Here is a 57,018-nt window from a genome sequence, read left to right on the forward strand (position 1 = left end):
GCGCTGGAAGTTTGGCGGCACGCCCGGGAGTCACGCGTGCAAACGTCGTTGATAATAACAAGAGAGCATTCGTGGGACCTTCATGCTGACCGACAAATCCATTCTCGTTACCGGCGGAACCGGGTCTTTTGGCAAAGCGTTCGTGCGTACCGTACTAGAACGCTATCCCGAGGTACGAAGACTCGTTATCTTCTCGCGTGACGAGCTCAAGCAGTATGAAATGCAGCAGGTGTTCCCGGCCAGCCAGTTCCCCTGCTTACGTTACTTCATTGGTGACGTGCGCGACGAAGCTCGCTTGCGGCGTGCACTGGAAGGAATCGACATCGTTGTGCATGCTGCAGCCCTCAAGCAGGTGCCTGCAGCAGAGTACAACCCGTTCGAATGTATCAAGACCAATGTGCTCGGCGCCCAGAACCTCATCGAGGCCTGCCTATCCAACGGCGTACAGCGCGTGGTTGCACTCTCAACAGACAAGGCCGCAGCGCCGGTAAACCTCTACGGCGCCACAAAACTCTGCTCCGACAAACTCTTCATTGCGGCCAACAACATCAAAGGCAATCGGGACATCCGTTTCAGCGTTGTACGCTACGGAAACGTGATGGGAAGCCGTGGCTCCGTCATCCCCTTCTTTCTGGAGCGACGCAAGAGCGGTGTGCTGCCGATCACCGACCCTCGCATGACCCGATTCAACATCTCCCTGCAGGAAGGCGTGGACATGGTCCTCTGGTCTATCGAGCACGCTTGGGGTGGAGAAGTGCTGGTGCCCAAAATTCCGTCGTACCGCATCACCGATGTGGCAACAGCCGTGGCACCAAATTGCCGACAGGAAATCATCGGCATTCGCCCAGGCGAGAAAATCCACGAGGAGATGATCACATCAAGTGATGCGGCAAGCACTGTCGACCTAGGAGGTTACTACGCCATCCTACCGCTGGCAGGCCAATTCACGTTGGAAGAATACCGCACAAAAACCGGCGCAAAGCAAGTGGAGCCGGGCTTCGCCTACGACAGCGGCAAAAACCCAGAATTTCTGTCGGTAGACCAACTGTGCAAACTTATCGACAGGTACGTCGCCAGCCCCACGGCGATGTGAGCGTGCCCGCATGTATATACCCTACAGCTGCCAGCAAATCACAGAAGAAGACATCGCGGCCGTCGCCGCAGTTTTGAAGTCGGAGTATCTCACCCAGGGCCCGGCGGTCACGGCCTTCGAGACTGCTTTCGCAGCGCGCCATGAGGTGGCGCACGCGGTAGCCGTGGCCAACGCCACAGCAGCGTTGCACATCGGCTGCCTCGCGCTAGGCGTCGGACCGGGCTCCTTGGTATGGACAACACCGAACACGTTCCTGGCCTCTGCGAACTGCGCGCTCTACTGCGGCGCGGCTATCGACTTCGTAGACATGGACGGTGCCACACGCAACATCAGTGTGGCGGCGCTCACGGTTAAGCTGAAGAAGGCGGAAGCAGACGGCCGCCTCCCATCCCTGCTGATCCCCGTCGATTTCTCCGGCCTGCCCTGCGACATGCGCGAGATCCGAGCCCTCGCAGACCGCTACGGTTTCCGCATTCTGGAGGACGCGTCCCACGCCGCCGGTGCTTCGTACCTGGGCCGCCCCGTGGGCAGCGCCTGGGCCGACCTCACCGTGTTCAGTTTTCATGCCGTCAAGATCGTCACCACCGCCGAAGGCGGCATCATTACAACCCAGGACGATGCCCTTGCCGCCAAGCTGCGCTTGCTTCGCTCACATGGAATGACACGAGATCCCGCGCAGATGGACCATGCGCCTGAAGGCGCCTGGTACTACGAACAACAGCAGCTCGGTTTCAACTACCGCCTCACCGATCTGCAGGCAGCGCTGGGAGCGTCTCAGCTGAAACGCATTGACGCGCTACAGGCAGAACGCATGGAGCTCGCCAACCGCTACGACAAACTCCTCGCGAAGCTGCCCCTTCACCTCCCCCCCAGACTGGCGGAACGCGAGTCCGCCTGGCACCTCTACACAGTGGAAATCGACCCACTGCGCACGCGCGCGCACCGTGCGACCGTGTTCGCTCGCCTGCGCGAGAATGGGGTCGGCGTGAACGTGCACTACATCCCCGTGCACCTGCAACCCTACTACGCGCGGCTCGGCTTTCGTAGCGGAGAGTTCCCCGCCGCGGAGAACTACTACGCTCACACAATCTCGCTACCACTCTTCCCTGCCATGACGCACGCCCAGCAGGACCACGTGGTGGACAGTCTCACGGTAGCCCTGCGGGAGGCGGCATGAAGCTCGCAGTCATTCCCGCGCGCGGAGGCAGCAAGCGGATCCCACGCAAGAACATCAAAACCTTCGGTAACAAACCGATGATCGGCCACGCCATCCACACAGCCAAGGCTAGTGGCCTATTCGACGCAGTGATCGTTTCCACCGACGACACAGAGATCGCTCAAACCGCACGAGACCTGGGTGCTACCACCCCTTTCATGCGCCCCGCAGATCTGGCGGACGACTACACACCCACGGTACCGGTTATCGCGCACGCCATCCGTGCCTGCCAAAAACTCGAGTGGCATGTAGAGCAAGTGTGTTGCATCTACCCGGGCGTTCCCTTCATGCATGCAGACGACCTTCGCACTGCGCTGGCAGTGCTGGAGGATGGCGCCACCTACGCCTTCCCCGTCACCCCATTCCCATCTCCCATTCAGCGCGCACTGAGATGCGATGCAAGCGGCACGACAACACCGTTCTTCCCGGAGTACGCGGCCACCCGCACACAAGACCTTCCACCAGCCTATCACGATGCCGGACAGTTCTATTGGGGGCGTGCCAGCGCCTGGCTTAGCGGTTTGAATATCCATATCCATGGCCGCACGATCGTCTTGCCACACTGGCGCGTAATAGATATAGACACATCCGAGGACTGGGAACGCGCAGAGCTGATGTACCGCGCACTGGAGCAGAAAGCACCCCAATGAAAGTGGCCGTCCGGGCTGACGCGGGGCCCGCCATGGGCAGCGGGCACATCATGCGCTGCCTCTGCTTGGCAGACGCTTTGAGAGTACGCGGCGCTCGGGTCACCTTCCTCTGCCGGTCGCTTCCACCCCATCTGGCAAATGCCATCACCGCTGGCGGGCACTCCCTGTGCACTCTGCCATTGCTTACCACCGACGACGCACCGCAAAACAACTGGCCCGAGGACAGGCAAACCAAGGATGCCCATGCCACGTGCGAGGCCCTGGAGGGGCTTGTGCCCGACTGGCTTGTTGTTGACCACTACGGACTTGGCCGAGAATGGGAAAACGTACTGCGACCTGCTGTCCGGCGTCTCATGGTCATCGACGACTTGGCACGGCCCCACAATTGCGACCTCCTACTCGACATCAACCTCCAGGCTCAACCGCAGACGCGGTACGAAGGTCGTGTCCCGACTACAACGCGACTCCTGCTGGGACCCCGCTTCGCCCTCCTGCGCCCCGAATTTCGTGCCGCGCACAAGAAAGCACCCCCGCGCGCCGGCACAGTGCGGCGTCTACTCGTCTTCATGGGAGGCATGGACGCGGGCAATGCGACCGGCACAGTACTTCAGGCCATCGCTCTGACTGCGCAGCGTGGACTCGCACTGGACGTCGTGATCGGCACATCACATCCCGCGCGCGAGGCCATCACAGCCTTTTGCGCCGCATGGCCCCGCGCCAGATGCCATGTTCAAACGGATCAAATGGCGAACCTCCTCGCGAGGTGCGATCTCGCAATCGGTGCCGGCGGTGGTGCAACATGGGAGCGTTGTTGCTTAGGAGTGCCTACCCTGGCTCTTGCGCTGGCAGACAACCAGCGCACACAACTGGGTGCGCTTGCAGCTGCAGGCTTGGCCTACGTACCCGACGACCCACCGCCCGAAGCGGTACGACTATCCTCACACCTACTAGCGCTCCTAGACAACAGTTCGCTGCGTAAGGCGATGTCCGAAGCGGGTATGGCACTGGTCGATGGACGGGGCGCGGAGCGCGTCTCGAGCACGATGATCGCCGGACTATTGCGACTGAGACCCGCCGTACCAGGCGATAGTGCTCGCATCCTCGAATGGCGCAATGCGCCGCGCGTGCGCGAGATGTCTCTGGACAACACAGAGATTTCGGCGCCCCTGCATGAGCGCTGGTTTGAGCAAGTACTGGCGGCATCCGACCGCGTGCTGCTCATCGGTGAAGATGACGAAGGCCCCGCCGGGGTCGTGCGATTTGATCTGAGTGAGGGCAGAGCCACCATTTCCATTTACCTCGCTCAGGAACGCTTCGGCCAGGGACTTGGCCCAGGCCTACTGCGCGCCGCGGAAGACTGGCTCGCAGTGAGCCACCCAGAAATCCTCTGGGTCCATGCACAGGTGCAAGCAGTCAACGCGGCCTCACTGCATTTGTTCGAGCAAGGCGGCTACCGCCTGGATTCCTATCATTTTTCCAGGAAAATTCAAGCATGAACGCCCAGGACGACATCGTCATTGCAGGAAAGCACATAGGGCCCGGCCATCCCCCCTTTATCATCGCGGAGATGTCGGGCAACCACAACCAGTCATTGGACCGAGCGATGGCATTGGTAGAGGCCGCAGCGCGCGCCGGTGCACACGCATTGAAGCTACAGACATACACGGCAGATACCATGACGCTGGATGTCCAGAACGAGGGGTTTCAAATTCGTGACCCTGACAGCCTCTGGAAGGAGGCCTCGCTCTATAAGCTTTACCAGCAGGCCTACACCCCCTGGGAATGGCATAAGCCAATCTTCGCCCGTGCAAAGCAGCTTGGGCTGATCGCGTTCAGTACCCCATTCGACGAGACAGCCGTCGATTTTCTAGAAAGCATTGAAACCCCCTGTTACAAAATCGCGTCATTCGAAAACACCGACCTTCCACTGATCCGCCGAGTCGCACGTACAGGAAAGCCCGTCATCATCTCAACTGGCATGGCCTCTGTGGCCGAGTTGGACGAGAGCGTACGTGCAGCGAGAAAAGCCGGCTGCCATAGCCTCGTGCTCCTCAAGTGCACCAGCACCTACCCAGCCACGCCAGAGAACACAAACGTATCCACCATTCCCCACATGCGTGCACTCTTTGGCTGCCAAGTCGGGCTTTCGGATCACACCATGGGCGTAGGCGCCTCCGTGGCGGGTGTGGCACTAGGTGCCACTGTGATCGAAAAACACTTCACGCTCCGTCGCGCGGACGGTGGAGTCGACAGCGCCTTCTCTCTCGAACCTGAAGAACTTGCTCAACTCGTCGTTGAAACAGGCCGGGCTTGGCAGAGCTTGGGTACCGTGCATTACGGCCCCACAGAGGCTGAGCGCAACTCCTTGCAGTTCCGTCGCTCCCTCTATGTCGTAAAAGACCTCGCACCCGGCGATGAACTCACTACCGCAAACGTCCGCGCAATTCGCCCAGGTTTTGGCCTTCCACCCCGCCACCTCGAAGAGGTGCTCGGCTCCCGCGTCACCCATGCAGTAAAGCGGGGCACACCGCTTTCCTGGTCGCTGCTAAGGTAAGCGGCTTGAAACTCCTAGACGTCCTCATCGTCGGCTGCGGGAACATCGCTGGAGGTTTCGATGCAAACCGCCCCTCAAGCGATTTACCGCTTACCCACGCGGGCGCATTTGGCAGGAATCCCGGCTTTGCTCTAGCGGCTTGCGTGGAGCCCAACGACGCAAAACGCGAAGCCTTCATGGCACGCTGGAACATCCCCACAGGGTTCGCCAGCCTCACCCAGGTGCTTGCAGCGAACCTGCGCCCCAAAGTCGTCAGCATTTGCAGTCCGACAGCGGCGCACGCGAATGACATCCAGACAGCGCTCGCCCTAAAGCCTCGTATTATCTTTTGCGAAAAGCCCGTCACGATGTCCGCGGCCGAAACGGAGCATTGGGTGAACACTTGTCAGCAGAGCGGCGTACTGCTCGCAGTGAACCACACGCGGCGCTGGGCGCCGGACGTAATCCGGCTGAAGACCATGCTGGACTCCGGCGAATGGGGTAGTTTGCGTTCTCTGAATGCTGTCTACAACAAAGGTATTCTGAACAACGGCGGGCACATGATTGACCTAGTGCAGTACCTTGCAGGTCCTCTGACCGTCCTCTGTGCAGGGGTGCCTGTCCATGACCATTGGTCAGACGACCCCACGGTCCCTGCATTGCTAAGCACAGACAAGGGCGTGCCATGCAGTCTGAACGTAGCCCATTCCAACGACTACGCGATCTTCGAGCTAGAACTGGTCACAGCAAATGGCGTGCTGACCATGGAAAATGGTGGAATGAACTGGCGTGTCCGCCGGACGATACAAAGCCCATACTTTCAGGGCTATCGCGCCCTCGGCCCAGCCGTGGAGACCGTCGGTGAGTACGCCCTGGCGATGAGCTCTGCAGTTGCAAACCTGTATGGGGCCGTGACGCGCGGTGAACCGCTCGCCAGCGATGGGACCAGTGCGCTTTCGGCCCAGCGCGTATGCCAAAAAATACGCGAAGCAGCCGCAGCCCCCCAAGGAACACCGATATGACAATACCCCTTTCAAAATCCCAGCTCGCCATCAACGGCGGCCCTCCCACCATTGCCCAGCCGCTAGAACTCTTTCACAGCGTTGGAGAAGAAGAAGCGCAAGCTGCTGTTGAAGTGATCCGCAGTGGTGTTCTATCCGCCTACGTCGGCGCACCTGGTGATTTTTTTATGGGCGGCCCGCGCGTCCGTCGGCTTGAAGCGCAAGCCGCCGAATACTTCGGCGTGAAGCATGCAGTAGCTGTGAACTCATGGACCTCAGGCCTCATTGCAAGCATCGGCGCTATCGGAGTAGAACCAGGCGATGAAATCATCACCACGCCTTGGACAATGGCTGCAACCGCGACGGCCATCCTTCACTGGAACGCGATCCCCGTCTTCGCAGACATAGACCCGGTGAGCTACAACATCGACCCCGCAAGCGTCGAACGTCTCATCTCACCGCGTACACGTGGCATCATGGCCGTGGACATCTTCGGCCAATCATGCGACATCGACGCACTGCGCGCCATCGCGACCAAGCATCAGATCAAGTTGCTGGTCGACACGGCTCAATCTCCAGGCGCGTTGTACAAGGGACGCCATGCAGGCACGCAAGCAGACATCGGTGGCTACAGCCTCAATTACCATAAGCACATCCATAGCGGCGAGGGCGGCATCATCGTCACCAACGACGACCACTTAGCCGAACGCACCCGCCTCATCCGCAACCACGCCGAGTGCGTGGTGCAGCCCACATCACCAGCGGATCTGTCCAACATGTTGGGGTACAACTTCCGTATGGGCGAAATCGAGGCAGCTATTGCCTCGGTGCAATTGGGCAAGCTCAAGGAACGTGTGGCAAGCCGCCAACGCGCTGCGGCCGAGCTGAGCGCAGCGCTCGCGGGCCTCGAAGGACTGAGCACGCCCGTCGTTTCCGAAAACTGCACTCACGTCTACTACGTGTATGGCCTGCACATCGACATCGACGCACTCGGCGTAAGCCGCCAGCGTATCGCAGAGGCGCTGCGTGCAGAAGGCGTGCCGGGTGTTATGACGGGTTACCAAAATGTGCATATGTATCCGATGTTCCAGCAGAAGATCGCATACGGCACTAGCGGCTTCCCCTGGACTTCACCCTACTGCACACGCGAAGTTAACTATGATTTTGGCATTTGCCCTGTTGCCGAGGATCTCCACACGCGCACGTTCATCGGCCTAAATCTATGCATGTGCGAGTTCCAAAGCTCTGATATCCAGCGAGTCGCCATGGCTTTCCACAAAATCTGGAGCCAGTTGAACGCGCTCAAGGACTGACTACCGATGCCAACATCGGACGCATTCGTCGAACTGGCAGGCCAGCGAGTAGTACTGCGCACGTTCGTCCCTGCCGACCTGACCGATCAGTACATTAATTGGCTTAATGACCCACAAACTATGCGCTGGAGCAACCAGCGCTTCCGGCACCACGACCGCGCCTCATGCGAGCTCTTCCTCGCCCATTTCGCGCAGGGGCCCAGTCATTTCCTCAGTATCAGAGAGTCGCTGACCGGCTTTGCACTTGGTACTGCAACGGCGTACGTCTCGCTACCCCACGGTACGGCCGACGTAGGCATTCTGCTAGGGGAACGCAGTTTCTGGGGCCTAGGCTATGGTCAGGATGCCTGGAACACGCTGCTGGAATGGCTGTCGGCACAACCGAAGATACGCAAGATCACCGCAGGTACGTTAGCCTGCAACAAGCCTATGGTGCGACTGATAGAGAAATCGGGCATGCAGCTTGAGGGCACACGGCGGAGCCAGGAAATCGTTGAGGGCAACGAGGAAGACATCCTGCTGTATGCAAGGTTCCGGCGTGATACAGCTTGAGGGGCCGCTTGTACTCGTCTGCCACGATGCGGGAGCTGCGAATCTAGCGCTTTCGTGGATTGAAGCCCTGCAATTAGCACACCCGCTTGAATGTCGAGCTGTGCTGCAGGGTCCTGCTGCCGCGCTTGCTGCAAATTTTCAGCTGGATATACAGACTTTCGTCGAAACTGCGAGCGCGCTCAGGGGCGCAAGCTTGTTGATTAGCGGCACGGGCTGGGCCAGCGTTCTGGAGCATCAAGCCCGCGCCCTGGCTTACGCTGGTGGTGTACACAGCATTGCGGTGCTGGACCACTGGGTAAACTACCGCGACCGCTTTGCGCGCAACGGGCAAGTGGTTCTTCCTGACGAAATCTGGGTTGCAGATCACGATGCCCACACATTGGCCACACGTCAGTTCCCAGATGTGAAAATCGTCCTGCAGTCCAATCTGTACCTGCAAAGACAATTGCGTGAGATCGGTCCACCGCCAACCATCGGCGAAGTGCTGTATTTGCTGGAACCTGCACGCAGCGACTGGGGCCGGCAGATTCCTGGCGAATTTCAGGCGCTTGACTACTTCATGCAGCACAGCAGCCGAGCTGGCATTCCAGTCGGCACGCCAGTGCGGCTACGTCCTCATCCTTCAGATGCTCCAGGCAAGTACGATCGCTGGCTTCGCGAACACACCGGCGCAGCGACCCTGGCCCCCCCAGCCCCACTTGCAGCAGATCTAGACCGAGCCACATGGGTCGCTGGCTGCGAAACGGCCGCTCTAGCTATCGCGATTGCGGCTGGGCGCCGCACAGTTTGTACACTCCCCCCATGGGCACCGCCGTGCCGCCTGCCACAGCAGGAGCTCATTCACCTCCAGAAGTTGGTGCCCACGACACAATGAAATACTGCACGCAGTGCCTCCAGCCCGACACCCGTCCCAACACCGTTTTCACGGATGCGGGACTGTGCCCAGCCTGCGACTACTTTGCCCACCTGCGTCATGTAGATTGGCAGGAACGCTATGAAATCCTGGAAGATCTACTCGCACAATACCCTCGCAAGCAGGGCCAGTTCGACTGCATCATCGGCGTCAGTGGCGGAAAGGACAGCACGCGCCAAGCCCTGTGGGTACGTGACAAGCTGGGCCTCAAACCGCTTCTGGCCTGCCTGAGCTATCCACCACAGCAGGTAACCCAGCGCGGTGTAGACAACATATCCAACCTCATCGAACAAGGCTTCGACGTGGTGATAGCAGCTCCTGCACCCGAGACCTGGCGTTTACTGATGAGGGAGTCGTTCACACGCTTTACCAACTGGGCGCGCTCGACTGAACTCGCGCTTTTCAGTTCCGTTCCCCAACTGGCCATCCGTTACAACGTGCCGCTGATTTTGTGGGGGGAAAACCCCGGACTGCAGTTAGGTGACCTCAAGACGCTTGGCCGTACAGGCTACGACGGCAACAATCTGCGCAATATGAATACTCTGTCCGGTGGCGCAATGGCATGGATGACAGAAACACCTGGCGTGGATCTGCGCAATTTGCAGGCCTATCGCTATCCCGCACCACAGGAGTTCGACCAGCACCGCTTACAAATAATCTACTTAGGTTGGTTTCTTGGCGACTGGTCGCTGGTAAACAACGGCATGTACTCGTGCACCAACGGGTTGGACATTCGCACCGATACCGTGGAAAACACGGGTGACCTACTCGGCATTACCTCCCTAGATGAAGATTGGGTGACGCTCAACCAGATGATCAAATACTACAAGTTTGGATTTGGACGCGTCACCGACTACGTAAACGAGGAAATCCGGCTAGGCAGACTCACGCGCGAACAGGGCATCGGGCTGGTCGAGCAGTACGATGACGCCTGCGCGCCCTCGTACATAAAGAGCTTCTGCGACTACATTGGTATCAACGTAGACGCCTTCTGGGCCCAGGTCCATAGCAGCGTCAACCGTACACTTTTCGATGTCGACGCAGTCACAGGTCGTATCAACCGGCGCTATAGGGTGGGAGCAGGACTACCGTGAGGCAACCTACGATCGGCATCGTGGACTACGGCGTGGGCAATCTTGCTTCAGTGTGGCATGCCCTGCATGCTCTACAGTTTCGCTGCCGCATAAGCAGCGAGCCAGCCACACTCAGCGCCTCTGACCTACTGTTGTTGCCTGGCGTGGGCGCGTTCCCAGCAGCCATGGCGGCTCTGCACCGCACAGGTCTGGTCGACTACCTTCAGAGCGAGGCCCGTAAGGGTCGGCCTATGATCGGAATCTGCCTGGGCATGCAACTTTTGGCGGAATCGTCCACAGAACAGCGTCCAACACCGGGGCTGGGCCTGCTACCTGCAACCGTGCGCGCCCTGCAAGCTGGCGCGTGGCACATCGGCTGGAATGAGATTGAACCGGAGCGCGAAGATCCTTTGTTCGGCAGTGGGTGGCCCCATTCCGTCTATTTCAATCATTCATATGTAGTGGACGCGCAGCCTCAGCACCGTGTCTTCATTGCGCGGGCGGGGGAACCGATCACTGCAGTCGTCCGAAAGGACAACGTAGTAGGCATTCAGTTCCACCCGGAGAAGAGCCAGTCAACCGGGCGCAAGATGCTGCACCGTGTCGTTGAAGGACTTCTGTGTGATTAAGAAACGACTCATCGGCGTGGTGACCGTCAAGAACGGCTGGGCAGTGCAGTCCTTCGGCTACGGTCGCTATCTGCCGCTTGGGCGCCCCGAAGTGCTGATCGCAAACCTGGACCGCTGGGGTGCCGACGAGATACTGCTGCAATGCATTGACCGCAGCCACACGATCCAGGGCCCCGACCTGCGTCTTCTTGACCGGGTAAGTCGCCAGGGACTGGCCACACCCCTCATCTACTCCGGTGGCCTGCGCCATGCAGCCGACGGAGTCGCAGCCATCAAGGCTGGCGCTGACCGTGTGTGTGTGGATGCACTGTTACACGACGATCTGGATGCCGTAATGTCGATATGCGAACCCCTGGGGGCCCAAGCCGTCGTTGCCAGCCTACCACTAAGTATGACAGACGATGGCATCCGTTGGCTTGACTACCGGAGCCGCCAGTCATTCCCGCTGGCGCCCGAGCTTGCACGTCTGTTGCGCGAAGGCGCTATCTCAGAGGCGATGATCATCGATTGGCGCCATGAAGGCAGCCCCGGCGCATTCGATCTCCGTCTGCTGGCCCTACCAGCTTTGCGCGGGATTCCACTTATCGCTTTTGGCGGCCTCAGCAGTGAACCTCTGCTGCGGGAGGCACTCCAGATGCCAGAAGTAGTGGGCGTCGCGCAAGGCAACTTCCTCAGTTACCGCGAGCACGCTGTGCAAGCCGTCAAGCAGTTGCTTCACGGCCTGCCCCTGCGGGCCGCCCATTTTGAATCTTCCGCACCGTGACTCCAGGCCATTACCTAAGTTGCCGCCGCTGCCTATACACCACCAGCCACCCACTGGGGCTGATACTCGACGAAGAAGGCATTTGCTCAGGTTGTCGCATTCATGACGAAAAAGACCAACTAGACTGGCCCGCGCGCTGGGAAAGGCTGACCAGATTGGTCCAGCCGTACCGCATCACGTCGGGCGGCACGTACGACTGCATCGTTCCGGTGACGGGTGCGAATGACTCATACTTCATAGTGCACTTGATCAAGGAACGTCTGGGCCTCAACCCACTGCTTGTAACCTACAACAAGTATTTCAACAGTGCGCTTGGCATCCGAAACTTGGCAAACCTGAGAATCCGCTTCGACTGCGACATCCTGGTGCAAAACGTCAACCCTGTGTCGGTGCGCAAAATTACGCGCGCTACGCTGCGCCAATTTGGCAGCGCCTATTGGCACTGCCTGGCAGGCCACACAGTGTTCCCTGTGCAAACAGCAGTGCGCTACGGCGTGCCACTGATCATCTGGGGCGCACACCAGGGGCTTGAGCAGGTGGGCATGTTCTCCCACGAGCACGAGGTCGAGATGACGCGCCGCTACCGTACCGACCACGACCTCATGGGTCAAGATCCCGATGCGCTGCTGTCGATCTTCGACACCCTGACTGAAGACGATATCTGGCAATACCGCTATCCAGCCGATGCAGACCTGCATACAGTCGGTGTGCGCGGTATTTACCTGGGCAACTACGTACGCTGGGACCCAAAGGCGCAGCACGAACAGATGGCAGCCATGCATGACTATCGCGGTGCCGCATTCGCCCGCACCTTCGACACCTATGACCACGTCGACTGCTACAACTACATGGATGTACACGATCAGATCAAGCTGTACAAGCAAGGCTACTCCAAGGTTACAGACCACGCCTGCCGCGAGATCCGCCACGGGCGCCTCACGCGCTCACAGGGATTGGCTCTAGTACAGCAGCACGAACTCGCACCGCTCACGCACCTGGACAAGTTCTGCGAGTGGCTCGGCGTAACGGAGCGCTCCTTGCAGTTCGTCCTCGACCAGCACCGCAACCCACGATACTGGACGCAGACACGGCCCGGCCGTTGGGATTTTCATGGCGAAAGCACGCGTATTGATGCGGCGTCCGGACACAATGACGCTCCAATAGATATGGGGTTCAGGGCCACCGATAGGCTCGCTCTCGACGGCGACGGTAGCTACATCACGGTGGGCAAGGGCTATCCCTGAATGCTGCTACCGCTCAGGCACTCTGCACAAGACTCAGGATCGCGTCGGCCACACGTGGCGCGGCCAGCCCCGGCGGCGGCATCACACGCTGGGAACGTTGAATCGGGTGCGGGTTGTCAATGGCAAGCGCTAGGCCATCCATTGACTCCACTGGCTCAGCCAGACCCATGCGGCTGTAATCGAACTCCAGATTAGTGACCGAGGGCGCGAAGCGCAGACAAAGCACACGCTTGCCTGACAGCGCAGCCTCCAACCCAACGGTCGTCGTCTGCACAACGACGATGTCGCTAGCATGCAACAGAAAAGCCACCGACTCACGTGTGGGGATACTGACATACACCCCTTCCTGCTCACCCAAGTCAGGGAACTCGTGGTACTGACTCGGGTGGTAGCGCACGACCAGCGCACGGCCCGGAGCCTCAGCCACCCAGGCACGCAAATGCTGCTCTACGGCCAAGCCGAATCGATTGCCGAGGTACTCTGGCGGCGTGCAGGGGCTCGGATCTTCCAGATAGCCCGGGTACATGACCACAGTTCGCCCCTCCCAGCCCATCCGGCGCAGAAAATCGGCCCCCTTGCGAATGTTGTCCGGATCCTGCAACGGATCGTAGGCGGGGCAACCAGTCACTAAAATGCGAGCCGGATCAATCCCAGCTGTCACTAGGTTGTCCCTCACAAACTCCGACAACACCGTTATGCGATCAGAATGCACCGGTTGTCGCGGGTAAATGTCGTACGGCAAACCGAACAGGTCCATGATGTTCAAGCTCGGGATGCCCCGCATCACTGCCGCCTCAGTAGCCGCGCGCTCCGAACGCGGTGAACTCGTGGTAATGACGGCCGCCGGTCGGATCTCGTCGAGCACCTTGCCCATGAAGCACACTGGAAAGAAGATGCGCCTGCCCCCCTCCGCATACAACCGCGCGGCTTCCGCCTCGCCATAGGTATCCACCCATTCGCTGTAGTTAATGCCAAGGTAGGCGAGGCTTTCAGCCTCATCAATGTCGGGATGGGCATTGCCTTCCAAGAGTGCTCGACCACACTCAAGCACCCTTTGCGGGTCATTCACCAGGTGCAGAAAATTTCTGTACCCCACGGGCGAAAACCCCAAGCGCTTGGCGATGCGAAAGCCTGCGGTGAGGGCCATGATCTGCACATCCATGCCACGCGCGATAAGCTCCTGTGCGACAGGCGCGACCTTGCCGATGTGCCCTCCCCCATAACAAACGAAGAGAATCGGTCCGGCCCCCACCATCAGAAGAAGTCCACGTAGCGAGTGAACTCGGCTTTGGAGATTTCCAGCATTAGCGCATCGCATTCAGCGCGCTTGACGTCTAGGAACTCGGCAACAAATGCCTCACCCAAGCCGCGGCGCATGACTTCGCTGGCCTCCAATGCATCCAGCGCATCTGGTAACGAGGTAGGAAGACGCTTGATACCAAGAGCTTCGAGATCAGCTCCAGACAGGGCATAGAGGTTATCGTTCACTGGCTGGCCGGGTTCGAGCTTGCGTTCAATCCCGTCGAGCCCTGCATAGATGACTGCCGCAGTCAGCAGATAGGGGTTAGCCGCCGCATCGGGCAGGCGCAGCTCCAGCCGGCCTCCAGGAACACGCACAAATGCAGTGCGATTATTGTCACCATAGGCAATGTTGATCGGCGCCCACGTCGCGCCCGAGCGGGAGCCGCTCTTAACTAAACGCTTGTAGCTATTGACACACGGCGCAGCAATGGTGGTGAGGGCGGCCGCATTCGCTATGAGACCACCCAGGAATTGGTAGGCCATAGACGATAGATCCATTCCTCGGGGATCGGTCTTATCCTCGAATGCATTGTCCCCAAACACCCTTCCCGCCGACATGTGCATATGCAAACCGCTACCCGACCGCTCTGCAAACGGCTTTGGCATGAACGAACACAGCATGCCATGCTTCTTGGCAATCGCCTGAGCTGCCATCTTGAAGTATGTGAGATTGTCTGCAGTCTTCAAGCCATCGGCATAGGTAAAGTTCATCTCGAACTGGCCGTTGGCATCTTCATGGTCAATCTGGTAGACATCGATGCCTGCCCCGTCGAGCGCAGCACGTAGCTCCATGAGAAAATCAGAGACCGAGGACAGATGACGGAAATCGTAGCAAGGTTTATCCAAAGACTCAGATTCCGTAGCTACAACCCAACTGCCTGCAGTGCCGCCCGGCTTGAGCAGGAAGAACTCAGGCTCCAAGCCCGTGAAAAACTCCAACCCTGTTGCTTCACGAAAATCGGCCAAGGCTTTCTTGAGAATAACCCTAGAGTCCAGGGCATGCGGTTTACCGTCAACATGACCGTCGCAGGTGACACTGGCCGTAGAAGCCATCCAAGGCACGGGACGAATCGAGTCGCGATCGCCGATGGCCATGAACTCCCGTCCATGGGGGTCCATACCCATACCAGCGATAGCGAACCCAGCAAAACCGGCCCCCGCACCGAAAATCATTTCCTTGTGCTTGCCTGGCACCAGCTTCGCCTTGGGCCGGCCATGGATATCCACGAACTGCGCAAGGTAGTAGTCAAATTCGGCCATGTTCCTAAAGTCTCCGCTTTGTGTTTGTTTTACGCGTTCTCTGGGAAGAATTCTTGCAACCACAACTTGGTCATGAGCACCGTGCGCAATTGTTTCGTGTGGTTGTGCAGGCCGCTGCGGTGTTCCTCCAACATAACGAGCAGCTCATTGCAATCAAAACGCCCGCCATCGGGCAACGCCAATGTCTCGCGCGCCCATTGATACAACGGGCCTTTGATCCACTCACCGATTGGTAGCGTCGGCATGGTTTTGGGGCGAAACACAAAATCACGGTCGTAGTAGCTTTCCGCCGCCTTTTTTAGGAAGTGCTTGCCCACGCCCTGATAGAACTTGGAGGTGATGGGCAAGCGTGCAAACAACTCGCTGATCCGGTGATCCAGGAAAGGCGCCCGTGCCTCAGTCGACCAGCAGGCCCCCATACGGTCACCTTTGACAGAATTGTTGCCAGGCATGAGTGATGTCAACTCGTAGGCGGCTACTTGCTCCATCGGTTCCAGATCACGGAACGGCTCGATGATGCTCATGAACTTGTCGAGAGCCCCCTCCGCATGGGGCAAAAACGACGCACTCATCATGCGCTTGCGGTCTTTCTCAGTGCTGTAGCTGATGAGATCGAAATAGCTGCGCATAGAAAAATTAGCGCGCGTCATCTCGGAGAAGAATTGCTCGTTGTGCCGGAAGCCCAACATCACCTCGTCCGGCCCATCGCCAGTAAACATGACGATTTTCCCCATCTCATGCGCCTTGCGAGACAGCAGGTAGAACAGAAAGAAGGAGAAGTCTCCGTGCGGCTGCTCTGCGTGCTTGACAACAGAGTGTGCGATTTCTGGGATATCGGAGGGCTGGATATCCAGTGCGCTCAGGTTGATATTCAGGTCCGACGCTACACGCTCAGCATAGGCATATTCAGAAAAGCCCTTGTCCTCGATGCGCAGGCCAATGGCATCCAACTGAGGACGATTCCATTGCGGGACCAGCCGATTGGCAATGACCGAAGAGTCCACGCCACCCGAGAGAAACAAACCACCATCCACATCAAACCGCATCTGCAGCTTGACGGCTTCGTCCAAAGCATGCTCCAAATCGGCCTGCGATGCATCGAAACGCTCTCCATCCAACGGCCAACCCCAATAGCGCACCGGGTCGGAGAAACTGCCACCGCTATAGCGGATGAAAGTGCCAGGAAGAAGGTGGCGAATCCCTTCAAAGCAGGTTTCTGGCGGTGGACAATAATTGAAGGTAAACACGTTGCCCAACGCCGATTCGTTCACCTTGCGTTCGAATCTTGGCAGCGCGAGGATGGCTTTCATCTCGCTGGCAAATGCAACACCACCTTGATAGGGTGCGTAGAAGCAGGGTTTGATACCCTGGCGATCACGGGCCAGCATGCCCGTCTTTGTTCGCTGATCCCAAATAAAAAAAGCAAACATGCCGACCAAATCGTCGAGCATTTTTTCGCCTTTTTCACACCAGAGGTGCACCAGCACTTCGGTATCACACCGCGACTTGAACTTATAGCCCTTGGCCTTGAGCTGTTCGCGCAACTCAATGAAATTGAAAATTTCGCCGTTAAATACCACCCAGACCTTGCCATCGGTGCTGGACATGGGCTGCATCCCATTTTCGGGATCCACCACAGCGAGCCGGGCGTGCCCTAAGACGGCCCCGCCCAAGTCCTCAACACCTTGCTCGTCCACTCCACGGTACTTGATGCAGTCGATCATCTTCCAGACGTCGTCTTTGGTCACGCCCGCAGCATTGACCACACCCGCTATTCCACACATGGCAAATCCTTAATTCTTTAAATCGAGCCGTGCAATCTTGCGGCTCAGGGGCGCCCGCCCCACCAGTGCCTCATCCGTGGCATCTTCGTTGAAAACCCGCTCGAAAATTTCCACCTGATAGTCCAGGCTGGCCTTCGTTTCGGTCTCAGTCGGCTCAATCAGCATGGCTGATTTCAAGTCGCCCGGAAAGTACACGCACCCTGCTCCCACCAAAGTGGGCGGATGGATTCCGTAATCAATCAACCGCTTGGCGAACTGCCGAGCAGAGGTATTGAGTTTCTCGCCGGAAAGCAGAGTCTCATGCTTGCAGAACTGGCGATACACCGGGGGCAACATGGGCGCCAATCGGTGCTGAAGGTAGTTTGCGTTCAGCACGGCGTTCTCCGATGCCTCGCGCAACCCGCGCGCGCCCATTGTGCGCAAGTAGCCATAGGCCCGCAGCAGCACGCCCACATGGCCGTGAAAGCTTTTCATTCGGCCAATGGACAGCGGACGATCCCCATCGGGTTGCGCAATGCCATCCTTGCGGATCACGACGGGGTTGGGCAAGTACGCTGCAAGTGCCGCCTTCACAGCCACAGGCCCCGCCCCCGGCCCACCTCCGCCATGAGGGGTTGAAAACGTTTTGTGGACGTTGACGTGCACCACGTCAAACCCCATGTCCCCAGGGCGCACGATGCCCATCAACGCGTTGAGATTGGCACCGTCGTAATACAGCAGCGACCCGTTGGCATGCACGGCATCGGCAATTTCCACGATCTGGTCTTCAAACAAACCCAATGTCGAGGGGTTCGTCAACATGAAGGCAGCCACATCAGGCGTCAGCATCTCGCGCAAAGACACGATATCGACTCGGCCCCTGAGGTCCGAGGGCACAATTCGGCAATCGAAGCCCGCCATGGCAGCGGATGCGGGGTTGGTGCCATGAGCCGAATCCGGCACCAGCACCACCGGGCGATTGGCGCCGAGCTGGGCAAAGTGCTTGCGTATGACCAGCAGACCTGCCAGTTCACCATGCGCGCCGGCAGCCGGGGCCAAACAGCAGGCATCCATTCCAGTGACTTCACTCACCAGGGCCTGGAGTCGCTCATAGAGCTCCCAGACACCGCGCAAAGTGTCCACATCCTGCATCGGATGGGCACTCAAAAAACCTGGCAATCGGGCCAATTCGTCGTTGCGCTTGGGGTTGTACTTCATCGTGCACGAACCAAGCGGATAGGGCCCGTTGTCCACGCCATGGGACTCCTGGCTCAGGCAGGTGAAATGGCGCACCACATCCACTTCACTCACTTCCGGCAGGCCAATCACAGCGCGCTGGCAAGCAAAAGAAGGCAGCGACGGCGACGCAAGCGCCTTGCCGACAAAAACGTCGCTGGCAGCGCCTGGACGGTGCAGATCAACAATAGATTGAGAGGGAGAAGTAGCAGACATGTCAGGACTCCTGCAAACACGCACGTGCATGCCCCACATACGCATCCAGATCCGCCAGGCTCTTGGTCTCCGTCACGGCGACCAGCAACCCCCGCCCATGGCCCACCAACCCCTTGTCGAGCGGGATACCTGCGAAGACGCCAAGGTTGCGCATGCGGGCGCAGAAGGTCACCGCATCCAGCGGCAGCTCAACCGCAAACTCATTGAAATGGGTTCCACTGCGCAACCTGCTGACACCCTCCATCGAAGTCAAAAGCGCACACAGCCGTGCTGCATTGGCAGCATTCACCTGGGCAATGCGCATGAAATTGCGCTCTCCCAAGCAGGCCAGGTGAATGGCCACACGAATGGCATTGAGGGCCTGGTTGGAACAGATGTGGCTGGTGGCCTTGTCGCGCGCCACATGCTGCTCACGGTCTTCCTTGACCAGCGCATAGCCAAGCTTTCCATTCAGATCATGAACGCGACCCACCAGGCGACCGGGCAAGTAACGCTCAAGAGGCTTGGTACAGGCAATGATGCCAACATAGGGCCCTCCGGCGCTCAACGGCAACCCCAGGGGCTGCCCTTCACACACCACAATGTCTGCCCCCAGCGTGCCAGGCGCTTCAAGCCATCCGCACAACAAGGGATTGACACACACGGTCAGCAGCGTGTCGTGCTGCAGGCACATCTGCCCGATCGCTTGCACGTCCTCAATCACTCCGAATGCGTTGGGACTTTGCAGCACCACGCCAGCCACATCCCCTGCAGTGAGCAGATTGACCATCGCAGCAGCGTCTGCCATGCCGCTCACGGGGTCCTGCGCGACGTAAACAACCTGCACGCCACGGGGCAGGAGGTAGGTGTCGAGCACCTCGCGGTACTGCCCCCAGACCGCTTGCGCCACCACCACGCGGCGTTTGCCGCTGGCAGAGCACATCATCCAGCAGGATTCGGCCAGCGCTGTGGCGCCATCGTAGACGGAGCAATTGACACAATCCCGCCCCAAAAGACGCCCCACCAGCACCTGAAACTCAAACAGCGCCTGCAAAAGCCCTTGGCTCATTTCGGGCTGATAGGGGGTGTAGGCCGTCAGGAACTCTCCACGCGAGACGATGGCATCAACAACCGCCGGAATGTAGTGCTCATAGGCCCCGCCCCCCAGGAAACAGCTGTGTGTCAACACCGTGGCATTCATGTCAGCCATGCTCCGCACATCGCGCATCAGCTCCCACTCGCTGAGCGCAGGTGGCAGATCAAGCTCGCGGCGCAAACGCACCTGCGCAGGCACATCGGCAAACAGCTGCTCCACCGAATGAAGCCCCATCACCTCCAGCATGGCTTGGACGTCCGAGCCCGTGTGCACGTTAAAGCCGATGGGCATTCGCTCCACTACAGAGTCGTTCTGTCTTTGGTTCACGGCGATGAAAGCGTTTGGTCAAAACGCATGATTGGACAGCAAAAATGGATCAAGAGACCAGAGGCTGACGCCCCTTGAAAGTCTTGGGGGACATATGGAAGCACGGGGGCCCACCTGATCCCAAGCGTAGCATGCCCGGCACGCGGGTCGCCACATCGTGCGGCTAGTTGGAGGCACGCCCGCCGAGCCGTTGGACGGTCCAGATCAAAATCCTGAGATCCAGCCAGAGGCCGGCTTCCCGGGCATAGCGCAGATCCGCAGTCAGTCTTTGCTCATGGGTCGCTTCGGAGCGGAACAGGACTTGCGCCAGGCCGGTGATACCCGGCCGCACACTGCAGCGCTCCACCCATTGCGCCTCGGAATACAGATCACGCTGAACGGGCAGGTCCGGACGTGGGCCGACCAGGCTCATGTCACCCTTGATCACATTCAGAAGCTGAGGCAATTCATCGATGCTGGTGCGACGCAGAAAACGACCTACCCGCGTAATGCGCGGATCAGCCCCTCCCTCCGTGAAGTGCGGCCCCAGGGCGCTCGCATTGCGCACCATGCTGCGGAACTTGTACATATGGAACTCACGCCCATTGAGCCCCACACGCACCTGCCGGAACAGCACCGGAAAGCCATCGCCAACAACACAAGCCATGGCGGCAAGCAGCAGAATGGGACTGAACAACGCCACTGCCAGCAACGACAAGAGGAGATCCATCAGGCGCTTCACGCGACGCACCCCAGATCCGCCGCGATGGACTCGATCGCCCTGCGGGCCCGCAGCTGGTCAGATTCAACCTGATCCTCGGTACGCGCTGCTAGCCCCCCCTCGGCGATTCGAAGCGCCTGTATCTGATCCTCGAACGAGCCCACGGCCTCGCTGCCATGGAAAGTTCTCGACAGAATCACGGCCCCCGAGCCCAGCCGCAGGTGCTCCGCCAAAACATCCCGCCCAGGCAGCAATCCCTCATCCAGCCTCGCAATCCCCCCAAACCCAAAGCGCAGCCCCTGGGCTTGCACCCTGGCTGCAACCCGGTCCAACACCCCTTGGGCCAAAGGCTCAAACATGAACCGGCAACCCAAAGAAAGATGCAGGTCATTGAGCCCCACAAACACTTCGCACAGCCCGGGGGTGCCTACCCAGCCATCCAGCGACTGCAGCGCTCCCGCCGTCTCCAGCAGCGCCACAATGGGCGCCCGCCCCGCCACGATGCGGCTGAACGCCTGCAGCTCCTCGGGGGTGTGGAACATGGGCAGCATCACCCAGTCGGCGCCTTGAGCCAGCACGGCATTCAGCTCATCCGCGGTGCCTGCATGCAATGGATTCACGCGCACCATGAGCCGTGAGCGCAGCAGCTGCGACTTGATGCGGCCGACATCCTCCAGCCGGTGGGTGCTGATGAAGGTATTGCGTCCGGCCTGGCGCTCGGCCTTGCCGTGGACCTCCAGATCGACAAACAGGCGCATGCCCGGCAGTGCATCGCAGCGGCGCGCCAGCGCGGGGTCGTTGGTGATCTGCAGAAAATCAATCATGGTATGTGGTGTGGTGCAGATTATGACCGCAGGGCCCGGCGCAGACCGGGGCCGGAGAACCAGCCAGACGCTATCACAGCGAGAGCGGCTGACGCGCTTCCAGCCAGCGTTCCCACGTGTTTCCACTCCAAACTGCGAACCGGTGCAGCCAGCCCCTCGGCGCCCCCCCACCCAGAGGCAAGCAGGGCCACGGCCACCAGGGCCAGCAGGGGCGCCAGCAACGTTCGCACGGGCACCCAGCGCCGCAGGGCTGGCACGCCCAACGCCCCCCAGGCCACCAGGGCCGCCGCCAGAAACCCGGCATTCAGCCCCCCCATGAGCACCCCGCCCGTGACCAGCCCCATCGCCCCCATTCCCACCAGCATGGCCAGTGCCAGCATGTACGCCAGCACGGCAAAGCGCATGCGCCCCACCGAGGCCAACACCGTCAAAGCCACCGCCAGCAGCGCCTGCGGCAACAGGCCCCACGCCCCCACGCGGCCCCAGGCAGCGATCTGCTCCAACGCCGGCGCCTGCATGCGCCCCCAGCCGAAAAGCAAGGAAGCGATCACTGGCGCCCCCACCAACAGTGCGGCCGCAGCGGCGCAGGCCAGTGTCCAGGCCAGCACCAGGGCATTGCGCACCGCGGTTGCCATGTCCTCTGCGCCTGGGTGATCGTCAGCGCCAGACTGCGCCGCATGCGCCCGCGCAATCGCGGGGAAGGCCAGCGAAGCCACGAGCTGAATGGCCAGAACCAGCGGCAGCTCCACAAGTTTCCAGGCGTAGTTGAAGGTGGCCAAGGCCCCCTCGCCCGCCCCGGATGCGAAGGTGCGGGCCACAAAAGGCAGTGTCAAGGGCAGGCCCGCTCCCAAGGCGGCCCACATCCAGATGCGCCAACCCGGCAGCGGCGCTGGCGCAGCGCAAGGCGGTTCCACCGGCAAGGCCTGCTGGCGCACATGCCGCATACGCCAGCCCTGCCACAGCAACCGCAAAACAACCGCCAATAGCAGGAACACGCCCAGTATTTGCGTCGCGCCTTCTCCCGCCCCATACAGGCCCAAGAACAGCAGCGCGGCGATGAGCACACCATTCACCACCAGATTGGCGCTGTACAAGCCCACAAAATCACGCTCGTGCTGCAACCGCGTGGCCCACAGACCGGCCAGCATGGCGGCGGGCAGGGCCAGGGCGCTCCAGACCACAGCGTTGCTGGCAGCGCCTTGCAACGCGGCGGAGGCTCCGGGCACCAGCAACGCCGCCACGGGGCCTTGGGCCGCACACATCAGGCCCGCCAGCACAAGGCTCCCCCACAACAAACGCCGGGCCACGCGGGTCTGGGTGGCGTTCTGCTGCGCGGCCGACTCTGTGGCCCACCGGGGCAACAACACATAGGCCAATGCGCCGCTGACGAGCACACCGGCCAGCCAGTCGGGCAGGGTCAGCATGACGATGACCACATCGGCCATGCCGGAACTGCCGAAAGCAGCGGCCAAGGCCGTCTCGCGCAGCACGCCCAACACACGGCTGGCAAGCAGCAACAGCAGCGAAAGCAGGCCAGCTTTGAGGAACATGCCGCAAATTATCGAGGCTCAGGGGAGCACAAACGCCGCACGGCACGTGCAAAAAACTAAAATCACGGGTTTTGGTCCGAAACAACGCCTCTGAACGCCTCTATTTGCGGGCGGCCCTCCATGTCTGACAACCACATTTCTCCCCCTGCCGCCGCAGCCCCCCAGGACGACAACCAACTCATCGCCGAGCGTCGCGAAAAGCTCCGCGCCCTGCGCGAAGTGCAAGCCACCGGCGGCGGCGTTGCCTTCCCCAACAACTTCAAGCCCGCGCACAAGGCGGCGCAGCTGCACCAGGACCACGGCGGGACGGCCAACGAGACACTGGAAGCCACGCCCGTCAACGTGAGCGTGGCCGGCCGCATGATGCTCAAGCGCGTGATGGGCAAGGCCAGCTTTGCCACGGTGCAGGATGGCTCGCTGGGCGAGGTGGGTGGCCGCATCCAGCTCTACGTGACGCGCGATGCGGTGGGCGAAGAGCTGTACGCCGCCTTCAAGCACTGGGATCTGGGCGATATCGTGGGTGCCGAAGGCACGCTCATGAAGACCAAGACGGGTGAGCTGTCGATCAAGGTGACCACACTGCGCCTGCTCACCAAGAGCCTGCGCCCGCTGCCCGACAAGTTTCACGGCATGGCCGACCAGGAGCAAAAGTACCGCCAGCGCTATGTGGACTTGATCACCGACGAACAGGCACGCAAGCGCTTCATGGCCCGCAGCAAGGCGGTGAGTGGCCTGCGCGAGTTCATGGTGAGCCACGGTTTCCTGGAGGTCGAGACGCCGATGCTGCACCCTATCCCGGGCGGCGCCAATGCCAAGCCGTTTGTCACACACCACAACGCGCTGGAGCAGGAGATGTTCCTGCGCATCGCGCCTGAGCTGTACCTCAAGCGCCTGATCGTGGGTGGCTTCGAGCGCGTGTTCGAGATCAACCGCAGCTACCGCAACGAAGGCATCTCGGTGCGCCACAACCCCGAGTTCACCATGATGGAGTTCTACGCGGCGTACTGGAACTACCTGGACCTGATGGACTTCACCGAGACGCTGATCCGCGAAGTGGCGCTCAAGGCCACGGGCTCGCTGCAGCTGAGCTACGGAGGGCGCGAGGTGGATCTGAGCCAGCCGTTTGCCCGCCTGACCATCCGCGAAGCGATCTTCCAGTACACCGAGGCCGGCGCCCACGTGGACGATGCCGCCTGGCTCATCAGTGCCCTGAAGAAGCTGGGAATGACGGAAGAGAAGGACAAGCTCTCCACGCGCTCCTTGGCCAGCCTGCAGGTGTTCTATTTTGAAGAAACCGTGGAAGACAAGCTGTGGATGCCGACCTTCATCATGGAACACCCCACCGAGATCTCGCCCCTGGCGCGCGCCAATGACACCCGCCCCGAGGTGACCGAGCGCTTCGAGCTGTACATCACGGGCCGGGAGTTCGGCAACGGCTTCAGCGAGTTGAACGATGCCGAAGACCAGGCCGCCCGCTTCCACGCCCAGGTGGCCGCCAAGGACAGTGGCGACGACGAAGCCATGTTCTACGACCACGACTTCGTGCGCGCGCTGGAATACGGCATGCCCCCCACCGGGGGTTGCGGCATTGGCATCGACCGCCTCATGATGCTGCTGACCGACAGCCCCAGCATCCGCGACGTAATCCTGTTCCCGGCACTGCGCCGCGAATCCTAAGGCCCAGGCGGCTGGGCAGCGCCCCGGCCGCCCCAGACCGCGTCCTTTAACGGCCCAAGGAGACCCCTACCGTGCCCTTCAGTTCCAGCAACGCCCCCTACCCCGCTGCCGAGCCCCTGCCTTCGGGCAGCGCGTTCTCGGTGCTGGTGGTCGAGGACCAGGGCTCGGTGCGCGCCGCGCTGGTGGCAGAGTTGCGGAAGGCGGGCGTGTCCGACATTTTCCAGGCGTCCGAGGGCAACGCTGCATTGCAACTGTTCACCACCCGCCGCCCGGACCTGGTGCTGCTGGACATCCAGCTGCCCGGCCAGGACGGCTACTGGGTGGCGCAACAGATGCGAGGGAGCGAGGCCGGAGACTGGACCCCCATCATCTTCCTGTCGGGCCTGGACAACGAACTCGACGTGTGGCGCGGCATCGAGGTGGGGGGCGACGACTACCTCGTCAAACCCGTCAAGCCCATCGTCCTGATGGCGAAATTGCGCGCCATGCGCCGGCTGCTGGACATGCGCCGCCGGCTGGTGATGATGTCCGCCGAGCTGCATGCAGCCAACCAGCGGCTCAACGAAATGGTGGAGATTGATGCGCTCACGGGCCTCATCAATCGCCGTGGCTTCGACCGCATCCTGCACAACGAAATCCTGGCCGCGCGCCGCGAGGGCACTCCGCTCACGTTGATGCTGTGCGACCTGGACCACTTCAAGCTCTTCAACGATGCCGGGGGGCACCTGAAGGGCGACGCCTGCCTGCGGGAGGTCGGCCGCCTGCTGCGCGATGTGTGCGTGCGCCCCCGCGATGTCTCGGCGCGCTACGGCGGCGAGGAGTTCGCGCTGATCCTGCCCAACACGCCGCGCTCAGGCGCCATGACCTTCGCGCGGGCCCTGGGGCAGCTGCTCAAGGTGCGGGCCATTGAGCACCCCAACTCCCCGCTGGGCAACCTGCTGACCCTCTCGGGAGGGATCAGCACCTGCGTGCCCGACGAAAACACCAACGCCGAGAGCATGATCATGCGCGCCGACCAGGCCCTGTATGCCGCCAAGGCCCAGGGCCGCAACCGCTTCTTCAGTTTTGAGATGCAGATGGACACCGTGGAGCAACTGCGCAATTGAGTTTCTTTTCCGCCTTCTCGTTTGATGCCACGCAGCGCAATGCGCGCACCGTGGCATCCCGCATGCAGCTCTTGAAGACCCGCCTGCCCGATTGGGTGCAGGACTGGCTGGAAGTCATCATCCCCGGCATGCAGATCCTGCTCATCCTCTTCGTGGCCTGGCTGCTGCAGCGCGTGCTGCGCCGCATCGTGCGCCGCGCCAGCACCCACTACCAGGTGCCCGATGAGCTGGTGGTGCCCCTCAATGGAATGATCCGCTGGGTCATCGTAGCCAGTGCACTGCTGCTGGTGCTCGAGCGCATGGGGGTTTCGGCCACCGTGCTCTGGACAGCCTTCACCGGCTTTGCCACGGTGGGTGCGGTCGCGTTCTTTGCGGCCTGGAGCGTGCTGTCCAACCTGTTCTGCGCGCTGCTGATCTTCACGGTGCGGCCGTTCAGGATCGGCGACTACATCGAGGTGCTGGACACCGCCGAAAAACCCGGCGCCAAGGGGCGCGTGGTGGACATCAACCTGCTGTACACCACGCTCGAAGACCATGGCGCCACAGCCGGCCACCTGGCTTGGTTGCAGGTTCCGAATGCGCTGGTATTCCAGCGCGTGGTGCGGCGCTGGCGAGGCCCACCGCCCTCGGCGGTGGAGCCGACTGCAGCGTCGACCTCATTTGCACCCGCTCCAGAAGCATCTCCTTGCGCCCCGCCCGCGCCCTGAACCAGGGCATTTCAGTTGTTCATGGCGCTGCGCACAACCCGCAGCGGATGAAACTGGCGCGACCAAGGCCAGCGCCCCCGTGCAAGGGCCGCCCCGCCGCACCGGGGGCGTCCCCCTCCCAGATTGCGAAGCAATTTGAGAGAGGGGGAAGGCGCGAAGCGACTCAGGGGGTGCTTCATCTCAGGGCAGCAGGTCCAGCGCCTGCATGTAGGCCGGCTGGTACATCAGTTCATCCCAGGCCTGGGGCAGGGTTTCGGGCAGCAGCGCCAGGCGGCGCGACTCGCTGTCCACGCTGGGCTGCCACAGGCCTTGCGCCCGGGTTTTCTCCAACCCCTCGATGAGCTCGTCCACCGCACGGCCGTCGCCCACGCTCTGGTTGCACAGCAGCACCAGGTCGCAGCCCGCCTGCAGCGCCGCAATGGCGGCGTCGGTGTAGCTGACCACCTGGCCGTCCAGGCGGCGCGCGCCCTCCATGCTGAGGTCGTCGCTGAAGATGGCGCCGTCAAAACGCATCTGGCGGCGCAGGATGTCCTGCAGCCAGCGCTGCGAGAAGCCTGCGGGGCGGCTGTCCACCTTGGGGTAGATCACATGGGCGGGCATCACGCTGGTGAGCGTGCTGCTGAGCCAGGGGTAGGGCGCGGCATCGTCGGCCAGGATGGCCTTGAGGCTGCGCTTGTCCACCGGCACCTCGGTGTGCGAATCGGCCCGCACGAAGCCGTGGCCCGGGAAGTGCTTGCCGCAGTTGGCCATGCCCGCCTGCAACAGGCCGTGCATGAGGCTCTTGGCCAGCAGCGCGACCACGCGCGGGTCGCGGTGGAAGGCGCGGTCACCGATCACGCCGCTTTCGCCCCAGTCAAGGTCGAGCACGGGCGTGAAGCTGAAGTCCACGCCGCAGGCGCGCAGCTCACTGCCCAGCACATAGCCCGCCGCCGTGGCGGCGTTGGTGGCGCGCAAGGCGCCGCTGCCGGGCACGGCCTTGGCGCCCTGGCCGTCGTCCATCCACAGCTCACCCAGGGCGCGCATGGGCGGCAGGTGGGTGAAGCCATCGGTGCGAAAGCGCTGCACGCGGCCGCCTTCGTGGTCCACGCAGATGAGCAGGTCGTCCCGCACGGCCTTGATGCTGCTGGTGAGCTGCAGCAGCTGCGCGCGGCTCTCCCAGTTGCGGGCGAACAGGATCACACCGCCGGTCAGCGGATGGGCCAGGCGGCGGCGGTCCACGTCGGTGAGTGCGGTACCCGCCACGTCGAGGATCAGGGGTGCATGTTCGGTCATCAGGATCAATCAGAAATTCACTATCAAAACAATAGCTACCAGCGCTTACCAGTCGCGCGGCAGAGGTTTATTTTCTCTATACCTTCTCGACCACACAGAAGCTGGCGGCGTAGTCGGTCTCGTCGGTCACGCTCAGGTGCGCCTTCAGCCCCTGGGCATCGAACCATTCCTTGAGCGCGCCGTGCAGCACGATCACGGGCTGGCCGGTGGGCAACTTGGCCACTTCGCAATGGCGCCAGGTCATGGGCATGCGCAGCCCCAAGCCAATGGCCTTGCTGAACGCTTCCTTGGCCGAAAAGCGCGTGGCCAGGTAGCGCAGGCCCCGGTCGGGCCAGCGGCTACTCCTCTCGCGCCAGGTCGCCAGCTCACCGTCGGCCAGCACCTTCTGCGCGAACCGCTCGCCGTGGCGCTCCAGGCTGGCCGCGATGCGGCGCACGTCGCAGATGTCGGTGCCGATGCCGTAGATCATGGTTTTGAAAAAAATAGGCTGCTATCGCTTATCCATCAAGCGCTAACAGCTATCAAATCAGGAGTGAATGGCCTGCCCCGCACACCCTGCCCGGATGCAGCCCAGATAGGCCTGCACTGTGGCGGCGTAGCCCAGCTCCAGCGCATCGGCAATGAGGGCGTGGCCAATCGAGACTTCGAGCACACCCGGCACGTCGCGCACAAAGGCCGCGAGGTTGTCGCGGTTGAGGTCGTGGCCGGCGTTCACGCCCAGGCCCACATCCAGCGCGGCCTGGGCGGCGGCGGCGTAGCGCTTCAGTTCGACGGCGTGCTGCGGCGTGCCCCAGGCAGCGGCATAGGGCTCGGTGTACAGCTCCACCCGGTCGGCACCCACGGCCCTGGCGGCGGCCATCTGTTCGGGCACCGGGTCCATGAACAGGCTCACCCGCACGCCCAGCGCCTTGCACTCGGCGATCAGAGGCGCCAGGCGCTCCGCGTCCTGCGGAAAGCTCCAGCCGTGGTCGCTGGTGAACTGGTCTTCGCTGTCGGGCACAAAGGTCGCCTGCTGGGGCCGCACCTGGCGGATGAAGTCCATCAGGTTCTGCGACGGGTTGCCTTCGATGTTGTATTCGCGGTCGGGCCAGGCTTTCATCAGCGTGGCCAGCTCGAACACATCGTGGCTGCGGATGTGCCGCTCGTCGGGCCGGGGGTGCACCGTGATGCCCTGTGCGCCCGCCTGCAGGCACAGCGTGGCCGCGCGGGTGACGCTGGGGATGCCCAGGTGGCGCGTGTTGCGCAGCAGCGCGACTTTGTTGACGTTGACCGACAGGGCGGTGGTCGGATGCGAAGCGTTGTGGGATGGCTGGTTCATAGGGCCTGCAGGTCGATCATGAGCTGGCGGGTGCGCAGCATGGGACTGCCGCAATGGTATTGCAGCACGGTGCGCAGCTGGGGCTTGAGTTCTGCCGCGACGGGGGCACAGGCGCGCAGCGTGGCGGTGTAGCTGGCGGTGCCGTCATCCAGCGCCCGCTGCAAGGCGGTCCACTGGCGGCCCGTCAACCCCGCGCGGTCGGCCGCGGAGGCTGCCCGCAAACCGCCTTCGGCCACCAGGGTGTAGCGCGTGGCGGGCTGAAGCGGCTCCAGCGTCATGGTCTGCACATCCAGGCTGGGCAAGAGGCCGATCTCGCGCAGCAGCAGCAGCTCGAAGCTGCGCAGCACGGGCTCTAACGCGTCGCCGTGCTCGCTGGCCAGCACGCGCACCACACCGGCATAGGCATCGAACAGCGCGCTGTGCGCATCGGCCCGCGCCAGCAGGCGCAGCAGCAGTTCATTGAGGTACAGGCCCGACAGCAGGGCGTCGCCCGTGGGCATCACATGCCCCCCCACCCACTCGGCCCCCTTGAGGGTGTGGATGTCGGCGCTGCCGTCCCCCGCCAGGGTGTAGGTGAGCAGCAGGGGCTGCAGCGGCAGCAGCACGGGGCGGAAGTTGGAGGTGGGCTTCTTGGCCCCCTTGGCCACCAGGGCCACACGCCCCTGGCGGCGGCAGAAGACTTCCAGGATCAGGCTGGACTCGCTCCAGTCGTAGCTGTGTAGCACATAGGCGGGCTCATCGGAAATGCGCTTGGCGGCAGCCACGGAACGCAGGTCACTCGTAGCCGAAGGAGCGCACGCGCGCTTCGTCATCGGCCCAGCCCGAGCGCACCTTGACCCAGAGCTCCAGGAACACCTTGGCATCCATGAGCTTTTCCAGCTCCTGGCGGGCTTCGGTGCCAATGCGCTTCAGGCGCTCGCCCTTGTCACCAATGACCATCATCTTGTGGTTGTCGCGCTCCACCACGATGGTGGCGGCGATCTTGACCAAGCGCTTGTGCTGCTTGCTCTTTTCCTCGTCGAACTTGTCGATGACCACGGTCGAGGTGTAGGGCAACTCATCGCCCGTGAAGCGGAACAGCTTCTCGCGCACGGTTTCAGAGGCCAGGAACTTCTCGCTGCGATCGGTCAGCTCGTCCTCGGCATACCACCAGCCCTGCTCGGGCAGGTATTTGGCGCAGATGCCGAACAGGCGCTCGATGTCGCCCTTGTTCTTGGCCGACATGGGCACGAACTCGGCAAACGGGTGGCGCTCCTGCATGCTCTTGAGCCAGGGCGCGATCTCGGCGCGGCGGTGCACCATGTCGAGCTTGTTGGCCACCAGCAGCGTGGGGATGCCGGGCTTGAACAGCGACAACACCTTGGCATCGGCCAGCGTGAAGTTGCCCGCCTCGACGACGAAGAGGATCAGGTCCACATCGCCGATCGCGCCCATCACGGTCTTGTTGAGCGACTTGTTGAGCGCCGTGGCATGGCGCGTCTGGAAGCCCGGCGTGTCCACGAAGATGAACTGCGTCGCCTCGCGCGTGCGGATGCCGGTGATGCGGTGGCGCGTGGTCTGCGCCTTGCGCGAGGTGATGCTGATCTTCTGCCCCACCAGGGCGTTGAGCAGCGTGGACTTGCCCACGTTGGGCTTGCCCACAATGGCAATCACACCGCAGCGCTGCCCCGGCACAGCGGCAGGCGCCGCAGCGGCCGCCAGCATGGCTTCGAGGTCATTCTGCACGGGGGCGCTTTCTGCGCCCTCGTCACCAGCTACATTTTTAGTAGCATCATTCATACGTTCTTTGCTTTCAATGTGGCCAGCATGGCTGCCGCAGCCGCCTGCTCGCCCGCCCGGCGCGAGCCCCCGATGCCGCGCTCGGTCAGGCCCAGTTCGGGAATATCGCACTCGACATCAAAGGTCTGGCGGTGGGCCGCGCCCACGGTCGCCACCACCTTGTACTGCGGCAGCTTCATTTTGCGGCCCTGGAGCCACTCCTGCAACGCGGTCTTGGCATCCTTGGACGCGGCCTGCATCTGGGGGTTGATCTCCACCCCTTCAAACAGGCGGTGCACCAGTGCTTCGGCACCGGCATAGCCTGCATCCAGGTACACGGCGCCGATCAGGGCCTCCAGGGCGTCAGCCAGGATGGAGGGGCGCTGCTGCCCCCCGGACTTGGCCTCCCCTTCGCCCAGGCGCAGCACCTCGGAAACTTTCAGCCGCAGGGCCAGCTGGTGCAGGGTGTCCTGCTTGACAAGGTTGGCCCGCACCCGCGAAAGATCGCCTTCCGGCAGGGCAGACAGGCGCCGGTACAGCAGGCTGGCGACCGCCAGATTCAGGACAGAGTCGCCCAAAAATTCGAGCCGCTCGTTGTGGTCCGCAGAAAAACTGCGGTGCGTGGTGGCACGCTGGAGCAGCGAAGGATCGGAAAAGACATGCTGCAGTCGCCCCTGCAGCGCTACGAGACCGGCGTGCACCTAGTTGGTCTGCGCTTCAAAGCGGTAGACCAGGTAGGCCGGCCCCGCCAGAGGAATCTCGCGTGCGTACTTGAACGACACCACCACCTTGTCACCCCGCTTGGTCACGTCCAGGTCCGTCCCCTTGATGGAGGTGATGTCATCAATCGCCGCGGCGCGGTCAAAGGCGGCGCGCACACCCGGCACCGTGCTCTCCACCTTGGCCTTTTCAATGGCCTTCTTCGCGGAGGTGTACTCCAGGAAGATCGGCACGGACTGCCCCCCGATGGCGAACACAGCCACCGCGATCAGGCCGATAAAGATCAGTCCAAAAAAAGACAGCCCGCGCTGGCGTGAACGGCTTGCGGTGCGATACAGCTTCATAAATTACCCCCTCGCTATGTGGTGTGCAGCAACTCTGTGCATCCGTGATCAGTGATCAGTGGAACGAACCGATGCGCTTGAGATTACCGAAATTCATCCAGACAAAAAAGGCCTTGCCCACGATATTGCCCTCCGGGACAAACCCCCAGTAGCGGGAGTCCAGCGAGTTGTCGCGGTTATCGCCCATCATGAAGTAGTGGCCTTCAGGCACCTTGCAGGCAACGCCTTCCACACTGTAGCGGCAGTTTTCGCGGTAGGCAAAATTGCTTGCGCCCTGCACGAAGGCCGGCACGTCCGGGTTGTTCAGGAGGCGGTGGGGCTGCTCGCCCAGCTGCTCCTCGAACTGCTTGAAGTAGCGCATCGCGTCTTCTTCAAAAAAATCCGGCACCGCTTTGGTATCAAGGGCCTTGCCATTGATCGTGAGGCGCTTGTTGATATAAGCCACCTCATCGCCGGGCACACCGACGACGCGCTTGATGTAGTCCATGCTGGGTTGCGGCGGATAACGGAACACCAGCACATCGCCGCGCGCGGGCCTGTTGCCCTCGGTGATCCGGGTGTTGAGGACCGGCAGGCGGATGCCGTAGGTGAATTTGTTCACCAGGATCAGGTCGCCCACCAGCAAGGTCGGGATCATGGAACCGGAGGGAATCTTGAAGGGCTCGAAAAGAAAGGAGCGCAACAGGAACACGCAGACAATCACCGGGAACAGCCCGGCGGTCCAATCGAGCCACCAGGGCTGCATGAGGATCTGGCCCTTGGCGTCCTGCACGTCCACATCGACCTTCTGGATGCCCATGCGGTCCAGTTCGGCACGGCGTGCCACGGCGGCGTCCTCGATGGCCTGCGCCGCACGCTGACGGCGCGGCAGGAAGTACAACCGTTCGGCGAGCCAGTACGCACCGGTGATCACGGTGGCCAGGAACAGCAGCAACGCAAAGTTGCCCTCGATCGCACCAAAGTACCAGGCGCCGACATAGCCGGAAAAACCGGCCAGCACCAACGACGTGAGAATTTGCATGAACTGCATCAATCTTCCACCTGCAAAATGGCCAGAAACGCCTCTTGGGGCACCTCGACCGAACCGATCTGCTTCATCCGCTTCTTGCCTGCCTTCTGCTTTTCGAGCAGCTTGCGCTTGCGGGTGATGTCGCCGCCATAGCACTTGGCCAGCACGTTCTTGCGCAGGGCCTTGATGGTCTCGCGCGCGATGATGTTGGCACCGATGGCGGCCTGGATGGCCACGTCGTACATCTGGCGGCTGATGATCTCGCGCATCTTGGCGACCACGGCCCGGCCACGGTACTGCGACTGTGAGCGGTGCACGATGATGGACAGCGCATCGACCTTCTCGCCGTTGAGCAGGATGTCGACCTTCACCACGTCGGACGCGCGGTACTCCTTGAACTCATAGTCCATGGAGGCATAGCCACGCGAAACGGATTTGAGCTTGTCAAAGAAGTCGAGCACGATCTCGCCCAGTGGCATCTCATAGGTCAGCATCACCTGGCGGCCGTGGTACGCCATGTTCATCTGCACGCCCCGCTTCTGGTTGGCCAGCGTCATCACCGGGCCCACATAGTCCTGGGGCATGTACAGGTGCACCGTCACGATGGGTTCGCGGATTTCCTCCAGCCGGCCCTGGTCGGGCATCTTGGAGGGGTTCTCGACCATGATGACTTCACCATCGGCCTTGACCACCTGGTAGACCACGCTGGGCGCCGTGGTGATGAGGTCCTGATCGAACTCGCGCTCCAGGCGCTCTTGCACGATCTCCATGTGCAACAGGCCCAGGAAGCCGCAGCGAAAACCAAAGCCCAGCGCCTGACTGACCTCGGGTTCGTAGTGCAGCGACGCATCGTTGAGCTTGAGCTTTTCCAGCGCGTCGCGCAGCGAGTCGTATTCGCTGGCTTCCGTCGGGTACAGGCCCGCAAACACCTGGGGCTGGATTTCCTTAAAGCCAGGCAGCGCCTCGGCCGCCGGGCCTGCGTTGTTGGGCAGCTTCTTTTCGAGCGTGATGGTGTCGCCCACCTTGGCCGCCTGCAGCTCCTTGATGCCGGCGATGATGTAGCCCACCTGCCCGGCATCGAGCGAATTGCGCGGCTCGTTGGCGGGCGTGAACACACCGAGGTTGTCGGCGTTGTAGACAGCCCCGCTGGCCATCATCTTGATGCGCTCACCCTTGAGCAGGCGGCCATCGACCACGCGCACCAGCATCACCACGCCCACGTAGCTGTCGAACCAGCTGTCGATGATCATGGCGCGCAGCGGGCCCTCGGCCTTGCCGCGCGGCGCGGGCACCTTGGCCACGATGGCTTCGAGGATCTCGTCGATGCCCATGCCGGTCTTGGCCGAGCAGGGGATGGCATCCGTCGCGTCGATGCCGATCACATCCTCGACCTCGGCCTTCGCATTCTCCGGATCGGCATTGGGCAGATCCATCTTGTTGAGCACGGGCAGCACTTCCACACCCAGGTCCAGCGCCGTGTAGCAGTTGGCCACGGTCTGCGCCTCCACCCCTTGCGATGCATCGACCACAAGCAGCGCGCCTTCGCATGCGGACAGCGAGCGGCTCACTTCGTACGAGAAGTCCACATGGCCCGGTGTGTCGATCAGATTGAGGTTGTAGACCTGGCCATCACGCGCCTTGTACTGCAGCGCAGCGGTCTGCGCCTTGATGGTTATCCCACGCTCTTTTTCGATGTCCATCGAGTCCAGGACCTGGGCCTCCATCTCGCGTTCCGCGAGCCCGCCACACCGTTGGATCAAGCGGTCAGCCAGCGTCGACTTGCCATGGTCGATGTGCGCAATGATGGAAAAATTTCTGATGTGATTCATCAACGGAAAGCGTCAAGTGATTGAATTAAAACGGCGCCCACAAGAAAAAAGGGCGCGTCGAGTGGCGACGCGCCCTGAACCAACAATCATTGGCAACTGCGATAGTTGGAGCTTCATTGTAGGCAAAAAGGCCGCTGGGAAAAGCCCGCCCGACTGTACCCAAGGGGAGTTGCCGGTCTGCAACAGGGATTTTATGCACAGTTTATTCACAGTTGGCACAACAACAACGCTGGACAACTTGTGGGTGAGCTGTGGATCAGCTGTGCATTGCACAGAAGCATCCCGCATCGTGAACCCTACGCCAGTCAATATGCAGATAAGCGTTTAACGGAAGCCTCTATTCTATCGAATCCGGTGAATAGGCCTCCAAAAAGTTAGCAAAAGCTAACATCTAAAGCCCCCCAACGGGGCCAACGCAAAAATACAAAAAAAGAGCCACGCCTCCAAAGGCCCGCACCGAAACAAGGGGAATCCGCCGCTGCGCAGCCGCTTCCCCCGTCCCCCATGGCCCTTCAGCGGCCAGGGCGGATCAGGGCGTATTGCGCCCATTCGCCGCGCCGGTACAGCACATTGATGGACTTGCCCTTGTCTGCCCTGGACAGTACGGACTCGAACTCCTTCACACCCGCGACCTCGGTATTGGCAACAGACAGGATGATGTCCCCTTCGCGCAGACCCGCACGGGCCGCAGCCTCGGTGGCGGTGGCCACCAGCACCCCGCCCTTGACCTTGAGCTCCTTCTTCTGCGCGTCCGTCAGCTCCGTCACCGACAGCCCCAGCTGTTGTGCAGCCGCAGAGGCCTTGGGCTTCTCTTCACGCTCAGCCACCTTGGCGGTCGGCTTGTCCGGTTCGATTTCAGCAATGGTGATGCCCAAATCGCGCGAAGCACCTCGGCGGAACACGGTCACCGTGCTCTTGCTCCCGGGCTTGGTGTTGCCGACCAGACGTGGCAGATCCGCCACCTTCTCGATGGGCTTGCCATCAAAACGCGTGATGATGTCGCCGGCCTCCACACCGGCCTTGTCGGCAGGCGATCCGCCCTCCACACCGGTGACCAGGGCGCCCAGCGCCTTGCCCAGGCCAATGGACTCGGCCACATCTTTGGTAACCGCACCGATCTGCACGCCAATGCGCCCGCGCGTCACGCGCCCCGAGGCGCGCAGCTGCTCACTCACCCGCATGGCTTCATCCATGGGGATGGCAAACGAAATGCCCATGAAGCCGCCCGAGCGGGAATAGATCTGGCTGTTGATGCCCACCACCTCGCCGCGCATGTTGATGAGCGGGCCGCCCGAATTGCCGGGGTTGATGGCTACATCGGTCTGAATGAAAGGCAGGTAGTCGCCCGTGTCGCGCTGCTTGGCACTCACGATGCCCGCCGTGACGGTGTTCTCCAGCCCAAAGGGGGAGCCGATCGCCATCACCCATTCCCCCACGCGCAGGCGGCTTACGTCCCCCACCTTCACCGCAGGCAGGCCCGTGGCCTCGATCTTGACCACGGCCACATCCGTGCGCTTGTCCGCGCCGACGATCTTGGCCTTGAACTCGCGCTTGTCCGGCAACGTCACGATGACCTCGTCGGCCCCCTCCACCACATGGGCGTTGGTCATGACAAAACCATCTGCCGTCAGGATGAACCCGGACCCGACGCCGCGGGGCTGGGCTTCCTCTTCCTGCTGCGGCCTCTGGGGGCGCTGCTGGCGGGGCAGATTGGGAATGGGCACGCCAAACCGGCGAAAAAACTCCAGCATTTCCTCGTCTACGCCATTGGCGGCTGAACGAGCGGCTGCTTTTTCGACCGTGCGGATATTGACCACCGACGGCCCCACCTGGTCCACCAGCTCCGTGAAATCCGGCAAGCCCCGAACCACGGCCGCAGGCTGGGCCCACGCGGCCTGGGGTGCCGCCACTGCGCTGGCGACCCCGGCAAACATGCACGCCAGTGCCACAGAGCGCAGCTTATTTCCTTCGAACTTCGGCATCTTCGACCTTTCGTGAATTGTGCAAATGCTGTCCATCAACTTGGTGTCACTGTGAAGAGTGTGCCGCGAATTGGTTCCCCGCAGAGGCCCCGCTTTCATTGCGCATCGGCACCCGGACGAAGGTGGTGCGCCCCAAGCTCCCGGCCCCAGAACGCAAACGGGCTCAGCGCACGCGTTCCAGTTGGCCGGCAAAAAGGCGCAGCGTTTGCAACGGGACCTCGCCGACAACCGTGAGCCACGTGTCGGACGACACCCGCTGCGCCAGCAGCTGAGTCGCGCCCATGCCAGACACCTGGGGTTGCGCCGGGTGGCGCTGCGGGTCGAAGGGCTCCAGGAACAAAGACACCGAAGCCAGGCCATCGGAGTACAGGCACTGCAGCAGGCTTTGCGCATCGTCTGCGGCAGAGACCGCGCGCCGGTGGCAGCTCACGGGCACAAAGCCCGCCACCGGCTGCCGCAGCGCCCAGCCCTCGGCCTGGGCCGTCGTCTTCACCACGGCCGGGGCCACCACCTTATAGCCCGCCGTCGAATCCATCAACCGGGAGAGCTGCTCCACCCGCACCGGCGCATTCAAATCCAGCTCGGAAAAAGCAGCCTGCTCCAGCACCCGCCCGTCCAGGGCCAGGGTTTGCAACTTCACCACCAGCCCGGTATCACGCTCGACCCACAGGCGGTAGCCAAATCGCAGGGCGTCCAGGGGCTTGAACCACACCACATCGGACGCAAACCCTGCCACCCGCTCCTGCCCGATCAGGTGAGAGGTATAAAACTGGGCCATGGACGTGCCACTGACCACAGGCACGCGGGGGAACAGCCCAGCCGCATCGCGCCGGTCCGTGCGCACCACACGCGCTTGCGGCAAAAAGGTCCGCACCTCGTCGTTGCGCCGAAAAACAGTGCGCGGCGTGCCGCTCAGCGACTCCACCCGTTCCATCTGCTGGAGGCCGTCGCAAGCGTGCCAGATGCGTGAACTGGACATCGCTCCATTGGCAGACATCACCACGAACACCCCGGCATAGGACTTCCGGCAGGGCGCGCCATGCATGCGTTCAACCCACTGCGCCATATCCCGCTCGGCAGGGGCTGCCGCAACGACTTCGGCGGAAGGTGCCCCGCCAGGAGCCGCCGCCAGGGCCACCGAAGCCCCCAAGCCCCATGCAACCGCCATCCACCAGGACATCAGCCACCGATTGCGAAAAATTCCGACAGCGCCCAGCACTCCCAATGTGTTCATCACGCGATCTCAATGCCTGCTGCAGGCATCCCTATTCCATACTCAGCGGCCCGGGGTTTCAAACGTGGCATTGCGCAGGAAACCCGCCGGCATCTGCAGCGCCGACGTGCTGCCAAACTGCTTGTGGGCCGCCAGCAATTCATCGAGGCGGGGGTCCCGAAGCATGACCTGCTGCCCGTCGGCGTCAGCGACGGCCACCACGGGAGCCCCTTGGGCCGGGATGCTGCGTTCGGGCAGGGCAGCCAGCTGGGCGCCCGCTCCCGCAGGCCCCGCCCCTTGCAAGCTGGCCAGGGATGTCCAGCCGATTGCCGCCACGGCGGCCAGCGAAGCAAAGCCCGCCACCATCTTCCAGCGGAATACGGACGCATTGGCCGCCTCGGGCAGCCCGGCGGCCACCACGGCCACCGCGACCGGGACACGGGGGCGCTCAGGCAGTGCCTCCTCGGCCAGTTGTTCGCGCAAACGGGCCATGAACGCCGGATTGGCAGGCCGCGCCAGATCCGCAGAGCGCAGCACATCACCCACCAGGTGGTACAGCTGCCAGGTCTTGGCCCCGTCTTCGTCCTCGGATGCATAGGCGAAGGCCGCCTCCCGTTCGTCACCCTGGAGCTGGCCATCGGCCAGGGCAGACAACCGCTCCCGGGGGTCCATCCCATGGGCCACGGGGCCGCCCGCCAGTCCATTGATACCTGTTTCAGCCTTGTTCATTGCATCACCTCACCACCGTTTGCCCGACTGGTTCTCAAGCAGAGGACGCACCTTGGCCGAAATGGCCTCGCGCGCCCGGAATATCCGGGACCGCACCGTGCCGATGGGACACCCCATGGCCGCCGCGATCTCTTCGTAACTCAAGCCCTCGATCTCGCGCAGCGTTACCGCCTGGCGCAAGTCATCGGGCAATGCCTCCATGGCCGCATTCACCACCTGCGCAATCTCTTGGGCGGCCAGCACGGTCTCGGGGGTTTCGTCGCTGGTTAGTTCATGTCCGAGGCGGGAAGTTTCATCCTCATCCTCACTGCCCCGGAAGGCGTTCTCCGAAATGACCGGATTGCGCTTCATGTCCATCAGCGCCTTTTTGGCGGTATTGACGGCAATGCGGTACAGCCAGGTGTAGAACTGCGCCTCGCCACGGAACTGATGGAGCGCCCGGTAGGCCCGGATGAAGGTCTCCTGCGCGATGTCCTGGACAATGTCTGTGTCGCGCACCATGCGCCCTATCAAGCGCTCGATGCGCCGCTGGTACTTGATGACCAGCAACTCGTAGGCGCGCTGATCGCCCGCTACCGTGCGCTCCACCAAGTGGAGATCGCTGTCTTCGGAGGGGGAAGGCGAAATTACAGTCATGGATACTCAGGATTCACGCCCCGCAGCCGTGGCCGGGGCGTTTTCGTCAGCGTTGTCAGTGCCCGGTACGGCGCGCGAATATACCGCACGGCGCATGTCCAGCCAGCGCTCAGGCTGGCTCGCGCGCTCCAGCCAAAGCCAGGTGCGGCGATGCCCCAAGGGAGAGACACGCACCCAAAGATGGGCCTGCAAGTCGAGAAGGACTTCCGGCGGCGCAGAAAGTGCCCTGAATATTTTTTCAGGACCTTCCCCCTCCAGGGCCCAAGCCTGCCCATCCCAACGCAGGGCACCTACAAACTGCTGCCGCCAAAAATGCACCGCACCGACGGCAGCCGCCAGCCAAAGGCCGCCGGCCGTTGCCACAGGCCCCCAGGACAGCACGGCGCCTCCTGCAAGCCAAGCCGCCAGCACAGTAGCCCCCGCAAGCAGCCAACCCACCAGCACCACCCCCAGGGCCACGCTGCGCCCCAAGGGGTACAGCACCGCAGGCGCACGCCGTGTGAGCCGGATCATGACATCCAGGTCAGAGAAAAAGCGCGCCACACCACGCTACCCCCCTGCAGAACAAGGGGTGGGCATTTTGCGTGTGGGGCAAATGAGGTCCACGGGCACCCATGCCACGATGGGAAACGCAGTCTGCGGGGTCAGATGCGCTTGAAAACCAGCGTCCCGTTGGTACCGCCAAAACCAAAGTTGTTCTTGACGGCCACGTCGATCTTCATATCACGCGCCGTGTTGGCACAGTAGTCCAGATCGCACTCAGGGTCCTGGTTGAACAGGTTGATGGTGGGAGGCACCTTCTGTTCGTGCAGGGCCAGCACGGTGAAAACACTTTCAATCCCGCCAGCGCCACCGAGCAGATGACCCGTCATGGATTTGGTGGAACTGACAACGGTCTTGTAGGCATGTGCGCCCAAGGCCGCCTTGATGGCATTGGTTTCGTTGATGTCGCCCAATGGCGTGGACGTGCCGTGCGCATTCAGGTAGTCCACCTGGTCGGCATTGATGCCCGCATTGCGCAGGGCATTGAGCATGGCACGGCGGGGGCCGTCCATGTTGGGCGCCGTCATGTGGCCAGCATCGGCACTCATGCCAAAACCGCTGAGCTCGGCATAAATCTTGGCACCCCGGGCCTTGGCGTGTTCGTACTCTTCCAACACCATCACGCCAGCGCCTTCACCCAGCACAAAACCGTCGCGGTCCTTGTCCCAGGGCCGGGAGGCCGTTTGGGGGTCGTCATTGCGGGTGGACAGCGCGCGCATGGCGGCAAAGCCACCAATGCCCAGCGGTGACACCGTGGACTCCGTGCCACCGGCCACCACCACATCCGCATCGCCGTATTCGATCATGCGGCCCGCTTCTCCGATGCAGTGCAAGCCCGTTGTACAAGCGGTCACCACGGCCAGATTCGGTCCCTTGAAACCAAAGCGCATGGACACATGGCCAGCCACCATGTTGATGATGGACGCGGGCACAAAAAACGGCGTGATACGCCGCGGCCCACGGCTGGCCAGTTCCGCATGGGTGTTTTCGATCAGTGGGAGGCCGCCAATGCCAGAGCCGATTACGCAGGCAATGCGTGTGGCGAACTCTTCGCTGAGCGCCTCACCCGTAGGCAGGCCCGCATCCTGCACGGCCTGCGCAGCGGCGGCAATGCCGAAATGGATGAAAGCGTCCATCGCGCGCGCATCCTTGGCGCTGATGTACGACTCCAGGTCAAGACCTTTGACCTCGCCTGCGATCTTGCAGGCGAAGTTCGACGCATCGAACTTGGTGATGAGGTCAATGCCGGACTTTCCGGCAAGGAGGTTGGCCCAGGAATCGGCCACCGTGTTACCCACGGGGCTGACGCAACCCAGGCCGGTCACGACAACGCGACGACGGCTCATGCGTAAAAACCTTCTACTGATCGCTAGAGTCAGGCGCAGGGCGCCGCTCAGGCCTTCTGGTGGGTATTGGCGTAGTCGATGGCGTTTTGCACCGTGGTGATCTTCTCGGCGTCTTCGTCCGGGATCTCGATGCCGAATTCGTCTTCCAGAGCCATCACCAGTTCCACCGTGTCGAGCGAGTCGGCACCGAGGTCTGCCACGAAGGCCTTTTCATTGGTGACTTGGGACTCTTCCACACCGAGTTGTTCGGCAATGATTTTTTTGACGCGTGCTTCGATATCGCTCATGGTTTCCCTCTGGGGGTTGTGAATGAATCCGCGATTCTAGCCGCTTAAGGAGAATCCCCTTAGCAGCCCGCCGTCCGGATGAACCGGCGTTATCTTGTCTCAATTACATGTACATGCCGCCATTGACGTGCAACTCCTGCCCCGTCACATAGCCCGCCTCGCGCGAAGCCAGGTAGGCCACCGCGTGCGCGACGTCCGAAGGCTTGCCCATGTGGCCCAGCGGGATCTGCGCATTGAGCGCTTTTTGCTGGTCTTCGGGCAACACGGAGGTCATGTCGGTCTCGATGAAACCGGGCGCCACACAGTTCACGGTGATGCTGCGGCTGCCCAACTCACGGGCCAATGCGCGCGTCATGCCGGCCACGCCGGCCTTGGCCGCCGCATAGTTGACCTGGCCCGGATTGCCCGACGCCCCCACCACGCTGGTGATGCTGATGATGCGCCCAAAACGCTGCTTCATCATCGGGCGGATCGCAGCGCGGCTCACGCGGAACACGGCCTTGAGATTGGTGTCCAGTACCGCATCCCAGTCTTCGTCCTTCATGCGCATGGCCAGGGTGTCGCGGGTGATGCCCGCGTTGTTCACCACCACGTGCAGGCCGCCCTGCTGTTTGACGATGGCATCCATCAGCGCGTCAACAGCCGCTGCGTCGTTCACATTCAGATTGGCACCCCGGCAGCCGGGATAGGCCGACAGCGCCTGGCTGATGCGCCCAGCACCGTCGTCCGTAGTGGCCGTGCCCACCACCTGGTAGCCGCGCACAGCGAGCTCCAAGGCGATCGCTGCGCCAATGCCGCGCGATGCGCCGGTAACCAGCGCCACTTGCGCCGCCTGCGCAGCCGATGAAGATTCCGTCATGCCAACAACTCCTGGGTTTCGGCCAGCGTGGCCGGATCAAACAAGGCAGCGCCGACCAACTCCGGGTCAATGCGCTTGGTCAGGCCTGCCAGCACCTTGCCGGGGCCACATTCAACAAGATGGGTCACGCCGCGGCCTTTCAGCGCATGCACACACTCCACCCAGCGCACCGGACCGAAAGCCTGGCGGTAGAGCGCGTCACGAATGGCGTCGGCATCCTGCTGCACGGCCACATCCACGTTGTTGAGCACCGGGATCTGTGGCGCGGCCAGCGCCACATCGACCAAGGCCACCCGCAACTTCTCGGCAGCGGGCTTCATCAGGCTGGAGTGGAAAGGCGCCGATACCGGCAACAGCAACGCCCGCTTGGCACCTGCGGCCTTGAGCACCTCACAGGCCTTGTCCACGCCCGCCTTGGTCCCGGCGATCACGGTCTGGATCGGGTCGTTGAAATTGACAGCCTCGACCACCTCGGTAGTGCCGGGCCCAAACGATGCCAACGCCTCGCCACAACCGGCAATGACCTTGGAGGCATCCATGCCCAAGATGGCCGCCATGGCACCGGTGCCCACGGGCACCGCTTCCTGCATGGCCGCAGCGCGCAACCGCACCAGAGGAGCCGCCTGCGCCAGCGTCAGCACGCCCGCAGCCACCAGGGCCGAATACTCACCGAGCGAGTGCCCGGCCACGGCCACCGGAGCCGCACCGCCCTCGGCACGCCAGACACGCCAAGCGGCCACCCCGGCCACCAGCATCACGGGCTGGGTGTTGGTGGTCAGGGCCAGCGCCTCCTTGGGACCGTCCTTGATCAGAGCCGCTACATCTTCACCCAGGGCATCCGATGCCTCCTGCAGGGTCTGCACCACCACAGGGTGGTCGCCCCAACCGTCCAGCATGCCCACAGACTGCGAGCCCTGCCCCGGAAAGACAAATGCAAAAGACTTCATGAATAATCCAGAAATATGATTGAAATCAGCCTCTAGCGCCCATTGGCACAGCGCAAGCAGCTACAACTTCAGGAGCACAGCACCCCAGGTGAACCCACCGCCCACCCCTTCCAGCAGCAGCGTCTCGCCCTTCCGGACCTGGCCGGAGCGCACCGCATGGTCGAGTGCCAGCGGAATGGATGCCGCTGACGTATTGCCGTGCTGGTCCACGGTGACCACCACTTTGTCCATAGACAGCTTCAGCTTGCGGGCCGTGCCCTGCATGATGCGGATATTGGCCTGATGCGGAATCAGCCAGTCGATGTCCGCCTCGGTCAACCCGGCCTTGGCCAGCACCGCATGGGCGGCCTTTTCCAGGACCCCCACTGCCAGCTTGAAAACCGCCTGCCCATCCATCTTGAGGAGCGGGTCCCCCAGCACCTGGCCACCCGACACATTGCCCGGCACGCACAGAATGCCCACATGCTTGCCGTCGGCATGAAGATCGCTCGACAGGATGCCGGGCGTCTCCGACGCCTCCAGCACCACCGCGCCAGCGCCATCGCCAAACAACACGCAGGTGGTGCGGTCATTGAAGTCCAGGATGCGGCTGAAAACCTCTGCGCCAATCACCAGGGCGCGGTTGGCTGCCCCCGTTTGGATCATGGCATCTGCCACCGACAGGGCATAGACAAAACCGCTGCAGACCGCCTGCACATCGAACGCAGGGCAGCCATTGGCCCCCAGCTTGTTCTGCAAGATGCAAGCCGTGGAGGGGAACACCATGTCGGGCGTGGACGTGGCCACGATGATCAGATCGATGTCCGTCGGCAGCAACCCCGCAGCCTGCAAGGCATTGCGCGCGGCCTCCAGACCCAAATCGCTGCTGGCCACATCAGGGGCCGCAAAGTGGCGCGCCCGGATGCCGGTGCGCTCCACAATCCAATCATCAGAGGTTTCGATGCCGCGTTGGCCCAGTTCGGCCACCAGATCGGCGTTGGTCAGCCGGCGGGGGGGCAGGTAGCTGCCGGTGCCGGTAATGCGGGAGTAGCGTCTCATCAATGTGTCGTCGCCGCTGCGCCAGGCTGGGGCTGGGCGTCTGCAGGCACCAGAAGCGGTGTCGCATGCGCAATCCGGGTCCGGACACGGTCGAGCAGGTTGTTGCGGGCTGCATCATACGCCCGGTTCAAAGCCTGCTCGAAGGCCATGGCGTCGGCCGATCCGTGACTCTTGAACACCAGTCCACGCAGGCCCAGCAGCGCTGCGCCGTTGTATCGGCGGTAGTCCATGCGCTTCATGAGCGCTTTTAAGACCGGATAGGCAACGATCGCGGCCATTTTTGTGAAGATGTGGCGCGAGAACTCGGCTTTGAGCCCCCCGATGACCATCGAGGCCACACCTTCGCTGGCCTTGAGCGCCACATTGCCCACAAAACCGTCACACACCACGATGTCCACGGTGCCTTTGAAAATGTCATTGCCTTCGACATTGCCAAAGAAGTTCAAATCACCAGAACTGGCTGCAGATCGCAGCAATTCACCCGCTTTTTTGATGACTTCGCTGCCTTTGATGACCTCTTCACCAATGTTCAGCAAACCCACCGTGGGCTCGCCGCCTTCTTGAAGAACCGACACCAGGGCGGAACCCATCACGGCAAACTGCAGCAAGTGCTCGGCCGAGCAGTCCACATTGGCCCCCAGGTCCAGCACCGTGGTGGCCCCACCCGTCGCGTTGGGCAACTGGGTGGCAATGGCCGGACGGTCAATGCCGTCCAGTGTCTTGAGGAGATAACGGGCAATGGCCATCAAGGCGCCGGTATTGCCAGCAGAGACAGCCGCCGATGCCGCGCCATCCTTGACCTGCTGGATGGCCACGCGCATCGAAGAGTCCTTCTTCTTGCGCAAAGCCACCTCCACCGGGTCGTCCATGGCCACCACTTCGGAGGCGGGAACGATGGCGGCACGGTCGTGCGAGAACGATTGCAGGCTGCCAGGCAGGCCAACAAGCAGCAGGCGGGCGTCAGGGTGGTGTTCGAGAAACTGGCGGCACGCCGCGAGCGTGACGCGGGGGCCGTGGTCGCCCCCCATGCAGTCAACAGCCAGTGTGATCATGGGCGACTTGTCCGGCCAACGGCTGGGGCCGGAAGAAAAATACGACGGTCAAAACAAAGGCCCGCACTACGCAAAGTAGTTGCGGGCCTTGGTGGAGGCTGAAATCAGGCTTCAGACTTGTTCTTCAGCACCTGGCGGCCACGGTAGAAACCGTTGGGGCTGATGTGGTGGCGCAGGTGCGTTTCACCGGTGGTGGGTTCCACAGCAATGCCTGGCACGTTCAGGGCATTGTGCGAGCGGTGCATGCCGCGCTTGGAAGGGGACTTTTTGTTTTGCTGAACGGCCATGATGGCTCCTGATCTTGAGTAGGTTGGTAAAAACGCGATCAGCCCAAAAGACACGATGGGATTCGCGTGAAGCCCTCGATTATAACCCAAATGATTTTCGGGTCACCCAATCACCCCTTGTCATCCTTGCGCAATGCAGCGAGCGCGGCAAAGGGATTGGGTTTTTCGGCGTTTGCTTCTTCGAAATCGTCGTCGGACGAAGCCAGTGGCACAGCCGCAGGGCACTCGTCGTGCTTGGGCACCACGGGCAAGGCCATCAGCAGCTCATCCTCGATGAGTTCATGCAGGTCGAACTCGCGACTCAGGGCGAGCAGGTCTTCCTCGCTCTCATCGTCCAGCGCCTCGGCCGTGGCCTCGTCCGCCACAAAACGGAACGCACGGTCCACCTCCAGCGGCACGTCCACGGGGGCCATGCAGCGCTGGCATTCCATGGGGAAGCTTGCACGCACCTTGATGTGCAGCCACACCTGCCCCATGCCGCCCAGCGCGGTACGCACTTCGCCCACCGCCTCCCAGTCCACCAGGAGGTCGGGGTGCAGGCCCTTGGCCTCCTGGGCCAGGCGTTCGTACTTCAGCAGCGAGTCGTGGCCCGCCAGCCGTCCGCCCGCCTGTGCAAAGGCTTTCACGTCCAGGCGCTGCGGGGAGAATTCCTTGGTCATGGCGGCAGTGTAAGAGAATCGGCGCATGCATCAATCCCCCTCCCTGCAGCGCCCTCTGGTATTGGGCTCCACCTCGCGCTACCGGCGTGAATTGCTCGAGCGGCTGAACCTGCCTTTTGAGGTCGCAGCCCCGGATGTGGACGAGACCCCTCTGCCCGGCGAAGCCCCGCGTGCGCTGGCCCTGCGCCTGGCGCTGGCCAAGGCACGCGCCGTGGCGCAGCAGCATCCCGGGGCCGTGGTGATCGGCTCCGACCAGGTGGCCGACCTCGCCGGCATGCCCTTGGGCAAACCCGGCGAACACGAACGGGCCGTGCAGCAGCTGCGCCAGATGCGCGGCCAGACCGTGGTCTTCCAGACCGCCGTGGCCGTGGTGTGCGCCGCCACCGGCTTTGAGCAGGTGGACCTGGCCCCCGTGGAAGTGCGGTTCCGCGCCCTGTCCGACGAAGAAATCGAGCGCTACCTGCGCGCCGAACAACCCTACGACTGCGCCGGCAGCGCCAAGAGCGAAGGCCTGGGCATTGCGCTGCTGGACGCCATCCACAGCGACGACCCCACGGCCCTCATCGGCCTGCCGCTGATCCGCACCTGCCGCATGCTGCGCGCTGCGGGGCTGGTATTGCCATGAGCACCGCCCCCCTCGGCACGCTGTACCTGGTGCCCGCCCCGCTCGACTTTGGCTGCGACACCCAGGCGCCGCTGCAGGACACCCTGCCCGCCAGCACGCTGCAGACGGCCGCCCGCCTGACCCACTGGGTCTGCGAGAACGCCAAGAGCACGCGCGCCTATCTCAAGCGCATCGACGCCCTGCACCCCCTGGCCGCACCCCTGCAGCAACAGCAGATCACCGAACTGCCGCGCGAAGTTCACAAAAAAGGCGACCACGGCGACAAGGGCTCGGCCCCATTCGACGCCCGCCCGTTGCTGGCGGCTGCGCTGGCGGGCCACGACATCGGCCTGGTCAGCGAGGCCGGCATGCCCGCCGTGGCCGACCCCGGCTCGTCCGTGGTGCGTGCCGCGCACGACCTGGGCCTGCGCGTGGCGCCCCTGGTGGGCCCGGTGTCGCTGTTGCTCGCCCTGGCGGCCAGCGGCCTCAATGGGCAGAACTTCGCCTTTGTGGGCTACCTGCCGCAAGACGCACAGGAACGCACCCAGCGCATCAAGGAGCTGGAGGGCATCGCGCTGCGCACCGGCCAGACCCAGCTTTTCATCGAAACCCCGTACCGCAACGCAGCCCTGTGGCAAGCGCTGGTACAGACGCTGCAGCCCCACACCCGCCTGGCACTGGCAGGCGGGCTGACACTGCCGCAGGCCCATGTCCAGAGCCAGCCAGTGCGCCAATGGCGCCAGCAACCGGCACCGCCCGACAACCGCACGCCTTTCGTTTTTGCGCTGGGGCGCTGAGCGTGGCACATGCGCATGGAATAGCTATCTTTTTGATAGCTTCTACCGCTGACTGCGCGGGCGCCAGCACCAATATGCCAACATAAAAACAAAATGCCCCGGGTGGAATCTCCGCCCGGGGCATGGGGTGCGAGTGGCCCGAGGGCCAGGCTGAACCGGGTCAGCGCAACTGGGGCCCGGCCACAGACAGCGACTTCACCGCGCCCACGCCGATGGCCGCGCCAAAGCGCTTGACCAGGCGCTCGGCCACGTTGTCGCGGCGGGTGTAGTCGATGATGTCCTCGGCCTTCACCACCTCGCGCGCCACATAGTCCAGGGTGCCCAGCTTGTCGGCCAGGCCCATTTCCACGGCCTGCTGGCCCGTCCAGAACAGGCCGCTGAAGGTGTCGGGCGTGGTCTTGAGGCGGTCGCCGCGCCCGGCTTTCACCACGGCGATGAACTGCTGGTGGATCTGGTCGAGCATGGTCTGCGCGTAGGCGCGCTGCTTTTCGGTCTGGGGGCTGAACGGGTCGAGGAAACCCTTGTTCTCACCGGCCGTGAGCAGGCGGCGCTCCACCCCCACCTTGTCCATGATGCCGGTGAAGCCAAAGCCGTCCATCAGCACGCCGATGCTGCCCACGATGCTGGCCTTGTCCACATAGATGTCGTCCGCCGCCGCCGCGATGTAGTACGCGGCCGAGGCGCAGGTTTCCTCCACCACGGCGTAGATCGGCTTGTTGTGCTTGGCCTTGAGCCGGACGATCTCGTCGTTGATGATGCCCGCCTGCACGGGGCTGCCGCCGGGCGAGTTGATGAGCAGCACCAGCGCCTGCGAGCCCTCGTCTTCGAGCGCGCTGCGCATGGCGGCCACCACGAACTCGGCGCTGGCCTCGGCACCGCTGGCGATCTCGCCCTTGATGTCCACCACGGCCGTGTGCGGCGCACTCTTGCTGGTGCTGGGCGAGGCCTGGCGCAAGACCACAAACGCCATGCCGGCGATCAGCACCAGCCAGGCCAGGCGGAAAAAGATCTTCCAGCGGCGGGCGCTGCGTTGTTCGTTGAGGGCGGCAAAGGCCAGCTTTTCCAGCGTGGCGCGCTCCCAGCCGGGTTCACGCGAAGAATCACTCACAGGGGCTCCTGAATTCGTAGCTGCTTGCGCCCACAGATCGGGCGCGGGGTTGTTGTGGGGCTCAAAGCCCGAAGAACCGGGCTGCTGGGGGTCTGTCATGTCATGCGTCCTGGGCATTGCGCCGCTGCTGCTGGTGCCCGCACGCTGCGCTGGCGGGCACCAGGCGACAGCACACAAGGGCCATTCATCTGGGTTTTCTAGAACTCTGGGGGTTGCAGGTTGTATGCAGTATGCCAGTGCACCACACCCTCGCTTTCCGACAAAACTATTTTCACCAGCCCGCCCCGGCAGGGGCCTCCTGCGCATTGGCCCGTGTGGGGCAGGTAGGCCGCCCCATGGGTGGCGCACAGCAGCCACTGGCCGGTGTCATCAAAGAATTGGCCTTCCTGGTAGTCCATCTCCATCGCCACATGGGTGCAGCGGTTCAGGTAGGCATGGGGCACGCCCCGGTAGCGGATGGCGAAGGCCCGGCAGGTCTGCCCCGCATACCGCACATCAAACGCCACCGCCAGACCGCCATCGACCAGGTCGGCGCTGTTGCACAGAGGAAGGGACTGCTCGGGGGGCGTGGTCATGGGTTCGTCGGCCCGGGCCGGGCCAGGGGCTTCAGCCATGCTGCAGCAGCCAGTCGTGCAGCTCGCGCACCGAATGGACCACCGACAGCGGGTTCAGCGCATGGAAGGCATCGGGCTCGTGGGCGCCATAGCTCACACCCACCCCCGCACAGCCTGCATTGACGGCCATCTGCAGGTCATGGGTGGTGTCTCCAACCATCAAGAGGCGCCCAGGCGCCACGTCGAAGTCGGCCATCAGCTCCTGCAGCATCAGGGGGTGGGGCTTGCCGGCGGTCTGGTCGGCCGTGCGCGAGCCATCGAACACGCCCCGCAGATCGACCGAATGCAGCGCCTCATCCAACCCGCGCCGGCTCTTGCCCGTGGCCACGGCCAGCAGGTGGCCGCGCTCGCGCAAATCGTTCAGCATGGGCAACACGCCCTCGAACAGGCTCAGGTCGTCCTGGTGCTGGATGTAGTGGAAGCGGTAGCGGTTGCCCAGTTCGGTGTATTTTTCGGGCGGCACATCGGGGGCCGCATGGGCCAGGGCCTGCATGAGCCCCATGCCGATCACATAGGCCGCCTCCTTGTCGGTGGGCACGGTGCCGCCCACGTCGCGCACCGCCGCCTGGATGCAGCGCACGATGATGGCGGTGGAATCAAACAGCGTGCCATCCCAGTCAAAGGCGATGAGGTCGAAGCGGCGCGGACGAAAGGTTTTGGCGGACATGGAGGGGGTTCTTCGCGCTGGATCGTCAGGCGGGGGAGACAAATTCGGCCAGCTCGGGGGGCAGTTCGGCATTCAGCTGCACACGCTCGCCCGAGGCGGGGTGGTTGAACTGTAACCGCCACGCATGCAAAAACATGCGCTTCATCCCCTGCTTCTGCAGGCGCTTGTTCAGGTCGAAGTCGCCGTATTTGTCGTCGCCCACGATGGCGTGGCCTTGGCTGGCCAGGTGCACGCGGATCTGGTGGGTGCGGCCGGTCTTGATGGTCACTTCCAGCAAGGACATCACAGGCAGGCCCTGTTCCGGCCGGGCCGCCGCCGTGCTGCGCACATTGACCAGGGTGATGGAGCGCATGCCGTCCGGGTCGTCGGCCGTGGTCACGCGCACGCGGCGCTCGCCGTCGGCCTGCAGGTACTTGTGCAGCGGCAGGTCGATGACCTTCTTGTTGGCCGGCCAGGTGCCCGTGACCAGCGCCAGGTAGGTCTTGCCCGTCTCGCGCTCGCGGAACTGGTCTTGCAGGTGAGTGAGCGCTGACCGCTTCTTGGCCACCAGCAGGATGCCCGAGGTCTCGCGGTCCAGCCGGTGCACCAGCTCCAGGAACTTGGCGCCCGGGCGCGCCTGGCGCAATTGTTCGATCACGCCAAAGCTCACGCCGCTGCCGCCGTGCACCGCCACACCGGCGGGCTTGTCGATGGCGATCAGGTGCTCGTCTTCGAGCAGGATGGGGAATTCGCGCGCGGGCGCCGGGCGCTCGGCTTTTTCAGCCACCTTGTCGGAAATCCGCACGGGTGGCAGGCGCACCTGGTCGCCCGCCTCCACCCGGGTGTCGGCGCTGGCGCGGCCCTTGTTGATGCGCACCTCGCCGCTGCGGATGATGCGGTAGACATGCGTTTTGGGCACGCCCTTCAGGTGGCGTATCAAAAAGTTGTCGAGCCGCTGGCCTGCGGAGTCTTCATCGACTTCCACCATGCGGGCTGCGGGAAGGCCCGCAGGAGCGACGGGCGGTTTGGCCCCTATAATGTGTTTCACCTGCGCGTTGTCATGTAAGTGGTTGATTTGTCTGGAGTTTAGTCCACACAACCCGTTGCATTGTGCAGGCAGGTCGATGCCAGCGGGTGTCGTGCGCGCAGATTGCAGGCCAGATGCCTGTGGTGGCCCGCATGCCACGCGGCGGGCTGACAGATTGAAACACTGATACGGAATCCCCCAAGCTGGCAGATGTTCCCTACCCGGGTGCAGCCTGCCAGCGGATCGAAGCGAGCATGTGGTTGTTGATGGCATGGATAGAGACCCTGTGGCGGAGGCTGCGGCCTTTGGCTGCATGCTCAAAATCGCCTTCAGCGCCCAGCCAGCAAGCGCAACCAGCTACTCTTTTGCTAGCAAAACTGCGCTCCTACCACTCGCCCCCATCCACGCGCCCCTGCCTCCCGATGCTGCGCTAGAGCGCGGCAGATCATTGGCATCTCCGGCAATTCCCTTCGTTTCGACGCGTCAGTCCAGGCATTCACAGCTCCTGTAGAGCTTGTTGTATTGGTTTGGAAACTGTGGGCGGCAGCCCGCGCAGCCCGTCCCTGTGGGTCAGGTCGGCTGCACCGCTGCTGTCCGCGAAACACTGAAGGAATCGCATCATGAAGCGGATGCTCATCAACGCCACGCAGCCCGAAGAACGGCGCCTGGCCATCGTCGACGGACAAAAGCTCCTCGACTACGAAATCGAGATCGAAGGGCGCGAACAGCGCAAGGGCAACATCTACAAGGCCGTCGTCACGCGCGTCGAGCCTTCGCTGGAAGCCTGCTTCGTCGACTACGGCGAAGACCGCCACGGCTTCCTGCCGTTCAAGGAAATCTCGCGCCAGTATTTCGCCCCCGGCGTCTCGCCCAGCCAGGCGCGCATCAACGAAGTCATCAAGGAAGGCCAGGAGCTGCTGGTCCAGGTCGAAAAGGAAGAACGTGGCAACAAGGGCGCGGCCCTGACCACCTTCGTCAGCCTGGCCGGCCGCTACGTGGTGCTGATGCCTAACAACCCCCGGGGTGGTGGCGTGTCGCGCCGCATCGAGGGCGAGGACCGCGCCGAGCTGAAAGAGGCGATGGACCAGTTGGAGTACCCCAACGGCATGTCCATCATCGCGCGCACTGCCGGCATTGGCCGCACCGCGCCCGAGCTGCAGTGGGACCTGAACTACCTGCTCAAGCTCTGGAACGCCATCGACGGCGCCGCCAAGGGTGGCCGGGGCGCGTTCCTCATCTACCAGGAATCGTCGCTTGTCATCCGCGCGATCCGCGACTACTTCAACAACGACATCGGTGACATCCTCATCGATACCGACGACATCTACGAACAGGCGCAGCAGTTCATGGCGCACGTCATGCCCGAGCATGCCGCCCGCGTGAAGCGCTACCGCGATGACGCCGCCCTGTTCAGCCGCTTCCAGATCGAGCACCAGATCGAATCGGCTTACGCTCGCACCGTGAGCCTGCCCTCGGGCGGCGCCATCGTGATCGACCACACCGAAGCACTGGTCAGCGTGGACGTGAACTCGGCCCGCGCCATCAAGGGCGGCGACATCGAAGAAACCGCCACCCGCACCAACCTGGAAGCCGCCGACGAAGTGGCCCGCCAGATGCGCCTGCGCGACCTGGGCGGCCTGATCGTGATCGACTTCATCGACATGGAGGAGAGCAAGAACCGCCGCGAGGTCGAAAACCGCCTGCGCGACGCACTGCGCCAGGACCGCGCCCGCGTGCAGTTCGGCACCATCAGCAAGTTCGGCCTGATGGAAATGAGCCGCCAGCGCCTGAAGCCCGCGCTGTCCGAAGGCTCGTCCATCCCCTGCCCCCGCTGCGGCGGTTCGGGCCATATCCGCGACACCGAATCGTCGGCGCTGCAGATCCTGCGCATCATTCAAGAAGAATCGATGAAGGACAACACGGCCGCCGTGCACTGCCAGGTGCCGGTGGAAGTGGCCTCGTTCCTGCTCAACGAAAAGCGCACCGAGATCGCCAAGATCGAGCTCAAGCAGCGCGTGGCCGTGCTGATGGTGCCCAACAAGACGCTGGAAACCCCCAACTACCGCCTGGAACGCCTCAAGCACGACGACCCGCGCCTGGACCACATCGAAGCCAGCTACAAGCTCGCCGAAGAAGTGGAAGACCCCACGGCCGTGACGCGCCGCTCGCAGGAGCCCACCAACAAGCAAACCCCGGTGATCAAGGGCGTGCTGCCTGACGCACCCGCTCCGCAGGTCGAGCCCCGCCCCGAAGGCGCGGCCCGCCCACAGCGCGCCGGCCAACCGCAACGCGGTGGTGCCGCGCCAGCGCCAGCGCCTGCACCGGCCCCGGTGGCAGCGCCTGCTCCGGCCGCTCCGCCTGAGCAAGGTTTCTTTGCCTGGCTCAAGAGCCTGTTCGGCTTTGGCAGCACCCCCGCTGCCGCGCCCGCCCCCGTGGCAGCCCCCGCACCTGCGCCAGCCACCGAGCCCGCAGGCCGTGGTGAGCCCCGCCGCGAAGGCCGCAACAGCGAAGGCCGTGGCCGCCGCAGTGGTGGCCGCGATGGCCAACGCGAAGCAGGCCGCGACGGCAACCGCGAGGGTGGCAACAGCGAAAGCCGGGGCCGCCGTGGCGAACGCCCGGCCGAAGGCCGCACGCCCCGCGATGCCGAGAACCGAGCCCCCCGTGACACCGACCGCCGCCCCGAGGGCGAGGGCCGCGAAGGCGGTGGCCGCAACGGACGCGATGGACGCGACGGTGGCCGTGGCCGCCGCGATGCCGAGCCACGCCAACACAATGCGGGCCTGAACGGCGACAACGCCGCCGCCACCGCGCAGGTGGAAGGCCCAGGCAACCAGGGCGCCGGCACCGAAGGCGCGCCAGCCCAGCAACCGCGTGGTGAACGTGGCCCCCGCCGCGAACGTGGTGACCGCGCCCCCCGTGGCGACCGCGCACCCCGCGCCGTGGAAGCCCAGGAAGCCGCAGCAGCCACGGCCCCTGCCGTGCCCGGCGACTTTGCCGACACTGCGCCCCTGGCCGCCTTGCCCGACCTGGACCTGAGCGGCAATGACGCCCCCGGCAACGGCAATGGTCAGGGCGCGGCCGGTGAAGAGCAGCGCCGCGAGCGCCGCTCACGCGACCGCTATGGCCGTGACCGCCGTGAACGCGGCGAACGGGGCCCCCGCGACGGCAATGGTGCCGAAGCCGCCGCCGCACCGGCCATGCTGGACTTCGACCCCACCCAGGCCGAGCCTGCAGCAGCCCCAGCAGCCGCGCCCCAGGACGAGCCACCACGCCGCAGCTACTTCAATGCCCCGGCCACTGCGCCCGCCGCTCCGGCGGTAGCAGCAGCCGCTGCGCAAGCGCCCGCCGAAGCCGTCGCACCTGCCACGGCCCCGGTGGCAGCCCCTGTAGCACCAGCGGTTGCACCCGTGGCAGCCGCCGCCCCTGTCATGGCAGCCGCCCCGGCCACGCCCGCCGCAGTGGCACCGGCAGCGCCCGCCGCCGCCCAGGGCGGCCTGCCCCGCGTGCAGGCATTCACGCTGCCGGTCGATGCCCTGCAGCAAGTGGCTGCGTCGTCGGGCCTGCAATGGGTGAACTCCGACGCGGACAAGATCGCTGCCGTGCAGGCCGCGATCGCCGCCGAACCCAAGCCCATCCACGTGCCCCGCGAACGCCCCCCGCTGGTGGTGCTGGACGAAGGCCCGCTGGTGCTCGTGGAAACCCGCCGCGACCTGTCGGCCATGGCGCTGCCTTTTGAGCAGCCCCCTGCCGCCTGAGAACGGCGCACCCACCGGCTGTGGCCCCCAGGCCACAGCCCCCTAGAAGGCGGCCCCGGCCGCCTTCTTTTTTTGGCGGGCCGCTGCCAATACCCGTCGGCAGCCAAGGCCTGCATGCCAGCGGGTACTATTTCGGGCCCATGGTCAAAGGTGGTCAAAGGTGGTCAAGGGTGGCGGGGACTGGCCGGTGCAGCGGCCATCGCCGCTGCCTCCATGGCCCGCCCGGCACGGGCTGCCACCCACCACACCACCAGCCACAGCCCCCACCCACTGCCATCCACGAAGCTTCCGGCCTTCCCCCATGCTGTTCCTGCTGTCCCCCGCCAAATCGCTCGACTACGACACGCCCCTGCCCGAAGGCCTGCCGCACACCACGCCCCAGTTCGTGGCGCAATCCACGGCCCTCATCGAGGTGCTGCGCACGCAGTCCCCGCAGCAAATCGCCTCGCTGATGGAGCTGAGCGACACCCTCGCGGCACTGAACGTGGCGCGCTACCAGGCCTGGCGCCCCCGCTTCACGGCCACCAACTCGCGCCAAGCGGTGCTGGCCTTCAACGGAGATGTGTACGAGGGGCTGCAAGCCCGCAGCCTGGGCCCTGAAGACCTGGGCTGGGCACAGAACCATGTGGCCATCCTGAGTGGCCTGTACGGTGTGCTGCGGCCCCTGGACCGCATGCAGCCCTACCGCCTGGAGATGGGCACACGCCTGGCCACCGGCGCGGGCAACAACCTCTACCAGTTCTGGGGCAGCCAGATTGCCGAACACCTCAACACCCGGCTGCGGGCCGACACCACGCCCGTGGTGGTCAACCTCGCCTCGCAGGAGTATTTCAAGGCCGTGGACCGCAAGGCGCTCAAGGCCCGCGTCGTCGAATGCGTGTTCGAGGACTGGAAGGGCGGCAACTACAAGATCATCAGCTTCTTTGCCAAACGTGCGCGCGGCCTCATGGCGCGCTACGCCATCACCCACCGCATTGCCACGCCGCACCAGCTCGAAGGTTTTGATCTGGACGGCTATGCCTTTGCCCCGGCATCATCTGACCCGGAGCGTCTGGTGTTCCGGCGCAAGGCGGCACCTGCCGCGTAAATTGCGCCTTGTTTCGCTCCCCACCCGCACCCCGTTGAAGGACCGCCATGGCATCACGCTCTGACACGCATTCCGACAGCACCGCCACCGCCCAACGCGCCCACAGCACGGCGCGGCAGGCCATCACGCCCGAGCTGCGCCGCTGGATCATCGAGCAGGCCCAGGCTGGCCACGCCGCGCCCGTGGTGCTGCAGTCCATGCGCGATGCGGGCTGGGACGAAGACGTGGCCGCCGACGCGCTGGAGATCACGCTGCAGGACCACCTGAACGAGCTGGCCGTGCAGCAGGGCCTGCCGCCTGCCGTGCCCGTGCCAGAACCGCAGCTCGCTGCATCGCCCGCGCAGGTGGACTGCGGCGACCGTACCGTGAACGTGCTGCTGGCCATGGCCCAGCCCCGCATCGTGGTGTTTGGCAACCTGCTGTCGCCCGAGGAATGCGATGCGCTGATCACCGCCGCCGAGCCCCGCCTGGCGCGCTCGCTCACCGTGGCCACCAAAACGGGCGGCGAAGAGGTCAACGATGACCGCACCAGCGACGGCATGTTCTTCCAGCGCGGCGAAACCCCGCTGATCCAGCGCATCGAGGAGCGCATCGCCCGCCTGCTCGACTGGCCCATCGAGAATGGTGAAGGCCTGCAGGTGCTGCACTACCGCCCGGGTGCCGAATACAAGCCGCACTACGACTATTTCGACCCGGGCGAGCCGGGCACCGCCACCATCCTCAAGCGCGGCGGCCAGCGCGTGGGCACCCTGGTGATGTACCTCAACACCCCCGAAAAGGGCGGCGGCACCACCTTCCCCGACGTGCATGTCGAGGTCGGCCCGCAGCG

At 63.0% G+C, this 57,018-nt stretch carries 54 protein-coding genes (1 of these 54 only partly in view); 21 read left to right on the forward strand and 33 right to left on the reverse strand.

Annotation, left to right across the window (positions count from 1 at the left end; translation table 11 throughout):
* Positions 1-82: 82 nt before the first annotated feature.
* From pseB to DBV10_RS10800, 13 genes are read left to right on the forward strand one after another with little or no spacing between them, the layout of a single operon-like run.
* Positions 83-1,093, forward strand: coding sequence for a UDP-N-acetylglucosamine 4,6-dehydratase (inverting) (pseB, locus tag DBV10_RS10740; RefSeq protein ID WP_124513397.1), 1,011 nt, complete (start codon positions 83-85; stop codon positions 1,091-1,093).
* A 10-nt stretch (positions 1,094-1,103) separates the two neighbouring features.
* Entirely contained in the window at positions 1,104-2,270 is a 1,167-nt protein-coding gene (gene pseC / locus DBV10_RS10745; protein ID WP_124513400.1) for a UDP-4-amino-4,6-dideoxy-N-acetyl-beta-L-altrosamine transaminase, read from the forward strand.
* Positions 2,267-2,959, forward strand: coding sequence for a pseudaminic acid cytidylyltransferase (gene pseF, locus DBV10_RS10750; RefSeq protein WP_124513402.1), 693 nt, complete (start codon positions 2,267-2,269; stop codon positions 2,957-2,959). Before pseC ends, pseF begins: the two co-directional genes overlap by 4 nt.
* Complete coding sequence (gene pseG / locus DBV10_RS10755) at positions 2,956-4,455, forward strand: UDP-2,4-diacetamido-2,4,6-trideoxy-beta-L-altropyranose hydrolase (protein ID WP_124513404.1); 1,500 nt, start codon at positions 2,956-2,958, stop codon at positions 4,453-4,455. The genes pseF and pseG overlap by 4 nt, the downstream gene beginning before the upstream one ends.
* Positions 4,452-5,513, forward strand: coding sequence for a pseudaminic acid synthase (pseI, locus tag DBV10_RS10760; protein WP_124513406.1), 1,062 nt, complete (start codon positions 4,452-4,454; stop codon positions 5,511-5,513). Before pseG ends, pseI begins: the two co-directional genes overlap by 4 nt.
* Before the next feature lie 5 nt (positions 5,514-5,518).
* Complete coding sequence (locus tag DBV10_RS10765) at positions 5,519-6,514, forward strand: Gfo/Idh/MocA family protein (RefSeq protein WP_124513408.1); 996 nt, start codon at positions 5,519-5,521, stop codon at positions 6,512-6,514.
* On the forward strand, positions 6,511-7,806 hold the full coding sequence (locus DBV10_RS10770; protein WP_124513410.1) for a DegT/DnrJ/EryC1/StrS aminotransferase family protein: 1,296 nt from the start codon (positions 6,511-6,513) through the stop codon (positions 7,804-7,806). The genes DBV10_RS10765 and DBV10_RS10770 overlap by 4 nt, the downstream gene beginning before the upstream one ends.
* A gap of 6 nt (positions 7,807-7,812) precedes the next feature.
* Positions 7,813-8,358: a GNAT family N-acetyltransferase gene (locus DBV10_RS10775; RefSeq protein WP_124513413.1), complete on the forward strand. Its 546-nt coding sequence runs from the start codon at positions 7,813-7,815 to the stop codon at positions 8,356-8,358.
* Positions 8,330-9,232, forward strand: a complete 903-nt coding sequence (locus DBV10_RS10780; protein ID WP_124513415.1) for a hypothetical protein — start codon at positions 8,330-8,332, stop codon at positions 9,230-9,232. Before DBV10_RS10775 ends, DBV10_RS10780 begins: the two co-directional genes overlap by 29 nt.
* Entirely contained in the window at positions 9,160-10,365 is a 1,206-nt protein-coding gene (locus DBV10_RS10785) for an N-acetyl sugar amidotransferase (RefSeq protein ID WP_199740085.1), read from the forward strand. The genes DBV10_RS10780 and DBV10_RS10785 overlap by 73 nt, the downstream gene beginning before the upstream one ends.
* Positions 10,366-10,385: 20 nt before the next feature.
* Entirely contained in the window at positions 10,386-10,973 is a 588-nt protein-coding gene (gene hisH / locus DBV10_RS10790) for an imidazole glycerol phosphate synthase subunit HisH (protein ID WP_158616818.1), read from the forward strand.
* The gene (locus DBV10_RS10795) at positions 10,945-11,736 is read left to right on the forward strand and encodes a HisA/HisF-related TIM barrel protein (protein WP_124513419.1); all 792 of its coding nucleotides are present in this window, start codon (positions 10,945-10,947) and stop codon (positions 11,734-11,736) included. Before hisH ends, DBV10_RS10795 begins: the two co-directional genes overlap by 29 nt.
* Positions 11,733-12,980 (forward strand): N-acetyl sugar amidotransferase, encoded by a 1,248-nt coding sequence (locus tag DBV10_RS10800; protein WP_158616819.1) that lies wholly within the window; start codon positions 11,733-11,735, stop codon positions 12,978-12,980. Before DBV10_RS10795 ends, DBV10_RS10800 begins: the two co-directional genes overlap by 4 nt.
* 13 nt (positions 12,981-12,993) lie before the next feature.
* Here the strand turns inward: DBV10_RS10800 and DBV10_RS10805 are convergent, their stop codons facing one another.
* The 8 genes from DBV10_RS10805 to DBV10_RS10840 all read right to left on the reverse strand — a co-directional run bounded on the left by DBV10_RS10805 (position 12,994) and on the right by DBV10_RS10840 (position 23,233).
* The gene (locus DBV10_RS10805; protein ID WP_148090338.1) at positions 12,994-14,142 is read right to left on the reverse strand and encodes a UDP-N-acetyl glucosamine 2-epimerase; all 1,149 of its coding nucleotides are present in this window, start codon (positions 14,140-14,142) and stop codon (positions 12,994-12,996) included.
* 92 nt (positions 14,143-14,234) lie between these two features.
* Positions 14,235-15,542 (reverse strand): type III glutamate--ammonia ligase, encoded by a 1,308-nt coding sequence (gene glnT / locus DBV10_RS10810; protein WP_124513425.1) that lies wholly within the window; start codon positions 15,540-15,542, stop codon positions 14,235-14,237.
* Positions 15,543-15,571: 29 nt separating this feature from the next.
* On the reverse strand, positions 15,572-17,326 hold the full coding sequence (asnB, locus tag DBV10_RS10815; protein ID WP_124513427.1) for an asparagine synthase (glutamine-hydrolyzing): 1,755 nt from the start codon (positions 17,324-17,326) through the stop codon (positions 15,572-15,574).
* 9 nt (positions 17,327-17,335) lie between these two features.
* Entirely contained in the window at positions 17,336-18,757 is a 1,422-nt protein-coding gene (gene gcvPB, locus DBV10_RS10820) for an aminomethyl-transferring glycine dehydrogenase subunit GcvPB (RefSeq protein ID WP_124513430.1), read from the reverse strand.
* Between the two features lies 1 nt (position 18,758).
* Positions 18,759-20,159: an aminomethyl-transferring glycine dehydrogenase subunit GcvPA gene (gene gcvPA / locus DBV10_RS10825; RefSeq protein WP_124513432.1), complete on the reverse strand. Its 1,401-nt coding sequence runs from the start codon at positions 20,157-20,159 to the stop codon at positions 18,759-18,761.
* 163 nt (positions 20,160-20,322) lie between these two features.
* On the reverse strand, positions 20,323-20,868 hold the full coding sequence (locus tag DBV10_RS10830; RefSeq protein ID WP_124513434.1) for a sugar transferase: 546 nt from the start codon (positions 20,866-20,868) through the stop codon (positions 20,323-20,325).
* A gap of 8 nt (positions 20,869-20,876) precedes the next feature.
* Positions 20,877-21,617, reverse strand: coding sequence for an aldolase/citrate lyase family protein (locus tag DBV10_RS10835; RefSeq protein ID WP_233589889.1), 741 nt, complete (start codon positions 21,615-21,617; stop codon positions 20,877-20,879).
* An 86-nt stretch (positions 21,618-21,703) separates the two neighbouring features.
* Complete coding sequence (locus DBV10_RS10840) at positions 21,704-23,233, reverse strand: lipid II flippase MurJ (protein WP_124513438.1); 1,530 nt, start codon at positions 23,231-23,233, stop codon at positions 21,704-21,706.
* A 120-nt stretch (positions 23,234-23,353) separates the two neighbouring features.
* Between DBV10_RS10840 and lysS the strand changes: the two genes are divergently transcribed.
* The 3 genes from lysS to DBV10_RS10855 all read left to right on the forward strand — a co-directional run bounded on the left by lysS (position 23,354) and on the right by DBV10_RS10855 (position 26,723).
* Positions 23,354-24,910 (forward strand): lysine--tRNA ligase, encoded by a 1,557-nt coding sequence (gene lysS, locus DBV10_RS10845; RefSeq protein WP_124513440.1) that lies wholly within the window; start codon positions 23,354-23,356, stop codon positions 24,908-24,910.
* Positions 24,911-24,981: 71 nt separating this feature from the next.
* The gene (locus DBV10_RS10850; RefSeq protein WP_124513442.1) at positions 24,982-26,016 is read left to right on the forward strand and encodes a diguanylate cyclase domain-containing protein; all 1,035 of its coding nucleotides are present in this window, start codon (positions 24,982-24,984) and stop codon (positions 26,014-26,016) included.
* A gap of 62 nt (positions 26,017-26,078) precedes the next feature.
* Positions 26,079-26,723, forward strand: a complete 645-nt coding sequence (locus tag DBV10_RS10855; RefSeq protein ID WP_124513621.1) for a mechanosensitive ion channel family protein — start codon at positions 26,079-26,081, stop codon at positions 26,721-26,723.
* Positions 26,724-26,903: 180 nt separating this feature from the next.
* Here the strand turns inward: DBV10_RS10855 and nagZ are convergent, their stop codons facing one another.
* The 21 genes from nagZ to DBV10_RS10965 all read right to left on the reverse strand — a co-directional run bounded on the left by nagZ (position 26,904) and on the right by DBV10_RS10965 (position 46,551).
* Entirely contained in the window at positions 26,904-27,995 is a 1,092-nt protein-coding gene (gene nagZ / locus DBV10_RS10860) for a beta-N-acetylhexosaminidase (RefSeq protein ID WP_124513444.1), read from the reverse strand.
* Positions 27,996-28,071: 76 nt separating this feature from the next.
* Positions 28,072-28,464: a holo-ACP synthase gene (gene acpS / locus DBV10_RS10865; protein ID WP_124513446.1), complete on the reverse strand. Its 393-nt coding sequence runs from the start codon at positions 28,462-28,464 to the stop codon at positions 28,072-28,074.
* A 57-nt stretch (positions 28,465-28,521) separates the two neighbouring features.
* Complete coding sequence (locus DBV10_RS10870; RefSeq protein ID WP_124513448.1) at positions 28,522-29,313, reverse strand: pyridoxine 5'-phosphate synthase; 792 nt, start codon at positions 29,311-29,313, stop codon at positions 28,522-28,524.
* Positions 29,310-30,077: a DNA repair protein RecO gene (gene recO, locus DBV10_RS10875; RefSeq protein ID WP_124513450.1), complete on the reverse strand. Its 768-nt coding sequence runs from the start codon at positions 30,075-30,077 to the stop codon at positions 29,310-29,312. Before recO ends, DBV10_RS10870 begins: the two co-directional genes overlap by 4 nt.
* Before the next feature lie 10 nt (positions 30,078-30,087).
* The gene (gene era / locus DBV10_RS10880) at positions 30,088-31,092 is read right to left on the reverse strand and encodes a GTPase Era (protein ID WP_124513452.1); all 1,005 of its coding nucleotides are present in this window, start codon (positions 31,090-31,092) and stop codon (positions 30,088-30,090) included.
* Positions 31,089-31,772 (reverse strand): ribonuclease III, encoded by a 684-nt coding sequence (gene rnc / locus DBV10_RS10885; RefSeq protein WP_124513454.1) that lies wholly within the window; start codon positions 31,770-31,772, stop codon positions 31,089-31,091. Before rnc ends, era begins: the two co-directional genes overlap by 4 nt.
* The gene (locus DBV10_RS10890; RefSeq protein ID WP_124513456.1) at positions 31,773-32,135 is read right to left on the reverse strand and encodes a DUF4845 domain-containing protein; all 363 of its coding nucleotides are present in this window, start codon (positions 32,133-32,135) and stop codon (positions 31,773-31,775) included.
* 55 nt (positions 32,136-32,190) lie between these two features.
* A complete protein-coding gene (gene lepB, locus DBV10_RS10895) occupies positions 32,191-33,165 on the reverse strand; it encodes a signal peptidase I (RefSeq protein WP_124513623.1) in 975 nt (324 codons plus the stop codon).
* On the reverse strand, positions 33,165-34,973 hold the full coding sequence (gene lepA, locus DBV10_RS10900; RefSeq protein WP_124513458.1) for a translation elongation factor 4: 1,809 nt from the start codon (positions 34,971-34,973) through the stop codon (positions 33,165-33,167). Before lepA ends, lepB begins: the two co-directional genes overlap by 1 nt.
* A gap of 512 nt (positions 34,974-35,485) precedes the next feature.
* Positions 35,486-36,955, reverse strand: coding sequence for a Do family serine endopeptidase (locus DBV10_RS10905; protein WP_124513460.1), 1,470 nt, complete (start codon positions 36,953-36,955; stop codon positions 35,486-35,488).
* 163 nt (positions 36,956-37,118) lie between these two features.
* Positions 37,119-38,189, reverse strand: a complete 1,071-nt coding sequence (locus DBV10_RS10910) for a MucB/RseB C-terminal domain-containing protein (RefSeq protein ID WP_124513462.1) — start codon at positions 38,187-38,189, stop codon at positions 37,119-37,121.
* 42 nt (positions 38,190-38,231) lie between these two features.
* The gene (locus DBV10_RS10915; RefSeq protein WP_124513464.1) at positions 38,232-38,897 is read right to left on the reverse strand and encodes a sigma-E factor negative regulatory protein; all 666 of its coding nucleotides are present in this window, start codon (positions 38,895-38,897) and stop codon (positions 38,232-38,234) included.
* Between the two features lie 9 nt (positions 38,898-38,906).
* On the reverse strand, positions 38,907-39,533 hold the full coding sequence (gene rpoE, locus DBV10_RS10920) for an RNA polymerase sigma factor RpoE (RefSeq protein WP_124513467.1): 627 nt from the start codon (positions 39,531-39,533) through the stop codon (positions 38,907-38,909).
* A 644-nt stretch (positions 39,534-40,177) separates the two neighbouring features.
* Positions 40,178-41,422 carry a beta-ketoacyl-ACP synthase II gene (gene fabF, locus DBV10_RS10930; protein WP_124513471.1) on the reverse strand — a complete coding sequence of 415 codons (1,245 nt, stop codon included), beginning with the start codon at positions 41,420-41,422 and terminating at the stop codon, positions 40,178-40,180.
* Positions 41,423-41,469: 47 nt separating this feature from the next.
* Positions 41,470-41,709: an acyl carrier protein gene (gene acpP, locus DBV10_RS10935; protein WP_003058049.1), complete on the reverse strand. Its 240-nt coding sequence runs from the start codon at positions 41,707-41,709 to the stop codon at positions 41,470-41,472.
* A 103-nt stretch (positions 41,710-41,812) separates the two neighbouring features.
* A complete protein-coding gene (fabG, locus tag DBV10_RS10940) occupies positions 41,813-42,568 on the reverse strand; it encodes a 3-oxoacyl-ACP reductase FabG (protein ID WP_124513473.1) in 756 nt (251 codons plus the stop codon).
* Positions 42,565-43,515 (reverse strand): ACP S-malonyltransferase, encoded by a 951-nt coding sequence (gene fabD / locus DBV10_RS10945; protein ID WP_124513475.1) that lies wholly within the window; start codon positions 43,513-43,515, stop codon positions 42,565-42,567. The genes fabG and fabD overlap by 4 nt, the downstream gene beginning before the upstream one ends.
* Before the next feature lie 60 nt (positions 43,516-43,575).
* Positions 43,576-44,553, reverse strand: a complete 978-nt coding sequence (locus tag DBV10_RS10950) for a beta-ketoacyl-ACP synthase III (protein ID WP_124513477.1) — start codon at positions 44,551-44,553, stop codon at positions 43,576-43,578.
* A complete protein-coding gene (gene plsX / locus DBV10_RS10955; RefSeq protein ID WP_124513479.1) occupies positions 44,553-45,605 on the reverse strand; it encodes a phosphate acyltransferase PlsX in 1,053 nt (350 codons plus the stop codon). Before plsX ends, DBV10_RS10950 begins: the two co-directional genes overlap by 1 nt.
* A 104-nt stretch (positions 45,606-45,709) precedes the next feature.
* Positions 45,710-45,892: a 50S ribosomal protein L32 gene (gene rpmF / locus DBV10_RS10960; protein WP_005794249.1), complete on the reverse strand. Its 183-nt coding sequence runs from the start codon at positions 45,890-45,892 to the stop codon at positions 45,710-45,712.
* A gap of 110 nt (positions 45,893-46,002) precedes the next feature.
* Positions 46,003-46,551: a DUF177 domain-containing protein gene (locus DBV10_RS10965; RefSeq protein WP_124513481.1), complete on the reverse strand. Its 549-nt coding sequence runs from the start codon at positions 46,549-46,551 to the stop codon at positions 46,003-46,005.
* A 25-nt stretch (positions 46,552-46,576) separates the two neighbouring features.
* Here DBV10_RS10965 and DBV10_RS10970 point away from each other — a divergent pair, with 25 nt between their 5' ends.
* Entirely contained in the window at positions 46,577-47,176 is a 600-nt protein-coding gene (locus DBV10_RS10970; RefSeq protein ID WP_124513483.1) for a Maf family nucleotide pyrophosphatase, read from the forward strand.
* The gene (locus DBV10_RS10975; protein WP_124513485.1) at positions 47,173-47,952 is read left to right on the forward strand and encodes an SAM-dependent methyltransferase; all 780 of its coding nucleotides are present in this window, start codon (positions 47,173-47,175) and stop codon (positions 47,950-47,952) included. Before DBV10_RS10970 ends, DBV10_RS10975 begins: the two co-directional genes overlap by 4 nt.
* A gap of 160 nt (positions 47,953-48,112) precedes the next feature.
* Here DBV10_RS10975 and DBV10_RS10980 read toward each other — a convergent pair whose 3' ends face one another.
* The 4 genes from DBV10_RS10980 to DBV10_RS10995 all read right to left on the reverse strand — a co-directional run bounded on the left by DBV10_RS10980 (position 48,113) and on the right by DBV10_RS10995 (position 51,368).
* The gene (locus DBV10_RS10980) at positions 48,113-49,159 is read right to left on the reverse strand and encodes a S49 family peptidase (protein ID WP_124513487.1); all 1,047 of its coding nucleotides are present in this window, start codon (positions 49,157-49,159) and stop codon (positions 48,113-48,115) included.
* A gap of 98 nt (positions 49,160-49,257) precedes the next feature.
* Positions 49,258-49,635 (reverse strand): Rieske 2Fe-2S domain-containing protein, encoded by a 378-nt coding sequence (locus tag DBV10_RS10985; RefSeq protein WP_124513625.1) that lies wholly within the window; start codon positions 49,633-49,635, stop codon positions 49,258-49,260.
* 31 nt (positions 49,636-49,666) lie between these two features.
* Complete coding sequence (locus tag DBV10_RS10990) at positions 49,667-50,341, reverse strand: HAD family hydrolase (protein WP_124513489.1); 675 nt, start codon at positions 50,339-50,341, stop codon at positions 49,667-49,669.
* A gap of 25 nt (positions 50,342-50,366) precedes the next feature.
* Entirely contained in the window at positions 50,367-51,368 is a 1,002-nt protein-coding gene (locus DBV10_RS10995; RefSeq protein ID WP_124513491.1) for an RluA family pseudouridine synthase, read from the reverse strand.
* 599 nt (positions 51,369-51,967) lie between these two features.
* Here DBV10_RS10995 and DBV10_RS11000 point away from each other — a divergent pair.
* From DBV10_RS11000 to DBV10_RS11010, 3 genes are all read left to right on the forward strand, one after another.
* Positions 51,968-55,102 (forward strand): Rne/Rng family ribonuclease, encoded by a 3,135-nt coding sequence (locus DBV10_RS11000; RefSeq protein ID WP_124513493.1) that lies wholly within the window; start codon positions 51,968-51,970, stop codon positions 55,100-55,102.
* A 301-nt stretch (positions 55,103-55,403) separates the two neighbouring features.
* Positions 55,404-56,189: a peroxide stress protein YaaA gene (gene yaaA, locus DBV10_RS11005; RefSeq protein ID WP_124513495.1), complete on the forward strand. Its 786-nt coding sequence runs from the start codon at positions 55,404-55,406 to the stop codon at positions 56,187-56,189.
* 47 nt (positions 56,190-56,236) lie between these two features.
* On the forward strand, positions 56,237-57,018 hold the 5' portion of the coding sequence (locus DBV10_RS11010; RefSeq protein WP_199740086.1) for a 2OG-Fe(II) oxygenase. The gene runs 130 nt beyond the window's last position; the window shows 782 of its 912 coding nt (coding positions 1-782); its start codon is at positions 56,237-56,239; its stop codon lies beyond the right edge, outside the window.

Origin of the sequence: Acidovorax sp. FJL06, from assembly GCF_003852545.1 — a bacterium.
In the GTDB taxonomy this organism is placed as follows: Bacteria; Pseudomonadota; Gammaproteobacteria; order Burkholderiales; family Burkholderiaceae_C; genus Acidovorax.

Excerpts from the sequence above, each read along its gene's own strand:
- plsX (WP_124513479.1), bottom strand. The coding sequence starts at position 45,605 with ATGATCACACTGGCTGTTGACTGCATGGGGGGCGACCACGGCCCCCGC.
- DBV10_RS10905 (WP_124513460.1), bottom strand. The coding sequence starts at position 36,955 with ATGCCGAAGTTCGAAGGAAATAAGCTGCGCTCTGTGGCACTGGCGTGC.
- DBV10_RS10975 (WP_124513485.1), top strand. The coding sequence starts at position 47,173 with ATGAGCACCGCCCCCCTCGGCACGCTGTACCTGGTGCCCGCCCCGCTC.
- DBV10_RS10990 (WP_124513489.1), bottom strand. The coding sequence starts at position 50,341 with ATGTCCGCCAAAACCTTTCGTCCGCGCCGCTTCGACCTCATCGCCTTT.
- DBV10_RS10890 (WP_124513456.1), bottom strand. The coding sequence starts at position 32,135 with ATGAAGCTGTATCGCACCGCAAGCCGTTCACGCCAGCGCGGGCTGTCT.
- DBV10_RS10855 (WP_124513621.1), top strand. The coding sequence starts at position 26,079 with ATGCAGCTCTTGAAGACCCGCCTGCCCGATTGGGTGCAGGACTGGCTG.
- DBV10_RS10950 (WP_124513477.1), bottom strand. The coding sequence starts at position 44,553 with ATGAGACGCTACTCCCGCATTACCGGCACCGGCAGCTACCTGCCCCCC.
- DBV10_RS10775 (WP_124513413.1), top strand. The coding sequence starts at position 7,813 with ATGCCAACATCGGACGCATTCGTCGAACTGGCAGGCCAGCGAGTAGTA.
- asnB (WP_124513427.1), bottom strand. The coding sequence starts at position 17,326 with ATGTGTGGAATAGCGGGTGTGGTCAATGCTGCGGGCGTGACCAAAGAC.
- pseF (WP_124513402.1), top strand. The coding sequence starts at position 2,267 with ATGAAGCTCGCAGTCATTCCCGCGCGCGGAGGCAGCAAGCGGATCCCA.
- pseB (WP_124513397.1), top strand. The coding sequence starts at position 83 with ATGCTGACCGACAAATCCATTCTCGTTACCGGCGGAACCGGGTCTTTT.
- acpP (WP_003058049.1), bottom strand. The coding sequence starts at position 41,709 with ATGAGCGATATCGAAGCACGCGTCAAAAAAATCATTGCCGAACAACTC.
- DBV10_RS10970 (WP_124513483.1), top strand. The coding sequence starts at position 46,577 with ATGCATCAATCCCCCTCCCTGCAGCGCCCTCTGGTATTGGGCTCCACC.
- DBV10_RS10910 (WP_124513462.1), bottom strand. The coding sequence starts at position 38,189 with ATGAACACATTGGGAGTGCTGGGCGCTGTCGGAATTTTTCGCAATCGG.
- DBV10_RS10780 (WP_124513415.1), top strand. The coding sequence starts at position 8,330 with ATGCAAGGTTCCGGCGTGATACAGCTTGAGGGGCCGCTTGTACTCGTC.
- pseC (WP_124513400.1), top strand. The coding sequence starts at position 1,104 with ATGTATATACCCTACAGCTGCCAGCAAATCACAGAAGAAGACATCGCG.
- DBV10_RS10980 (WP_124513487.1), bottom strand. The coding sequence starts at position 49,159 with ATGACAGACCCCCAGCAGCCCGGTTCTTCGGGCTTTGAGCCCCACAAC.
- glnT (WP_124513425.1), bottom strand. The coding sequence starts at position 15,542 with ATGGCCGAATTTGACTACTACCTTGCGCAGTTCGTGGATATCCATGGC.
- DBV10_RS10840 (WP_124513438.1), bottom strand. The coding sequence starts at position 23,233 with ATGTTCCTCAAAGCTGGCCTGCTTTCGCTGCTGTTGCTGCTTGCCAGC.
- pseI (WP_124513406.1), top strand. The coding sequence starts at position 4,452 with ATGAACGCCCAGGACGACATCGTCATTGCAGGAAAGCACATAGGGCCC.
- lepA (WP_124513458.1), bottom strand. The coding sequence starts at position 34,973 with ATGAATCACATCAGAAATTTTTCCATCATTGCGCACATCGACCATGGC.
- DBV10_RS10770 (WP_124513410.1), top strand. The coding sequence starts at position 6,511 with ATGACAATACCCCTTTCAAAATCCCAGCTCGCCATCAACGGCGGCCCT.
- fabG (WP_124513473.1), bottom strand. The coding sequence starts at position 42,568 with ATGACGGAATCTTCATCGGCTGCGCAGGCGGCGCAAGTGGCGCTGGTT.
- lysS (WP_124513440.1), top strand. The coding sequence starts at position 23,354 with ATGTCTGACAACCACATTTCTCCCCCTGCCGCCGCAGCCCCCCAGGAC.
- acpS (WP_124513446.1), bottom strand. The coding sequence starts at position 28,464 with ATGATCTACGGCATCGGCACCGACATCTGCGACGTGCGCCGCATCGCG.
- DBV10_RS10830 (WP_124513434.1), bottom strand. The coding sequence starts at position 20,868 with ATGGATCTCCTCTTGTCGTTGCTGGCAGTGGCGTTGTTCAGTCCCATT.
- DBV10_RS10805 (WP_148090338.1), bottom strand. The coding sequence starts at position 14,142 with ATGGATGTGCAGATCATGGCCCTCACCGCAGGCTTTCGCATCGCCAAG.
- DBV10_RS10835 (WP_233589889.1), bottom strand. The coding sequence starts at position 21,617 with ATGCGCCTGTTTGTCGATCTGGAGGTCCACGGCAAGGCCGAGCGCCAG.
- DBV10_RS10915 (WP_124513464.1), bottom strand. The coding sequence starts at position 38,897 with ATGAACAAGGCTGAAACAGGTATCAATGGACTGGCGGGCGGCCCCGTG.
- yaaA (WP_124513495.1), top strand. The coding sequence starts at position 55,404 with ATGCTGTTCCTGCTGTCCCCCGCCAAATCGCTCGACTACGACACGCCC.
- era (WP_124513452.1), bottom strand. The coding sequence starts at position 31,092 with ATGAATGATGCTACTAAAAATGTAGCTGGTGACGAGGGCGCAGAAAGC.
- gcvPB (WP_124513430.1), bottom strand. The coding sequence starts at position 18,757 with ATGTCTGCTACTTCTCCCTCTCAATCTATTGTTGATCTGCACCGTCCA.
- DBV10_RS10985 (WP_124513625.1), bottom strand. The coding sequence starts at position 49,635 with ATGACCACGCCCCCCGAGCAGTCCCTTCCTCTGTGCAACAGCGCCGAC.
- nagZ (WP_124513444.1), bottom strand. The coding sequence starts at position 27,995 with ATGACCGAACATGCACCCCTGATCCTCGACGTGGCGGGTACCGCACTC.
- fabD (WP_124513475.1), bottom strand. The coding sequence starts at position 43,515 with ATGAAGTCTTTTGCATTTGTCTTTCCGGGGCAGGGCTCGCAGTCTGTG.
- lepB (WP_124513623.1), bottom strand. The coding sequence starts at position 33,165 with ATGCAGTTCATGCAAATTCTCACGTCGTTGGTGCTGGCCGGTTTTTCC.
- pseG (WP_124513404.1), top strand. The coding sequence starts at position 2,956 with ATGAAAGTGGCCGTCCGGGCTGACGCGGGGCCCGCCATGGGCAGCGGG.
- rpoE (WP_124513467.1), bottom strand. The coding sequence starts at position 39,533 with ATGACTGTAATTTCGCCTTCCCCCTCCGAAGACAGCGATCTCCACTTG.
- DBV10_RS10785 (WP_199740085.1), top strand. The coding sequence starts at position 9,160 with ATGGGCACCGCCGTGCCGCCTGCCACAGCAGGAGCTCATTCACCTCCA.
- DBV10_RS11000 (WP_124513493.1), top strand. The coding sequence starts at position 51,968 with ATGAAGCGGATGCTCATCAACGCCACGCAGCCCGAAGAACGGCGCCTG.
- rpmF (WP_005794249.1), bottom strand. The coding sequence starts at position 45,892 with ATGGCCGTTCAGCAAAACAAAAAGTCCCCTTCCAAGCGCGGCATGCAC.
- DBV10_RS10870 (WP_124513448.1), bottom strand. The coding sequence starts at position 29,313 with ATGAACCAGCCATCCCACAACGCTTCGCATCCGACCACCGCCCTGTCG.
- fabF (WP_124513471.1), bottom strand. The coding sequence starts at position 41,422 with ATGAGCCGTCGTCGCGTTGTCGTGACCGGCCTGGGTTGCGTCAGCCCC.
- DBV10_RS10965 (WP_124513481.1), bottom strand. The coding sequence starts at position 46,551 with ATGACCAAGGAATTCTCCCCGCAGCGCCTGGACGTGAAAGCCTTTGCA.